At 53.1% G+C, this 57,671-nt stretch carries 41 protein-coding genes, 5 tRNA genes and 1 pseudogene (1 of these 47 running past the window's edge); 17 read left to right on the top strand and 30 right to left on the bottom strand.

The annotated features are described in order from the left end of the window. The 7 genes from CFELI_RS00235 to bioB form a co-directional block, all read right to left on the bottom strand. On the bottom strand, positions 1–909 hold the 5' portion of the coding sequence (locus tag CFELI_RS00235; RefSeq protein WP_290259054.1) for a transposase. The gene continues 201 nt to the left of window position 1, outside the view; the window shows 909 of its 1,110 coding nt (coding positions 1–909); its start codon is at positions 907–909; its stop codon lies beyond the left edge, outside the window. Between the two features lie 84 nt (positions 910–993). Beyond that, a complete protein-coding gene (locus CFELI_RS00230; protein WP_277103230.1) occupies positions 994–1,695 on the bottom strand; it encodes a Sir2 family NAD-dependent protein deacetylase in 702 nt (233 codons plus the stop codon). A gap of 14 nt (positions 1,696–1,709) precedes the next feature. Next, the gene (locus tag CFELI_RS00225; protein ID WP_277103231.1) at positions 1,710–2,399 is read right to left on the bottom strand and encodes a VIT1/CCC1 transporter family protein; all 690 of its coding nucleotides are present in this window, start codon (positions 2,397–2,399) and stop codon (positions 1,710–1,712) included. Positions 2,400–2,845: 446 nt separating this feature from the next. After that, positions 2,846–4,222, bottom strand: a complete 1,377-nt coding sequence (locus CFELI_RS00220) for an Ig domain-containing protein (RefSeq protein WP_277103232.1) — start codon at positions 4,220–4,222, stop codon at positions 2,846–2,848. Beyond that, positions 4,110–11,750: a Rib/alpha-like domain-containing protein gene (locus CFELI_RS00215; protein ID WP_277103233.1), complete on the bottom strand. Its 7,641-nt coding sequence runs from the start codon at positions 11,748–11,750 to the stop codon at positions 4,110–4,112. Before CFELI_RS00215 ends, CFELI_RS00220 begins: the two co-directional genes overlap by 113 nt. A gap of 559 nt (positions 11,751–12,309) precedes the next feature. Further along, positions 12,310–12,555, bottom strand: a complete 246-nt coding sequence (bsaP, locus tag CFELI_RS00210) for a biotin synthase auxiliary protein BsaP (RefSeq protein ID WP_277103234.1) — start codon at positions 12,553–12,555, stop codon at positions 12,310–12,312. Continuing rightward, on the bottom strand, positions 12,555–13,550 hold the full coding sequence (gene bioB, locus CFELI_RS00205; RefSeq protein ID WP_277103235.1) for a biotin synthase BioB: 996 nt from the start codon (positions 13,548–13,550) through the stop codon (positions 12,555–12,557). Before bioB ends, bsaP begins: the two co-directional genes overlap by 1 nt. A gap of 136 nt (positions 13,551–13,686) precedes the next feature. Between bioB and CFELI_RS00200 the strand changes: the two genes are divergently transcribed. Together CFELI_RS00200 and CFELI_RS00195 are read left to right on the top strand one after the other, a co-directional pair. After that, on the top strand, positions 13,687–15,009 hold the full coding sequence (locus tag CFELI_RS00200; RefSeq protein ID WP_277103236.1) for a M20/M25/M40 family metallo-hydrolase: 1,323 nt from the start codon (positions 13,687–13,689) through the stop codon (positions 15,007–15,009). Beyond that, on the top strand, positions 14,997–15,428 hold the full coding sequence (locus tag CFELI_RS00195; RefSeq protein ID WP_277103237.1) for a hypothetical protein: 432 nt from the start codon (positions 14,997–14,999) through the stop codon (positions 15,426–15,428). Before CFELI_RS00200 ends, CFELI_RS00195 begins: the two co-directional genes overlap by 13 nt. A gap of 1,234 nt (positions 15,429–16,662) precedes the next feature. Here the strand turns inward: CFELI_RS00195 and CFELI_RS00190 are convergent. The 3 genes from CFELI_RS00190 to CFELI_RS00180 form a co-directional block, all read right to left on the bottom strand. Then, positions 16,663–18,048: an MFS transporter gene (locus CFELI_RS00190; protein ID WP_277103238.1), complete on the bottom strand. Its 1,386-nt coding sequence runs from the start codon at positions 18,046–18,048 to the stop codon at positions 16,663–16,665. Between the two features lie 198 nt (positions 18,049–18,246). Next, complete coding sequence (locus tag CFELI_RS00185; protein ID WP_277103239.1) at positions 18,247–18,495, bottom strand: helix-hairpin-helix domain-containing protein; 249 nt, start codon at positions 18,493–18,495, stop codon at positions 18,247–18,249. Between the two features lie 470 nt (positions 18,496–18,965). Continuing rightward, positions 18,966–19,049 (bottom strand) — tRNA-Leu (locus CFELI_RS00180). A 179-nt stretch (positions 19,050–19,228) separates the two neighbouring features. Here CFELI_RS00180 and CFELI_RS00175 point away from each other — a divergent pair. The 8 genes from CFELI_RS00175 to crgA are packed head-to-tail and all read left to right on the top strand — an operon-like array spanning position 19,229 to position 28,244. After that, positions 19,229–20,017: an FHA domain-containing protein gene (locus CFELI_RS00175; RefSeq protein ID WP_277103240.1), complete on the top strand. Its 789-nt coding sequence runs from the start codon at positions 19,229–19,231 to the stop codon at positions 20,015–20,017. A 20-nt stretch (positions 20,018–20,037) separates the two neighbouring features. Continuing rightward, positions 20,038–20,472, top strand: coding sequence for an FHA domain-containing protein FhaB/FipA (locus CFELI_RS00170; RefSeq protein WP_277103241.1), 435 nt, complete (start codon positions 20,038–20,040; stop codon positions 20,470–20,472). Further along, positions 20,472–21,851, top strand: a complete 1,380-nt coding sequence (locus CFELI_RS00165; protein WP_277103242.1) for a PP2C family protein-serine/threonine phosphatase — start codon at positions 20,472–20,474, stop codon at positions 21,849–21,851. The genes CFELI_RS00170 and CFELI_RS00165 overlap by 1 nt, the downstream gene beginning before the upstream one ends. Before the next feature lie 4 nt (positions 21,852–21,855). Next, a complete protein-coding gene (locus CFELI_RS00160; protein ID WP_277103243.1) occupies positions 21,856–23,163 on the top strand; it encodes an FtsW/RodA/SpoVE family cell cycle protein in 1,308 nt (435 codons plus the stop codon). Then, the gene (locus tag CFELI_RS00155; RefSeq protein WP_277103244.1) at positions 23,160–24,599 is read left to right on the top strand and encodes a penicillin-binding transpeptidase domain-containing protein; all 1,440 of its coding nucleotides are present in this window, start codon (positions 23,160–23,162) and stop codon (positions 24,597–24,599) included. Before CFELI_RS00160 ends, CFELI_RS00155 begins: the two co-directional genes overlap by 4 nt. Further along, complete coding sequence (locus tag CFELI_RS00150; RefSeq protein ID WP_277103245.1) at positions 24,600–25,979, top strand: serine/threonine-protein kinase; 1,380 nt, start codon at positions 24,600–24,602, stop codon at positions 25,977–25,979. A gap of 53 nt (positions 25,980–26,032) precedes the next feature. Further along, a complete protein-coding gene (pknB, locus tag CFELI_RS00145; protein WP_435383800.1) occupies positions 26,033–27,937 on the top strand; it encodes a Stk1 family PASTA domain-containing Ser/Thr kinase in 1,905 nt (634 codons plus the stop codon). A gap of 46 nt (positions 27,938–27,983) precedes the next feature. Next, the gene (gene crgA, locus CFELI_RS00140; RefSeq protein WP_277103247.1) at positions 27,984–28,244 is read left to right on the top strand and encodes a cell division protein CrgA; all 261 of its coding nucleotides are present in this window, start codon (positions 27,984–27,986) and stop codon (positions 28,242–28,244) included. Between the two features lie 78 nt (positions 28,245–28,322). Here the strand turns inward: crgA and CFELI_RS00135 are convergent, their stop codons facing one another. From CFELI_RS00135 to CFELI_RS00125, 3 genes are all read right to left on the bottom strand, one after another. Beyond that, a complete protein-coding gene (locus CFELI_RS00135) occupies positions 28,323–28,868 on the bottom strand; it encodes a hypothetical protein (protein ID WP_277103248.1) in 546 nt (181 codons plus the stop codon). 801 nt (positions 28,869–29,669) lie between these two features. Then, positions 29,670–30,257, bottom strand: a complete 588-nt coding sequence (locus CFELI_RS00130; protein WP_290259070.1) for a rhomboid family intramembrane serine protease — start codon at positions 30,255–30,257, stop codon at positions 29,670–29,672. 62 nt (positions 30,258–30,319) lie between these two features. Further along, entirely contained in the window at positions 30,320–30,844 is a 525-nt protein-coding gene (locus CFELI_RS00125; protein ID WP_277103250.1) for a peptidylprolyl isomerase, read from the bottom strand. A gap of 80 nt (positions 30,845–30,924) precedes the next feature. Here CFELI_RS00125 and CFELI_RS00120 point away from each other — a divergent pair, with 80 nt between their 5' ends. Further along, positions 30,925–31,590, top strand: coding sequence for a hypothetical protein (locus tag CFELI_RS00120; protein WP_277103251.1), 666 nt, complete (start codon positions 30,925–30,927; stop codon positions 31,588–31,590). A gap of 44 nt (positions 31,591–31,634) precedes the next feature. Here CFELI_RS00120 and CFELI_RS00115 read toward each other — a convergent pair whose 3' ends face one another. The 3 genes from CFELI_RS00115 to CFELI_RS00105 are packed head-to-tail and all read right to left on the bottom strand — an operon-like array spanning position 31,635 to position 34,405. Beyond that, complete coding sequence (locus CFELI_RS00115; RefSeq protein ID WP_277103252.1) at positions 31,635–32,393, bottom strand: ATP-binding cassette domain-containing protein; 759 nt, start codon at positions 32,391–32,393, stop codon at positions 31,635–31,637. 15 nt (positions 32,394–32,408) lie between these two features. Continuing rightward, entirely contained in the window at positions 32,409–33,425 is a 1,017-nt protein-coding gene (locus CFELI_RS00110; RefSeq protein WP_277103253.1) for an ABC transporter permease, read from the bottom strand. Beyond that, complete coding sequence (locus CFELI_RS00105; RefSeq protein ID WP_277103254.1) at positions 33,422–34,405, bottom strand: substrate-binding domain-containing protein; 984 nt, start codon at positions 34,403–34,405, stop codon at positions 33,422–33,424. The genes CFELI_RS00110 and CFELI_RS00105 overlap by 4 nt, the downstream gene beginning before the upstream one ends. Before the next feature lie 458 nt (positions 34,406–34,863). On the opposite strand from CFELI_RS00105, the gene CFELI_RS00100 reads away from it, so the two are divergent. Beyond that, positions 34,864–35,964: a hypothetical protein gene (locus tag CFELI_RS00100; protein WP_277103255.1), complete on the top strand. Its 1,101-nt coding sequence runs from the start codon at positions 34,864–34,866 to the stop codon at positions 35,962–35,964. Between the two features lie 834 nt (positions 35,965–36,798). Beyond that, positions 36,799–36,957: pseudogene (locus tag CFELI_RS00095) on the top strand (IS256-like element ISCau1 family transposase); the annotation flags it as partial. 139 nt (positions 36,958–37,096) lie between these two features. Here CFELI_RS00095 and CFELI_RS00090 read toward each other — a convergent pair. The 4 genes from CFELI_RS00090 to CFELI_RS00075 all read right to left on the bottom strand — a co-directional run bounded on the left by CFELI_RS00090 (position 37,097) and on the right by CFELI_RS00075 (position 40,774). Further along, positions 37,097–37,169 (bottom strand) — tRNA-Ala (locus CFELI_RS00090). A 7-nt stretch (positions 37,170–37,176) separates the two neighbouring features. Then, positions 37,177–37,253 (bottom strand) — tRNA-Ile (locus CFELI_RS00085). Positions 37,254–37,352: 99 nt separating this feature from the next. Continuing rightward, positions 37,353–39,074, bottom strand: coding sequence for an amino acid ABC transporter ATP-binding/permease protein (locus tag CFELI_RS00080; RefSeq protein WP_277103256.1), 1,722 nt, complete (start codon positions 39,072–39,074; stop codon positions 37,353–37,355). Continuing rightward, complete coding sequence (locus tag CFELI_RS00075) at positions 39,071–40,774, bottom strand: ABC transporter ATP-binding protein/permease (RefSeq protein WP_277103257.1); 1,704 nt, start codon at positions 40,772–40,774, stop codon at positions 39,071–39,073. The genes CFELI_RS00080 and CFELI_RS00075 overlap by 4 nt, the downstream gene beginning before the upstream one ends. Positions 40,775–41,040: 266 nt before the next feature. On the opposite strand from CFELI_RS00075, the gene CFELI_RS00070 reads away from it, so the two are divergent. After that, positions 41,041–41,694 carry a hypothetical protein gene (locus CFELI_RS00070; RefSeq protein WP_277103258.1) on the top strand — a complete coding sequence of 218 codons (654 nt, stop codon included), beginning with the start codon at positions 41,041–41,043 and terminating at the stop codon, positions 41,692–41,694. 27 nt (positions 41,695–41,721) lie between these two features. Here the strand turns inward: CFELI_RS00070 and CFELI_RS00065 are convergent, their stop codons facing one another. The 5 genes from CFELI_RS00065 to gyrA form a co-directional block, all read right to left on the bottom strand. Then, complete coding sequence (locus CFELI_RS00065; RefSeq protein WP_277103259.1) at positions 41,722–43,437, bottom strand: ATP-binding protein; 1,716 nt, start codon at positions 43,435–43,437, stop codon at positions 41,722–41,724. Positions 43,438–43,877: 440 nt separating this feature from the next. Then, a tRNA-Ala gene (locus tag CFELI_RS00060) sits at positions 43,878–43,950 on the bottom strand. A 7-nt stretch (positions 43,951–43,957) separates the two neighbouring features. Then, positions 43,958–44,034: transfer RNA gene (locus CFELI_RS00055), tRNA-Ile, on the bottom strand. Positions 44,035–44,242: 208 nt separating this feature from the next. Then, positions 44,243–44,584 (bottom strand): DUF3566 domain-containing protein, encoded by a 342-nt coding sequence (locus CFELI_RS00050; protein WP_277103260.1) that lies wholly within the window; start codon positions 44,582–44,584, stop codon positions 44,243–44,245. Then, entirely contained in the window at positions 44,584–47,157 is a 2,574-nt protein-coding gene (gene gyrA / locus CFELI_RS00045) for a DNA gyrase subunit A (protein WP_277103261.1), read from the bottom strand. The genes CFELI_RS00050 and gyrA overlap by 1 nt, the downstream gene beginning before the upstream one ends. A gap of 179 nt (positions 47,158–47,336) precedes the next feature. On the opposite strand from gyrA, the gene CFELI_RS00040 reads away from it, so the two are divergent. From CFELI_RS00040 to CFELI_RS00030, 3 genes are all read left to right on the top strand, one after another. Then, entirely contained in the window at positions 47,337–47,555 is a 219-nt protein-coding gene (locus CFELI_RS00040) for a CopG family transcriptional regulator (protein ID WP_277103262.1), read from the top strand. Positions 47,556–47,562: 7 nt separating this feature from the next. Further along, positions 47,563–47,844: a hypothetical protein gene (locus tag CFELI_RS00035; protein ID WP_277103263.1), complete on the top strand. Its 282-nt coding sequence runs from the start codon at positions 47,563–47,565 to the stop codon at positions 47,842–47,844. 940 nt (positions 47,845–48,784) lie between these two features. Then, the gene (locus CFELI_RS00030) at positions 48,785–49,228 is read left to right on the top strand and encodes a DUF6918 family protein (protein ID WP_277103264.1); all 444 of its coding nucleotides are present in this window, start codon (positions 48,785–48,787) and stop codon (positions 49,226–49,228) included. Positions 49,229–49,404: 176 nt separating this feature from the next. Here CFELI_RS00030 and gyrB read toward each other — a convergent pair whose 3' ends face one another. From gyrB to dnaA, 5 genes are all read right to left on the bottom strand, one after another. Then, a complete protein-coding gene (gene gyrB, locus CFELI_RS00025; RefSeq protein WP_277103265.1) occupies positions 49,405–51,450 on the bottom strand; it encodes a DNA topoisomerase (ATP-hydrolyzing) subunit B in 2,046 nt (681 codons plus the stop codon). 293 nt (positions 51,451–51,743) lie between these two features. Beyond that, entirely contained in the window at positions 51,744–52,247 is a 504-nt protein-coding gene (locus tag CFELI_RS00020) for a DciA family protein (RefSeq protein WP_277103314.1), read from the bottom strand. 136 nt (positions 52,248–52,383) lie between these two features. Continuing rightward, a complete protein-coding gene (gene recF / locus CFELI_RS00015; protein ID WP_277103266.1) occupies positions 52,384–53,553 on the bottom strand; it encodes a DNA replication/repair protein RecF in 1,170 nt (389 codons plus the stop codon). A 33-nt stretch (positions 53,554–53,586) separates the two neighbouring features. Then, positions 53,587–54,774 carry a DNA polymerase III subunit beta gene (gene dnaN / locus CFELI_RS00010; protein ID WP_277103267.1) on the bottom strand — a complete coding sequence of 396 codons (1,188 nt, stop codon included), beginning with the start codon at positions 54,772–54,774 and terminating at the stop codon, positions 53,587–53,589. 1,109 nt (positions 54,775–55,883) lie between these two features. Further along, the gene (dnaA, locus tag CFELI_RS00005) at positions 55,884–57,671 is read right to left on the bottom strand and encodes a chromosomal replication initiator protein DnaA (RefSeq protein ID WP_277103268.1); all 1,788 of its coding nucleotides are present in this window, start codon (positions 57,669–57,671) and stop codon (positions 55,884–55,886) included.

The raw sequence follows: 57,671 nt of genomic DNA, 5'->3' as shown, positions 1-57,671 counted from the left end.
GTCTTCAAGGAAGTGTTGGTCATCAAAGCTGATATCCCCATTGCCACGCACAATTGGCACACGGGTGTTACGTAATGATCGATAATCTGTGTGACTAGTTGCTTCGTTACCGGATCTGATGTGCTCATTGAGGAGGATACTTGCTGTAGGTGAGGGTGAAAAGCCAACAACATAACCGAGGTCATGGTCGTCTAAGGAGCTAAGGAATTGTTTTGTCCCACCAGCACTGTCAGCACGGATAACAAGTCGTTTGCCCCAAGGTTTGCCATCGCTGTGATCGGGGAGAGCGGTCAGGATTTCTTTGACAAGCTGGCAATGATCATTAGCGGTGTTTGCTCCCGCGTTACCTGGGCGAAGCAGACAGGTTAAAAATTCCCCACCAGTTAACCCTACGCTGGTGTAGTCGATAAAAGCACATAATGGGTGGAAACCAAACCCCTTCTTATAGGTAGGTGCGGCTTTTTCCTTGCCAGAATGCGCACAGATCAGTGTCGCATCAATATCTACTATCAGGGGTTTGTCTACTGTAGCGAGCTTATGTGGGGCTTGATCGCCCAGCAGGTTCCATAGTGTGCTACGGGCGTATTTGATCGCGTGAAGGAATTCTTCACGTATTTTATCGCTGGTGTCTTTATGCTCTGTCAGTCGCCGCCACAGGGTTGATACCGACGGCAATGGCTGAGACGATAATGCTGTCGAAACAGAATCTAACAAGTTGATGTCTTTAACATCGTCACCACCAGCAATTAACGATAACGCTAACCCAGTACACGCATCACCAAAAGTATGTGTTAACCGTTGCCGTGAGAAAACACGATCAAGGCTGGCACCAATCCCGACTAATTGAGCTACATGAGCAAAGGGTAACACCCCCGCGCGGGAAACAAGACGGGTGCAGCTGGCCATCATAGGGGTGTATGTAGTAGTCTTCACCATGAAAGTGCTCCTTTTCTGCTTGGAATAAAGGCTTAACAACATCTCTATTCTAGCAGGTCAAGAAGCACTTTCTTTACTTTTTACACACCTTTTAAGCCCCACCCCATGAAAAATCCGGGCAAGATGAAAATCATCCACCCACTGCTCTTCTAATTCCACGTCACCATCAGGATTAACCTCAGCAGGATCAATCAGGTGCGTGATTCGGAAAAACGGGTTAATTTTCTCCATGCGCATATCGAACTCGAAACGCGCCTCGGTGCGCCCACAATCCAGACACACCACGGTGGCGAAATCCCCATGCAGGTTAAGTACATTGGTGGTACCAGCACGTTGGTGCAGGCCATCAACATTTTGAGTAATCACGCCACTGAGAAAGCCCCGCTGTTGCCAACAGGTAATGGTGCTATGGATGGTGTTCGGGCGGGCTTGCTCAATATAGCGCCACCCCAGAAACGAGCGGGCCCAGTAGCGTCGTAAAGCATGAGCATCGTGCATGAACTCCTGATAGGTCATGGGGCGATGCCTCATCAGACTGCCGTTGGGGCCGCGATAATCCGGAATGCCGGAACCGGTCGACACCCCAGCACCCGTAACAACCAGCACTTTCCCGGCGTCGAGTTGGCTGCGGATACGCACGCACGCCACATCGGCGGGAGTTGGGGTCGTCGTTTCTTCCAGCACGCGGCTAAGGCTGCGCAACGCTGATTGATGAGCAAAATTAACCGCCGCGGGGGCGCCAGGGATGTTCGAATGCACAACCGTTGATCGTATTAGGCTTCGATGCCGAAGAAAAAGCCGAGACTAAAAGTAATAGCCAAGCCCAGCGCACCGCCGATCACAAGTCGAGCAACAGGGCGTAACGGTGTGGTGTCGGAAAGCTTGGCTGAAATAACACCAGTAATAGCAAGGGCAACAAGGGTGATAACAGTCACCACACCAGGGCCGAAGCGCACCGCCGCCAGCAACGGAAGACTTGCCCCAGCAATAAAAGCGAGCGCAGAAGAAAACGCCGCTACCCACGGATTAGTCAGATCCTGCGGGTCGATGCCAAGCTCAAGACGCACGTGCGCGTGCAAAGGATTAGCATTGTGCATTTGTTGCGTTGCTTGAGCAGCAGTGTGTTCATCAATGCCGTAGCTGGTGAGAATGCCAACCATTTCCGCGAATTCTTCGTGAGGAAGTTCGGCGAGTTCTTTTTCCTCCAATGCAATCAGGCGGCGTTCGGTGTCGCGCTGCGCGGAAACAGACACATACTCCCCCAGTGCCATACTCACTGCACCGGCAAGAGTTGCGGCCATACCGATGAGGAAAATAGTGCTGCCAGAACTTGCGCCCGCTGCCACAACCCCAAGGAGCATGCAGGAAATACTCACGATGCCATCATTAGCGCCAAGCACCCCGGCGCGCAGCCAGTTGAGTCGGCTGGCTGTGTCGGTGTGGTATTCCTTAACATGGGTCATGGTGCCCACTCTAGGTGGGCTTTTGTGGGTTTTCTAGGATTGTTAGCCTTAGCAAATCGGTATGTGGTTATGCTGTGCTTTATTCCCCATTGCTGTCTACAGCTGCGCTGAGGAAGGGGGTCGTTTCACTGTGATCTGTGGGGTGAATGTCCTTAAGAATCACATACCTATTAATGTGCGCTGATTGATTCAGATTTAATAGTTAGAGTTTCAGCGCCGACACCCAAAATTGACCTGCGGTTTTATTGGTAGCACTTGCTCTATCTCTAACTGATATTTCCTTAAGTATGAATTTTTCCCGCCTTGCAAAAATTCTGTGCACCGCCACCACAAGAAGACACTGTTCCCAGTGGGTATCCACACGAAAAGCACACCCGCTCAACACCAAAGCTTCCTCACAGCGAAGAGGAAGCTTTGGTGTTGGGGCGGTGTGGCACAGTGTGTTTTTAACGTTGCTGCCAGAGGAATTTCCACACCACAGTAAATGCACCGGCAACCACGCCGATAAGACCGATGATCAGCTGCGGGAGGCTGACTTCACCAGGAGCTGCATAAAGCAGTGGCGATTGTGCGCCAAGCCCATGGATAAATCCAGTGATGGCGGGGTTGGGGATCAGTAGGAGGAATCCCAGTGGGAGTGCATAAAACCCTGGGGTTTTGAGCACGTTGACAACGGTTGTTCCTACTGGTGGTTTCTTTTCCCCGACGCGGGTGACCGTCAGCGTGAAGGTGGCGGTATCAACCCGTTGCGCACTGTCGGTGAGAGTGACGGTGACGGTGAAGTGTCGGATGGTTTCACGCCCTTCCCACGCCACCTGTGGGGTTCCGCTAATCACACCACCGGTGGCGCTGAGCCCCTCAGGAAGCCCAGTGACCGCAATTTCTGCTGGTAGTGCGCTTGTTGCGGGGATGGTGAGTGGTTGGATGGGCTGATTGTTCGACACAGTCAGTGGTGTGAGCGAGCCGAGTCGTGGGGTGGCGGGCACGCTGCGTGGGTCTTTCGGGTTGCTTCCGGCACGGATTTCTTCCTCGTCGCTGAAGTTGTCGTTGTCGTCGTCACTATCGAGGATATCGGGGGCGCTATCGGAGTCAGTGTCCCTGAGAATGCGCAGTGTGGTTTGCGTTTCGGCGGTGTCCTTGCTGCTGTGGGTGGCTGTAATGGGGATGGTGATCTCAGTGGTTTCAACACCATCGAGCCAGCCAAAATCGGGGGTGCCCTGCAACTGGTTGCCGTCGAGGCTAAAGCCTGTGGGCAGCTCGGCGTGATAGCTGAGGTTTAGTTCAGCGCTGTTGCTTAGGGTGATTGGGTTAATGGCTTGGCCTTCGATGATTTCTTGGTGGGCAGGAGTTGCTGTGATCGTCCAGGTGGGGGCGCTGCTGTGCAGGCGGGGGTTGCTGCCAGCTCGTTCTTCTTCGGCGTTGGTGTAGCCGTCGCCGTCGATATCCTCATCGAGGATGTCTGGGATGCCATCTTTGTCAAGATCACGCAGCACCTTAATGCGTACTTCTTGCTGGTTTGTCTGCCCGCTACCTGCGTGTTCTGCGTGGAATGTGGAGATAAGTTCGCGGCTGGTTTCCGCTTCGGCCCAGTCGGTGATTTCTGGGGTTCCGTGCAGTTGTGCGGTTTCGGGGTTAAAGTGCAGTCCGCGCACTGGTGGGTTGCTTAAGCGGTAGTTGAGGGCAAGTTCCTGTGCTCCTTCGATGGTGAGGTTAATCGGGTCGAGTGGCTGGTATTCCACTACGTCTTGGTTGCTGAGTGCAGCGATGGCCCAGGTGGGGGTGCTGCTGTGCAGGCGGGGGTTGCTGCGAATGATCTTTCGCATGGTCTCCCGTCGCACGGGTGCTGCTGTGCAGGCGGGGGTTGCTGCCTGCTCGTTCTTCTTCGGCGTTGGTGTAGCCGTCGCCGTCGATATCCTCATCGAGGATGTCTGGGGTGCCATCTTTGTCAAGATCGCGCAGCACGGTGACGGTGAAGGTGAGCATGGTGCTGCGTCCTGGCACATTATCGATGCCGTCGCGTTCGGCTTTGAGGCGGAATTCGATGCTGCGGCTGGTTTCTTCCTCGGCCCAGTCGGTGATTTCTGGGGTGCCGCTGATACGGCTGGTGTCGGGGTTGAAGGTGGTGCCAGGCGCGAGTTTTTCGGCCATGAACCGCCCCGATACTGGGTGAATGAGGGCGATCAGCACGTCGTTGATGGCTTGTGCCTCGATGATGCGCTGGTCTTCGACTTGTTTGAAAGCAAAGTCTGGTGTGCTTTCGCTGTCTTGATAGTCGGTTCCGACGGCGTGTTCTTCATCGTTGCTAAAGCCGTCGTTGTCCGCGTCGATGTCGGTGAGATCCGGCGTGGTGTCTTTGTCGGTGTCACGCGTGACGACGACCGCAAGCTGCTGACTAGCCCTCTCACCGCTGGCGGGGTGTACTGCTTCGAAGACAACGATGAGTGTGCGGCTGTTTTCACCACGCGCCCAGTCGGTGATTTCTGGGCTGCCGGTTAGCTGCCCATTATCAAACAGAAGCCCTGCGGGAAGATTGTCAACCCCAATGGTGGCGCGCAGCTCAGGCTGCACAGAAGGGGTGATTGCTTCGATGGGTTGGTGTTCGACCACAGTGATTGGCTTCAGTGGGGCAAACTGCAGTACGGGCTTCTGGGCAGCATCCTTGGGGTTGGTGCCTGCGTGGGTTTCTTCCGCATCGGTGTACTGATCCCCATCGTCATCCCCATCGCGCAGATCAGAGATACCGTCCTGATCGGTATCGCGTTCCACGGTGATAGTGAGGGTTATTGGTGCAGAATCCCCAGTAGGGTGCTTAGCTATGAAAGTCACCTGCAGGTCACGGGACTCTTCCATACCCCACTCACTTATCGTTGGGGTGCCTGTGAGTTGCCCATCAACAAAGCGCACACCTAAAGGCAGCTCGCCAACCACCTCAATGGTGGCAGCAACTGGCTGGACAAGTGTCGGTGTGATTGGTGGCATCGGCTGATGCTGCGTGATAGTCACTGCACCGATTTCGGCCAGTGCTACCCTCGGCGCATCATCCTTATCTTTGGGATCAGTGCCCGCTTCGCGCTCTTCAGCATCACTAAAGCCATCGTTGTCATCGTCCGCATCACGCATATCTGGGGTGCGATCATGATCGTGATCCCGCTGCACGGTAATGCTGAGAGTCACTGGCTCAGAATCCCCAGCGGGATGCTGCGCAACAAAGCTGATGGTCACTGTGCGGGTATCATCATCACCCCAATCAGTGATCACAGGGCTGCCCAACAACCGCCCGTTGTCAAACTTGAGACCAGCAGGCAGCTTTCCGTGCACCACAATCCGGGCATCTACTGGGTGCAGCAATGTTGGGCTTTGTTCCTCAATGGCGTGGTGCTCGACCACCGTAAGAGGTGCCAGCGCACGCAACGCAACCGTCGGGGTGTTGGCCGGGTCCTTCGGATCAGTCAAGGCTGCCTGTTCCTGCGCGTCGCTAAACAAATCATTATCATCATCGTGATCGTCATAATCAGGCAGATCATCCGAATCCGAATTGCGCGCAACCGTAATCGCACACTCTAACTCCGCACGATCCCCACTGCCTTGGTGCACAGCCACAAACCGAGCCCGAAGCACCCGAGACTCCTCCTGCTTATCCCACTGGGAAATCACGGGAGTACCGTGAAGCACACCGTGCTCAAAGCGCAGACCATCGGGAAGCTCAACCGCCTCAATAAGAGCATCAACCACGCCAGCGAGACGAATCTCCCGCTCAATCCTGCCGGTCTTTTCTACCACCTCAATCGGATCCACCTGCACAAAAGCAAGGGTGGGTTTGAGATTCTTATTCTTCGTATCCGAACCAAAAGCACGTTCTTCTTGATCACTATAACCATCATGATCATCATCCTCATCGCGCAGATCAGGAATGCCATCCCCATCAGTATCGCGCACAACCGTGATCTCCACAGTCATCCACACAGCATCATCATGCCCACGATGGGTCGCACGGAAAGAAGCAGTCAGCTGTTTATGCTCCTCCTCGCCTTCCCACTCAACTGCGGGAATACCCACGATGGCGCCGTCGACAAAGCTTAAACCTTCAGGCAGGTGATCCGCAACAATATCTGCGTGCAGCAACGGCGTCGACAAGCGCACAGGTATATCAAGCGCCACGCCCTCCCGGACTTCACTGACTGGCACCTTAGCAAAAGCCACAACAGGTTTATCCTGCGCATCCTTCGGATCATGGAAGGCAGCGCGCTCCTCAACATCAACGAAGCGGTCATTATCATCATCCTCATCCTCAATATCAGGAATCTGATCGCGGTCAGTATCCCGCAACACCGTCATACTCAACTCCGCAACCGCAGAACGACCCGCCGGGTGAACAGCCACAAACTGCACCTTCAGCTCCTGCGACTCCCGCTCACCCCAAGGCTCAAGAGAAGGGATGCCGCTGAGAACATCGCCAGCAAACTCCAACCCATCGGGCAGATCACCCTGAACCTCAATCAGCGCATGAATCGGCTTCGTCAACGCCACAGCCTGGCTGATACGCTCACCTTCCCTGACCCGCAGCGGTGCTAAGGGCACAATCGCAATGTCCGGCTTATCCTGAGCATCCTTCGGATCAGTCTGGGATTGCTGCTCCTCGACGTCGGTAAACAAATCCTTATCATCATCACTGTCAACAGTGTCAGGCTCGCCATCAGCATCCACATCACGCAGCACCCGCAACGTCACACGACGCTGCGCCTGATCCCCCGACAACTCGTGGCGGGCTACAACCGTGATCGCAAACACCTGGCTTTCCGCCTCACGTGACCATTCCAGACGCGGCGTGCCCAGAAAAACACCGTTCTCAAAACGAATACCCGCAGGCAACTGCGCCGGATCAACACTTACACTCACCTCAAGCGGCGCAGTGAGAGCAAGCGGAGAACCGCTGTGATAATCCTGCCCATCAATCGCCACAGGCAACGTCACAGGCTCAAGCCCCCACTCAGGCTTGTCGGTTGCGTCCTTCGTACTCGTGCCAGCCGCCTGCTCCTCAATATCGCTGTAGGCATCGTTATCATCATCGATGTCATGCGCATCAACCTCACCATCCTGGTCCGTATCCAAATGCGCACGCAGCTGAGTATGCAGCACCTGCTCCCGATCAGCATCGACCACGGTGGTCTGCACGGGAATCTCCAGCACATCTGCAATCCCTCGCGGGAGCGGATTATCCACAGTAATACTCAGCTCACCTGACTGCGGATCGATGCGTACATCCCAGCCCACATGAGCATCCATAGGCCCTAGAGCAAAGCGAAGTTCAGGTACAAAAGGAACAGAATATTCCGGACGCACTGTCACTTCGCCTTGCCCAGGCACAATCGCAGGAATAGTCCACCGCGGTTCAAACACAGCGCTATCGCTTAACACAAACTCAGCATCCACCAAGGTTTCGGTTCCGTCCTGGTAGATCACCTTCACAATGAACTCCGGGGCGGCATTGCGCCCTGGGAAATCCCTCACGGTAATAACACCGGTGTGCTGATCAATGCTGGCCGAAGTCACAGGCCCCACATAATTTTTGTAACCCACAAGTTCAAAGCGGGTATTCTGCGGAATTTCTCCAGCTTCTTTATCTGGGGTGCCCGAAATATCAAAGGTGGGGCGGAAACTGTGCACAGTTTTTCCACGCACGAAAGCAGCAGGCTGATAGGAAGGGATGAATACGTGATTAAGGCGGAAAGAATTCGGGTCTTTCGGATCCGTAGCACCACTGTGCTCGTGGTAGTCATCAACGCCATCATTATCATCATCGTGATCGTGATAGTCGCTGATACCGTCACCGTCAGTGTCGATCTCCACCTGGATCATCGTGCTCACAAGACGCCGACCATCATGCGCATTCACGCCCTGAATTTCCACCACAAAGGACTCTAACCACTGCGCACCAGGAACAAAGGCTGGTGCCGAAACCTGCACCTGTGCGGTGTCGGGATCCACCTCCACAATCCAACCGTGAGGAATCTGGGTGGTCGGTGCCAGCTGGTAACGCACCCTTGGTGTAGCCATACTGCCTCGGGGATGGGCAACAACGGTTTCTCCCCCTGCCGGAACCACGAGTTCATGCCGCTCGTAGTCTAAGCGCATGCTGATGCGATCCACTGTCACCTCAGCAAAGGTGGGTAAAACACTACCATCGGAAAATTGCACGAAAATCGGCAACTGGTGGAAGGAAGGCTCCAGCAAAACTACCTGTATCTCACCTGTGTGCGGATCAACATGGTAGCCACGGTTCGGGTTGGGATCTTCACCCTGGCGTGGATCATGGGCATAAAAAACCGTGGCGGGTGGAAGGGAATGATCACCACCGTTAATCTTGATAATTTCTGGCCTTAATGCCGGAGTATCCTCGCCATCGAGATGCTGATGCCGATAGTAAATCCGGTACTGTTTCGCCATCTCAGGGGTGTTATACACCTTCGGCTGTTGGTCTTGTTCATCAAGGAGGGTGTCGTTATCATCATCCTCATCCCAAAAATCTGGGCGACCGTCACCATCAGTATCGAGGCTAAATTCCACAGGAAGGGGAACAACAACTGCCCCGAAACGCTCAGGATAGCTCAGAAAAACAGTTCCTTCTACCTGCTCAGTGGCGGTGGTGGGATCATCGACACGAGCTGTAATCGCACCGGTGTGGGGGTTGAAATCAAAAGACCATCCGTGCGCATCGTCTGGCGCTTTCCACGTCATGCGCATATCAGATTCCAGCGCATTCCGGCTCTCAGGAACAACTGTGTACTCCTGCCTTGGCACAACCACGCTGGAATCGTAGGAAAGATACCGGGGCAGACCAATGCCGGTGAAATAAATGTTCCTGCGCGAACGGCTACCATCCTCGTAGGTTACTTCCACGGTGAGTAGTCCGTTTCTTTCACCAACGAAGGGGTGCGCTTGTACGGTGACCACACCGCTGTGTTCATCAATGCTGGCAGAAAACGCCTCTGTGAATGCCTGCCGCTCGTTGGGCACGAGACTAAAGCGTGCCGACGAAGAAAAATCACCAGACACAAATCCCGCAGGCCCATGCTGATTCTGCTTGCCCAATCGGGGTGTAAATGTGGTGGTGGCACCAGCGCGAACAAAATTCAGATGCGTTGGATAGCTGAAAGAATAGATGGCTGCGTGTAGGTGATTGTCATCAACGAAGGGGTCGCGCCCGCTCAACTGCTCAGTATCATTATCGACACCATCACCGTCGAGATCGCCATCGCGTTGGTCGTCTACACCATCGCCATCCGTATCCACGACGGCGTAGAAATCGATCGGCTCAGCCTGCCCACCAGGAATAGATGCTGTAAGAGTGATCGTGCAGCTGCCAAAAGTGCGCAAGTCGTGCATGGTGAAATCTTGCGGGTAGCCCCGGTGAAGAACCTCAAGGTACCCCTCATCGTTGATGGTGACCGACCACAGATCCTTGTATCGTTCTAAGCAGCCACTACGTACCTGATAGGTCACTTCATCTGGTACTGAACCTTCGTAGAAGATAGGTACCCGCTGTGGTTGGTTGGGTCGTAGAAGGATCTGGCGGTTTCGAAGCGAAAGCTTATACAGCGCCGTTTCTTCTGCATGTACAACAATGTTGACAATGCCAACGCTGCCGTCGCTAAAAGTTACCTCCACGGGGTATTCGCTACGCTCAGTGGCTGTTAACGGCAGCGTGGCACTAATAGCACCAGTAGATTGCTCCACTTCATAATCACCGGTGGCTGAGGCAGGCTTGGCAAAACTACGCACCTGTGGCTGATCCTGATCCCAGGTGTAGAACACCGGATCTTCTCCTAGGGCTGGGGTGGGAGTGTAATCGGGATCGTGGCGGAACCGAATCGGTGCGGTGTGGAACTTTGTGCCTGGGCGCACAAAAAAATGGTGGTTTTCAGGCTGGAGTACTGCCGAAAGCGCTTTGCCGTGTTGAGTCTTCGGGTCGGTGCCTTGGCTTAATTCGATATCGTCGTGAATACCGTCGTTATCATCATCGTGATCATCGATATCGGGCTGAGTATCCCCATCGGTATCCACATGCACGCGCAGCGTGAATTGATGTTCTTCATACTGATTTCCCACAGAATAGCCCACAATAATGGGCTGTTCAAATACTTCTGGTGGCCTCGTGCTTAACCGCAGCAAGAAGCGGGAATTTTCGGCAGTGACCTGCTGATGTTTTCCGCTTTCTGCTTCCTGCTCAATGGACACGTAAGAACGCTGAACGCGGCTATCTGTATACACTCGGAGATCGCGCAGACGCGATAAGTCCACACCTTCTGGCCATTCAATGTCTAGGTACGCGTTTTTCCCTGGACTTAAAACGAAATCGCTGCGCTTGAGCTGTGGCTTAAAATCGACGGCTTCGGTGACAGTAACCGAAACGAAGCTTTCGATCATGCGATTGCCCGCCTTGACTGTGACCGGGATGCTGAGCTCTTGGCCCACCGCGGCATCATCGGGGATGCGCACCGATAGGTCCGACTCGTAGCCTTCGCGCATCTGCCCTAATAGATACGTACCCACGTAATTGCGCCGTGAATTACCGACGATTCCTTCCACGAATGTACGATCTTTGAACCATTGCGACAGGGCGCGCCCTTGGGCATCCGTAAAGCCTTGGAGCACCAGTGGGACTAAAGAGCCAGCTGCGCCGCGTCGGGGCGCAAAATGTACATTCAGTTCCCCGAAATCGTGAATACCAACAGGGATCGTGGCTGTTTCTTGAGAACCATCACCATAGCTAACCAAAAGTTCCACATCGAACCGTGCCGGTAAGTCGAGGGTGATTGACTGTTCGTTCAGGAACAGCATCCACCGCTCGTTGTGCCAGCGGAGGTGAAAAATATCGGCGTGTTTCTTCAGTTGCACTCTCGGGCGGGCACGCTGGATTAATTCTGGGTCTTCGTGGTGCGTGTGCTGGTTAAGAAAACGAATGTCGCCGACGCCTTCAGGGTGAAAATCATAAACAAACCCTTCAATGGGTGCGGTGTCGAGTTCTACGTGCTCAGCAAAGGGGCCGAACTGAGGTTCCAGGTCTGTTTCTGCTGTGGGTTCGCCGTTGTGCCCATGATCGGGTTCAGCCGGCAGGTGGGAATGCGTTTGTGTCGCAGGCACAGTGTGCGGGGTGGGTAATTCCGCAGGTGGGATTTCAAGGGTCGTTGGTGCGGCAGGCTGGTTGGTTTCATTGCTGAGTTCTTCGGTGTATTCCTGCTCCTGAGCTTTGACCGTCACGGGGTTAAGGGTTTGAGGAACGATGCCTAGAGTTGCGGTTAAAGAAACCATTGCGGCAATCGAAATGCCCCGTCGTGTGCGTGCTGCGCTCATCTACGTTCATCCTCAAAAACTGGCGTTGAATTCCGGTGTCTTCATTCCCTGATAATGAAAGTGATTCAAGGAAACCTATAGGAAGTATCCCAAACGTGGAGCCTGTCCCAACTTAAGTTTCGCCCAACTACCCCCATAAAATTTTCTTAGCTGCACAAATGATTGCGTGGGGTTATCTAACGGGGGTGAAGAAATTAACGCGCAGGTCATAGTGCTTTATCTTGGGTCAACCTATGAGATAAGGGGACCCTTTTAAATTTGAGAAAATATTAGCTTTTCTTCCCGCCCTCCTGCCCCTTCCTCACTTTTCCCTCAGCCACCCACAGACATCCTTATTAAAAATCAACGTCATATTTGAGCCAGTGTCCGCACTTTCAACGCCTCAAAGGCGGAGGCGGATTCTCGTGGTTGCGAAAGCCCCCTCCTTGAGCAATGCTTCGGTTAGGCACCGAGGCAGTTGTTCGAGAAGGGGGCAGAAGGTATGTACGACACGAAGCGCTACGCGACAGTGAGCCTCTTTTCTCGTTGCCGCAGTCTTCGCTGCACAGTTTTCAACTCTTTAGCGTCGCCCGAGGTAGACGGAGTCGACGTCGCCGTGGCGGGAACACGTGGCGTCCCACCCGTCGGGGCGCACCTGCACCACCATGCGACGCCCGCACAGCTGACAGAAGCGGGGTGCTTCTAATCCGGCGCGTGCAGAAGGCGAGAGTTTGATTTCTTCACCTTTGGCGATCTCTTGGCCGGTATTGGGGTGGTAGATGGGTGCGTCCCCGGCGAGTAAGGCTGAAAGTAGTTCGTTGCTCATTAGCAGCTCGCGTTCAGCGCCTTAATGGGCAGGCGCAGTTTGCCCAGCATGTCGAGGTCTTGCTCCATGGGGCGACCGAGGGTGGTGAGGTAGTTGCCCACGATCACAGCGTTGATGCCGCCAAGGAGGCCTTGTTCGGTGCCGAGGTCACCAAGGGTGAGTTCGCGTCCACCAGCAAAACGCAGCATGGTCTTCGGCAGGGCGAGACGGAACGCGCCGACGGCGCGGAGCGCATCAGGGGTGGACATGACTTCCTTGTCGGCAAAAGGAGTGCCGGGACGTGGGTCGAGGAAGTTCATGGGAACCTCGGTGGGGTCGAGTTCGGCGAGATCACAGGCGAATTCGGCGCGTTGTTCGAGGGTTTCGCCCATGCCGAGGATGCCGCCGGAGCAGACTTCCATGCCGGATTCAGCGACCATGCGCAGGGTTTCGCGGCGGGATTCCCAGCTGTGGGTGGTGACCACATTAGGGAAGAAGGAGCGCGCGGTTTCCAAGTTGTGGTTATAGCGGTGCACACCGGCAGCGCGCAGCCTATCGACCTGCTCTTGGGTGAGAATACCGATCGAGGCGGCGACTTCGATATCAACCTCAGCCTTGATGGCGGCTACTGCTTGCTCAAGCTGGGTCATCAAGCGCTCGTCGGGGCCTTTGACGGCGGCGACGATGCAGAATTCAGTAGCGCCGGACTTTTGGGTCTGCTTCGCTGCCTCAACAAGTCCTGCGATGTCGAGCCATGCGGAGCGCACAGGGGATTCAAACAGGCCGGACTGGGAACAGAAGTGGCAGTCTTCGGGGCAGCCACCGGTTTTCAGCGACACAATGCCTTCGACTTCAACTTCTTCGCCGCACCATTTCAGGCGTACTTGGTGTGCGAGGTCGAGCAGTTCGGGGATGCGGTCTTCGTCGAGAAGGAGTACCTGGAGCACTTCTTCTTTGTTTAGGCCGATGCCTTGGTCGAGGACTTTGGTGCGGGCGAGTTCGAGGATGTCAGTCATGGCGGTCTTTAGCTTTCTCCTTGTGTGTGCACTTTTGCTGCATGCGATGGCGTTGGGTAGCGTTGGGAAATTGGCCATCGTTCAAAAATTGTATCTGAACATTGTTTAACTTGGGGAATGTTTTACAGTTGAATCCATGTACCCCGACACCCTTGCCCTGCTTAAGCAGCTAGTTCAGAATGCGTGCGTCAACGATTTCACCCCTGGTTCCGGCCAGGAAGTACGCAATGCTGACACAATCGAGGAGTTTTTTGCCGACGTCGACACGCATGTCGACATCCGCCGTTTTGAGCCCGAACCTGGCCGGGTCAGCCTCGTTGTCACCGTTGCCGGCACCGATGAAGCGCCACCGCTGACCTTTTTAGGGCATACCGACGTAGTCCCCGTTGATGTGGCACAGTGGACAACCCCGCCTTTCGACGCCGTGGTTGACGACGGCAAAATTTTTGGGCGCGGCACCGTGGACATGCTGTTCCTGACCGCCACAATGGCGGCAGTCACGCGCGAGGTTGCCCGGCGCAAAGCCCGCGGGGACAAGCCGAAAGGGACGCTACAGTTTGTTGCTCTCGCCGATGAGGAAGCCCGCGGCGGACTTGGCGCGAAATGGATTGCCCACAATCATCCTTCAGCGGTGAACTGGGAAAACTGTCTGTCCGAAACAGGTGGTTCTCACATCATCGGCACAGGCGGCGAAGATTCTGTCATTGTTTATGTCGGCGAAAAGGGTGCGGCACAGCGTCGACTGCACGTCACCGGCGATCCCGGCCACGGCAGCGCACCCTACGCCAAAGATCACGCCGTGGTGAAAATCGCTGAGGTTGCCCGACGCATCGCACACGCGCAACCTACAATCACTGATTCAGAAATATGGCGCGGATTCGTGCACGCCTTCCGCTTCGACCCCGCCACCGAACAGCAAGTACTTAGTGGCACAAACTATGCTGCGCTGGGCACACTCGCCGCCTACGGGGATGCGGTGAGCAAACTCACCATCTCCCCCACTGTGCTTCGCGCCGGCCAAGCAATCAACGTGTTGCCCTCGCACGCCTGGCTGGAACTGGATATCCGCACCCTACCTGGCCAAACCCAAGACGATGTTGATGCTGTGCTTATCGACGCCCTCGGCGAGCTCGCTGAACACGTCACCATTGAGCGTCTCATCTGTGAAGATGCCACCATCTCCCCCACCGATTCATTTTTATATCGCGCAATCGAAAACACACTGCACGGACTTTTCCCCGACGCAACAGTTCTCCCCATGATCGCCGCCGGTGGTTCCGATCTGCGCTTCGCCCGCGCACAAGGCGGCACCGGCTACGGTTTTGCCGCCCACGCGAAGGAAAGAACACTAGGCGAAATGCACGCCCAACTGCATTCCCACGACGAATACCTCCACCTAGAAGATCTCGACCTCACCATAACCGCCTACTGGGAACTAACACGCGCATGGATGTACTAGCACCCCGCTTTCACAGTGCCCGCGCCCTTATGTGGGCACTCGCCACCGTTCTTATTTTAGGTGTGCCCACCGACATCATTCCCAACCCCATTTTTGGGCGCGACGTGCCCGTACGCGCATGGGAACTACCCGTTCTGCTCGCAACAGCACTGCTGACAGCCATTTGGGCGGGACTTCCGAAACGAAGTATCAGCAAGCAACACACACCCATGGCACTGGGAGTAACCGGCGCGTTATTTGCGATCGCCTGCCCTGTCTGCAACAAGATTGTGCTGCTCATTCTGGGCACCTCCGGGGCACTTGGTGTGTGGCAACCCATCCAGCCTTATCTCGCCGCCATCTCACTTGCAGCACTCACCATCACCGTGATCTGGGCGTGGAAAACAAGGCCGTGCGCGGGCAAGACATGTGATTATTAGTATATGAAAAACAGTACACGTGAAACCATTATCAAAGCCTTGGGCGAACCACGAATGGAACCGTATATCCAGGCGAGTAATAACCACCGGAAAAACGCCATTGCCCGCTATGAGTGGAATATTGAAATGTCCGCTTCGATTCAACAAACCTTAGGCTATCTACAATAAGAGGCCACTATAACGAAGAGGCCTACAGACGCAAAATGTTCTGTAGACCTCGTTCACCGCAATGGCAAGGGACCTTGTCCTTACCTTCTCTGAAAACAAGCATATACACGTTCAGCGAAAAACACATGTTTGTTGTCACTAGTTCACAACCATGTTCTGAATTTTTCCTCGTGAGCCGAGAAACAGACACTAAATTCTGGGAGTTTAAAGATCTGTTACTACGTGGAGGATTCTCGCAAACTTGGTAGAAACGCACGTCAGCCCCTCAATTCTGGGAAGAACCTTGGGGCTGCGGCTGGGTTGGTTTACACCGTAAAGGCGTAAGCGCCTACCCACAGCATAAAGTCATCAATCCCACCCATGCAAGGGTGCTTTCACCCTCGTGTCCACTATAGAAATTACAGGTAACGCCAACTCAACGCCTCGCAAGCGGATAAGACTGACACAAATCGACTAGGAGGTGGAGTGGGCGGGGTTGCTCAGCCTCCCTCTCACACCACCGTACGTGCGGTTCATCGCATACGGCGGTTCCTCATACATGTTGATAAAAATAACTGTGTTTCCTGCGGAAGGTTTCCCATCGTTGGATAAAGGATTTCACACCTTGGTCTTCCCAATACTGGTTAGTCAAAGAACATGTCAGAATCCACGAGCCAGCAAGATGCCAGTAACCTCCTACAACCGCCGTATTGACACCCCAACACATGCATAGGTGGAACGGCCTTGAACATCTTGCGCTGTCTAACCCACCTTGAAACGCCTCATACGATTCGTGTACCACAGCGGCAAAATCTCGCTTGAAGCTTGCTCCCCCACAACACCTCACAGCGTTGCCGTTGGCATCAGAAACACACGTTAAACCACCTTCATTTCCAGGGACTTATACCCATAAGAACAAGCCCATGCTGGGCGAACATGACAACAGCCCTAAGATTTTGGAGAAAATCTTAGGGCTGTCCTAGGTTGGTTTACGCCGTAAAGGTATAAGCGCTTGCCTAGGGCATGCAGTTACCACCTCAGCACTTCACTGCACACACCTAGATGAGGCTAAGAAAACGTGGTTTCTTTACTGAACCTTCGCTGCAACCACTTCAGGTTTATTATCCAATGAAGCTACAGGAGTAGAGGAAAAACGTAGCGGGCTTTGACGCTGCTGCGCCTCATGGTCTGGGCCAAGCGGAATGTTGTCGCGACTGTTAAAGCACAGTACCGCGATCAAACCCAGCACTGCCATGCCGGTCAGGTAGTAGGTCACGGCGTCGGTGGAGCCGGTCTGCTTAATCAGGTACGCAGCAATCATTGGGGAGAATGCGCCACCCAGAATCGCACCGAGCGCATAGGTAACCGACACACCAGAGAAGCGCACGGAGGCGGGGAATAGTTCGGTGTAGAAAGCAGACTGCTGGCCATAAGTAAAGCCAAGGCCGATGGTCAAAATCGCCAATGCGCTAAACAGCATGCCCACGCTACCGGCGCTGACCATGGGGAACAGCAACCAAATGCCGATGATCTGCGCAATGTAGCCCACAATGTAGGTGTTGCGGCGCCCAATGTAGTCAGACACAATGCCGGCAAGCAGGGTAAACAGTAGCCAGGTGGCGGCGGAACCGGTCACTGCCAGAAGCACGGGGCCGCGTTCAAGGCCGATGGGGCCGTCGGGGTTGGTGGCGTAGTTTTGGATGAAACCGCCGGTGGTCATGTAGCCGGAAGCGCCGTTGCCGGCGAAAACCAGTGCAGCGAGGAAGACTACTACGAAGTTGTAGCGCAGCATCTTGCCCAGCGGGTTTTTGGTTACTTCTTTGCGTTGTGCGATTTCGGCAAACACGGGGGATTCAGCCACACCGTGGCGGATGTAGTGGCCGACGAAAATCAGGATGAAGCTGAGCAAGAATGGTACGCGCCAACCCCACTCCAAGAAGGCGTCGCCTGGGGCGATTTTGGTCATGATCGCCATCATTCCTGACGACATCAGCAGGCCGATAGGCACACCGATTTGTGGGAATGCGCCGAAAAGGCCGCGGCGTTTGTCGGGGGCGTGCTCCACTGCCATGAGCACGGCACCGCCCCATTCGCCGCCAGCGGAAATGCCTTGGATTACGCGTAGTGCGATCAGCAATAATGGTGCGGCCACGCCGATGGTGGCGTAGGTGGGCAGCAAGCCAATCAAGGTGGTGGCAATGCCCATGCCGACGAGGGTGATCATCAAAACTTTTCTTCGCCCAATCCTGTCGCCGAAATGTCCGGCAAGAAACGCCCCCAGGGGCCTAAAGAGGAAGGACAAGCCGACGGTCAGGAAGGACAAGATGGTGGCTACTGCAGCATCGTCGGTATTAAAGAAGGTTTTGTTAAAGACCAAACCTGCCGCTGCCGCGTACAGGAAGAAGTCGTACCATTCGATGGCTGTGCCGATAATGGTTGCCGCCGCAACCCGTGTGTCCTCGCGTTTTGTCATAAAAGTGTGGTCTTTCCTTGTTGAAAATTACTACTCGTGTTGGTCAAGCCCACTCGTAAGTCGTGTCTGAAGGTTAAAACGTAACACCTTGGTGGTTTATTTTGCATTTTTGCCAGCATAACCACGCCAAAACAGCACAGTGTCTCAGCTCACAGCAAGCGATCACCACGTCGACCACACCTGCTTATCGACGCCCAATCACCGCCCACCATGATTGCGTGCGCACTCCACGACAGCGGTGATCGCACGGCGTGCCTGGGGGCTGTTTTTCCAACAGGATGATCCTGTCGCAGCAGCACCTGCCTGAAGAATTTGCTCGACATCGGCAGTAGCCAGATCGACAAGGGAACTAAAGCCCATCTGCTCAAGGCGCGTGATTACCGTTGGCCCCACCCCTGTGAGTGCCACTAGTATTTCGCGTTCCTGTTCTGAAAACTTCGCTGCCATTGGGCTCTCACTTTCGTTGTTCTAGAACCCCCACGATACCGACTTAAGGGACATTTCGTGTGGATACATCAGGCCATTTATCGACTCCTACCTGCCTAAAATACGCATGGCACCTATTTTTAGCCTTCAGGCGGTGGTGTGATAGACGGGAGAAATATTGATTCGACATAGAGCGACTGCTACTTGTGAAACCGCAGGTCAATTTTTCGCATGTTCACTGAAAGTCGAATCAGTTTTATTCAATCAATCTTCACATATTGATAGACATCTCCAAAGAGCGCGGGCCTATCACATGCGTAGGGGTTGATCCGCAAAATAAGAGTTAGAGTTTCAGCGCGGCGGGCAAAAATTGACCTGCGGTTTTGCAGGTAGCACTCGCTCTATCTCTAACTGATAGTAGCTTAAGAGGCTTAAGAGGCATCGTGAAACCAAATAAAGCCACCTACATAATGTAGGTGGCTTTTATTCTGTGCCCAGGGGGGGACTTGAACCCCCACGTCCTTGCGAACACTGGCACCTGAAGCCAGCGCGTCTGCCAATTCCGCCACCTGGGCAGGTAGCGTGCACCTTCACGGTGCGACTTGATAAAGATAACACAAGAATCACAAAAACCGTCAAATCGGCAGCTCATGTGCATATTTTTAAGTTGCCGTATAGGCGTAAGCGCCCAAAGTCCTTATACTGGGAACATCACTAACCATTACCCCCTAGTTCAAATAAGGAGGCGAAGCGAATGTCCTTCATGGGAAAAATCGCGAAGCTCGACAGCGCAATGCAGCGTGGACTCGACAACAGCTTCGCCTTTGTCTTCGGCGGGCGCGTCGTACCCGCCGAAATTGAAGAGCTGCTCAAACAAGAAGCGGAAGACAATGCCGTGCACACCTACGAAGGCACCATTGAAATCCCCAACCACTTCGAAGTCAAAGTCAGCACCAAAGACTACGCCAACCTCCAAGAAGAACACCCAGGGTTGACGGAAGACTTCGAAGACCAGCTCACACGCTACTTCAGAAACCAAGGATGGGTATGCCCCGGCGCGGTCGTCGTCGACATTGTCGAAGACCCCTCCGTACGCACTGGGCAGCTCTACGCATCATCAACAATTAAGACCGAAAGCGAGCCAGACGTGCGCGACCTGATCGTGAATCCCCCCACTCATGCAGGCTTCAGTGTCGCCGAAGACGAGGTCGACCCGCCCACTGAATACTTTACCGAGGAGGTTGACGCAGCACCCGCAGCAGTTAGCCTGCTGCTGCAAGACGGGTCGTCGCGCACCTACTACGTGCATGAAGGTTCAAATATTATCGGCCGTGGAAACGATGTTGATTTCCGGCTTCCTGACACAGGTGTCTCCCGCAAGCACGCCGAAATTGTGTGGAATGGCAGTGATGCCATCCTCGTGGATCTGCAATCGACCAACGGCACCACCGTCAACGACACCCCCATCGACAACTGGTTGCTTGCCGACGGTGACGTGATTACCGTCGGGCACTCCCACATCGAAGTACGCATCATCAACTAGCAAGGAGACTTACATCCCCCATGGAAAACGCGTTACTTCTTGGACTGCGCATCGGGCTTCTTGTCCTGTTGTGGTTGTTCATCTTCTTCTGCCTCAACGTGCTGCGACGCAACGTTAACGGTGTCGTGAAGCAAACAACGGCGTCGACAAGCATCGGCGGTGTCCCACACCAGTTAGCAGTCATCGACGGACCGCTGACCGGCACCCGCATGGATCTTGCCGGACTTTCAGAAGTCACCCTCGGCCGCGCCCCTGACTGCACCTTTGTCGTCAGCGACGACTTCGCATCATCCAGGCATGCGCGGCTGTTTAGACGCGGCAACGAATGGTTCGTCGAAGACCTCGACTCCCGCAACGGCACCTACGTCCAAGACCTACGCATCGACTCCCCCGAGCGCGTCCTCGCCGGAAATGACATCAAAGTAGGACGCACAACAGTCAGGCTGGTGGGCTAATGAAATTAAACTACGCCATAGGATCCGATCGTGGCCTGGTACGCGGAAACAACGAAGACTCCGCCTACGCAGGCCCCCACCTGCTTGCGCTCGCTGACGGAATGGGCGGACATGCGGCAGGCGAAGTCGCCTCCCAACTCATGATCAACCACCTGCTTGAAATCGACGCCGACCCGGGTGACAACGACATGCTCGCTATCCTCGGGTCCGTTGCCGACGACGCCAATCATGCGATTGCACGCGGGGTGAAAGAAGTCCCCGAAACCAACGGCATGGGCACCACCCTGACCTCTTTGATGTTCAACGGCAAAGAATTTGGGCTGTGTCACGTCGGCGACTCCCGCGGCTACCGGCTACGCAACGGCACCCTTGAACAGCTCACCGTCGACGACACCTACGTGCAATCCCTCATCGACCGGGGCGAGCTCGACCCCGAAGACGTGTCCACGCACCCGCAGCGCTCCATGATCCTCAAGGCGTACACTGGGCGCCCCGTCGAACCCACATTAAAGCTTCTCGACGCCCAAATCGGCGACCGTATCCTACTGTGCTCCGACGGGCTTTCTGACCCCGTCACCGCCTCCACCATCGAAAACGAACTCGGTCGCGGCACCCCAGCAGAAGCAGTCACCAGGCTTATCGAACTCGCGCTACGCTCCGGCGGACCAGACAACGTCACTGTGGTTGTTGCCGACGTCGTCAAAGCAGACAGCCAACAGGCACACACGCTCACACCAGTGACCGCAGGGGCACTCAACGCGGGACAGCCCGAAGACCCCCGACCTGACACGGCTGCCGGTCGCGCCGCCATTGCGCTGGCACAACCCGCACCCACTACCACCATCACCCACCCGGCGACCTCCGAAACCATTGAGCCTGTACTCGGCGACGCCGACGTGCTCCCAGATTTCACCACCATTAAAAAACGCCGCCGGTTCCTCCCGCTGATCCTGCTCATCTGCCTCTGCATCATCGGCGCAGGGATCTTTGTCGGCTACAACACCCTCAAAGATCGCTACTACGTGCATGTTAATGACGAGCAACAAATCGTCATCAACCAAGGATTCGAAGGGGTCTGGTCCAAGCCTTACCAAGCCTCCTGCCTGAACGCGGAAGGCAATCTCACGCTCATCGATATCGACTCGACAGACAAATGTCACCGCTTCAAAGTCACCGATCTCAAAGGCTCCGCCCGCAACTCCGTTGAAGCACTCAGCGGCGGAAGCTACGACAACGTGCTGCAACAAATGCAGCGGCTAAGCCAAGAAATCCTGCCGGTATGCGTCACTCGCGAAAGCAACTCCAGCTCAAACACGCACACCAAAAAAGAAGCAGGAAACCTCAACACACCTGGCGTTAATTGCCGGGAGGTGAAATAACACCGTGAACTTTTTCACCCAACTTACCTCCCGAAAAACAGAGTTCGGCCTGTTGTTGGCAGCAACCGTCATCATCGCAGTCACCCTGTTTAACCTCAATCTCGCCCTCGATATCGCCTCCAACACCGAAGTGTTCTGGGTGATCGGTGGTTTCATTGGGGTGTTCACCCTAGCCCACCTTGCTTTGTGCTTCTTTGCGCCCCACGCCGACCAAGTCATGCTGCCAGTTGCAGCACTACTCAACGGCCTCGGTCTTGCCATGGTGTACCGCCTCGACATCGCCAAAGAAACACAAATGGCTTCGCGCCAAGTGATGTGGACGCTTGTAGGCATCGTCTTGATGATCCTCGTGCTCGCCTTTTTGCGCGATCACCGAAGCCTCACCCGCTATTCCTACGTGCTCGGACTGCTAGGTCTAATCTTGCTGGCCCTACCACTGGTGTGGCCAACCAATCCCGACATCGTTGCCGATGCTCGGATCTGGATTTCCATCGGGCCGTTCTCCGTCCAGCCAGGCGAATTCTCCAAAATCTTCCTGCTGCTGTTCTTCGCCCAACTGCTCGTCACTAAACGAGCGCTGTTTAACGTGGCCGGTTACCGCATCCTAGGCCTAGAATTTCCCCGACTGCGCGACCTCGGCCCCATCCTGGGTGTATGGGGTATCGCTATTGTCATCATGGCTGGCGAAAACGACTTCGGCCCCGCACTGTTGCTCTTTAGCACCGTGCTTGGCATGCTCTACCTCGCAACTGGGCGTGTCTCCTGGTTGATCATCGGTACCATCCTGGTCGCCCTTGGTGGCACCGCAATCTACCAAATCTCCACCAAAATCCAAACCCGTTTCTCCAACTTCCTCGACCCACTCGCCAACCCCGACTCCACGGGCTTCCAGCTGTCCCAAGCACTGTTTGGAATGTCCACCGGCGGCATTGTTGGCTCCGGACTTGGCCAAGGACACCCCTACATTGTGCCCGTGGCGTGGAGCGACTTCATTCTGTCCTCCATCGGTGAAGAACTCGGACTCATTGGACTGGCAGCAGTTCTCCTTCTTTTTGCCATTTTTGTCTCCCGCGGCATGTATACAGCAATGTCGGCGCGAGACTCTTTCGGCAAACTCGTAGCCTCCGGCCTGTCACTAACCATTGCTATTCAAATCTTCGTCGTCACCGCAGGCATCTCCGCACTGATGCCCATGACCGGCCTGACCACACCATTTATGTCGCAAGGTGGATCTTCCCTCATGGCGAACTACATTCTGTTGGGCATAATTTTGCGTATTTCTGACTCCACACGGAAGGCGGCGATTGCATGAACCGCTCAATCCGCAACGCCTTCAACTTCAGCCTCGTACTCATGATCATTCTGCTGATCAACTTAAGCTACATTCACGTATTCAAAGACGAAGAATACGCACACAACCCCAACAACCGGCGCGGTCTGATCGAACTGAAATCCCAACCCCGTGGCCAAATCTCCGCAGGTGGGATCGTGCTCGCTGAATCTCACGCCGACGAAAACGGCTTCTACCACCGCAGCTACCCCTACAACCCAGAAATCTACGGCTCGGTCGAAGGCTACCTCTCCGACATTTACGGGGTCAGTGGCATCGAATCAAGCCACAACGACACCCTCAACGGCACCGCGAATTCCGCCAAACTGTGGTGGAAGAGCCTCGTCTCCAAGAACAAAGTAGTGGGCAATGTGGAACTCACCCTCGATCCAACCACCCAAGAAGTGGCCTACAACCAGCTTGCAAACGCTGGCTTCGAAGGTGCCGCAGTAGCAATCCGCCCCTCCACCGGTGAAATCCTTGCCATGGCCTCAACCCCCTCCTTCAACCCTTCCGTGCTTGCCAATAACAACACAGCACAACAAGCCTGGGGTGAACTCAATGCCGCAGAAGGCAAACCACTGCTGAACAAAGCAACCCAAGAAATCCTGCCGCCAGGATCCACCTTTAAAGTGGTCACCACCGCTGCAGCACTGAGCAAGGGTTATACCCCCGATTCCCCACTAACCGGCGAATCACAGATCACCCTGCCAGGAACCACCACCACCTTGGAAAACTACGGCGGACAAACCTGTGCAGGTTCCCCACAAGTCAATCTGCTCACCGCCTTCCAGTTCTCCTGCAACACCGCTTTTGTGCAAATGTCTGTTGATGCCGGGGCCGACGCTCTGCGCGATGCCGCCGAAGGCTTCGGTGTTGACGAAACCTACAACCTCGGCATCCCCATGGCCAAGGGCACCATTGGTGATATTCCCGACGATGCGGCCTTAGGCCAATCCTCCATCGGCCAGCGCGACGTCGCCATGACCGTCCTCAACAATGCGGTCGTAGCAGCCACCGTAGCTAACGGTGGTGTGCGCATGGAACCACATGTAGTCTCCCGCATCGTCGCCAGCGACCTCAGCGTGATCAGCGAAACCAAACCCAAAGAACTCTCCCATTCCATTAGCCCCGAAACCGCCCAGACTCTCACCGAGCTCATGCAAGCATCGGAGCGTCACACCGCAGGGTTTAACGGCCACAACATTGCCTCGAAAACTGGCACTGCCGAACACGGCGTTGACTCCCGCAACTCCAACCCCCACGCGTGGTACATCGCCTTCGCCCCCGGCGAAGACGTGGCTGTAGCAGTGGTTGTGAAAAACGGCGGCGACCGTGGCCAAGCAGCCACCGGTGGTTCCGTGGCAGCCCCTATTGGTCGCGCTATTTTGGCCACCGCCCCGAGGGGAGAAAACTAAATGGAGCATATCCAATCACTCATCGGTCCGGATTACCAACTCCAATGGGTAGTCGGCACTGGTGGCATGTCAACGGTGTACCTTGCCGATGATGTGCGAAACCAGCGCGAAGTCGCAGTCAAGGTTCTACGCCCAGAATTTAGCGACAACGTCGAATTCCTCTCGCGTTTCCGCAACGAGGCACTCGCCAGCGAAGATATCATCTCCCGCAACGTGGTACGCACCTACGACTACCGTGAACTAGTCGACCCCGCCTCCGGACGAAACTTGTGCTTCATCGTGATGGAATTCGTTCGGGGCGAATCCTTAGCCGACCTCATTGCACGGCGCGGGATGATCCCCGAAGAAGAAGCTCTCGACATTCTTGAGCAGGCCGCCCACGGTTTGCGGCGCATCCACGAACTGGGTTTGGTGCACCGAGACATTAAGCCGGGCAATATTTTGATTACCCAAAACGGGACAGTGAAAATCACCGATTTTGGTATTGCCAAGGCGGCATCATCGGTTCCTTTGACCCGCACGGGCATGGTGGTGGGCACCGCGCAATACGTCTCCCCGGAGCAAGCCCAAGGGCTTGATGTCACCTTTGCTACCGACGTGTATTCCTTGGGTGTGGTCGGCTACGAATTGCTCACAGGAAAACGCCCCTTTAGTGGTGATTCTTCCGTGTCCGTGGCGATCGCCCACATCAATAACGCACCACCTGCGCTTCCGACGTCGATAAGCGCACCCACGCGCGAGCTGATCGGGATTGCGCTGCGCAAAGACCCCACCCACCGCTATGGTGATGGCGCTGAGCTGGAGAAAGCAATTTCGGCTGCACGGTTGGGCAAGCGCCCGCCGCAGCCTTCCGGTGCAGCGCGTGTGGTGCCCGCAGAGGCCAGCCCCACAGCGGTGACGGCAGTAGCATCGGCGGTGACGGGAACATCCTCGGCATCAGCCCCCGCTGTGCACCCTAGAACCCCGAATCGTCCGATTCCGCAGTCGCAGATTGTGGAGCCAAAACGCTCGTCATCGGGCTTTTTGGTGGGCTTTTTAATCGCAGTTGTTGTTGCTTTTGCGTTAGCGGCGGGTACGGTGTTGTATCTGAATAGTCAGTCGTTCCAGCCGGAGCCCAGTGTGCCTCCCGCGCCGGAAACCGTTACTATTACGCCGGAGACTACACCAGAACCGATACCGACGATTACGATGACTGTCGAGCCAACAACCTCAGCACCGCCAGTGATCACAACATCGGAGGCTGAACCAACGCTGCCCCCGATTTCATCGGTGATAGTGGAACCCTCGGAGGTGATCGTGCCCACGAGTGAGCCGGAGCCTGTCCCAACTGTAACCCTTGAACCTACTGATCCCACAACGAACCCAGGAGCAAGCCAGTGAGTGATATCATCGCCAATCGCTACGAGCTCGGTCCCGTCGTCGGCACCGGGGGCATGTCTGAGGTGTATCAAGCAACCGATACGCTGTTGGGGCGTGAAGTTGCGATCAAGGTTCTGCGCCAAGATTTGGCGCGGGATGTGAATTTCCGCGAGCGTTTCCGCAAGGAAGCCCACAATGCGGGCCGGTTGAATCACCCCGCGATCGTTGCGGTCTATGACACCGGCGAGACGGAGCGGGACGGGATTTCTACTCCATATATTGTGATGGAGCTGGTCAACGGCCGAAACCTGCGCGATATTGTGCGCGAGGGCGGCCCGCTTTCCCCCGAGGAAGCGGCAACAACGCTGATTCCAGTGTGCGAGGCGCTGCAGGCAAGCCACGACGCGGGCATTGTGCACCGCGATATCAAGCCGGCGAATGTGATGATCACCAACACTGGCGTGGTCAAGATCATGGACTTCGGTATTGCGCGTGCGCTTGACGACGCCACCTCGGCGATGACCCAAACATCTGCGGTGATCGGTACTGCGCAGTACCTATCCCCAGAGCAGGCTCGCGGTAAAGCGGTGGATGGTCGTTCGGATATTTACGCGCTCGGCTGCGTGATGTACGACATTATTACAGGCCGTCCGCCCTTTGAGGGGGAAACACCGTTCGCGGTGGCCTACCAGCATGTGCAGGAAGACCCCACCCCGCCGTCTGATTTCATTCCTGATTTAAGCCCGACTGCCGCGTTGAATGTGAATGCTGTGGTGCTCACCGCTATGGCTAAGCACCCTGGGGATCGCTATCAGACTGCCACGGATATGGCGGAGGATCTCAAGCGCCTTGAGCGAAACGCTGTCACGATGGCGGCTCGGCATTATATTGAGCCCTCAGATTATGAGGATGAGGTTGAAGAGCATGCTGTTGAGGCTGCTCCTACCACGCAAATGTTTAGCCCTGCTACTGTGGCTGCCCCAGCCCAGGAGGAAGTGTATGAGCCGGAGCCTCCGCGTCGTCTTGGTTTGAAGATTCTGGTCGGCACCCTCGCGTTAGCATCCTTAGGTATTGTTGGCGCGTTTACTTACGAGTATTTCACTGGGGGTCAAAACAGTGGCTTCGGTCTGAATAAGCAACTGATCGAATTGCCCGATTATGCTGGCTACACCCGTGAAGCCGCTGCTAGTGATCTAGCGGCAAAGGGTTTGCAGGTACAGATCAGTGAGGAGGCGAACCCTACTGTTGAGCGCGGGGATGTGATTAGGACAAATCCTGCGGCTGGTTCCTCAATCCAGTCGGGCACGACGGTGACTTTGTTTGTATCGTCTGGCAAGGAAGTCACTGAGGTTCCAGATTTGACGGGCAAGAGCACTGCCGAGGCGAATAATATTTTGAATGCTGCCGGCCTTGAGCTGGATTCCGTTGTGCGCGAAGATTCTTCCGACAAGGTGGAAGAAGGCAAGATCATGGAACAAACCCCTTCAGCTGGCTCCCAAGTGTCAAAGGGCTCGAAGGTGACCATTACGGTATCCATGGGTGTGGCTAAGGAACGGGTTCCCGTGGTCACGGGCATGTTGTGGTCGCAGGCTGAGGGTAATTTGACTTCCCTTGGTTTTGAACCGGTTGTTGAGGTGATTGATCACACCGCCCCTGAGGGTACGGTGGTTGAGGTCGCGGGTGAAGGCACCCAAGTGGATGCGCGTTCCCGCATTACTGTGCGCATTTCTAACGGTCAGATGATTACAATGCCGGATTTGGTGGGGTTGAATATGACCGCGGCTGTCAAGGCGTTGCATGATGCTGGTTGGAAGGGTCAGGCTAACCAGATCGCGCTCGGTGATCCGTTGAAGACGAGTTCGCTTGTCGACGGCGGTCGTGTGGCAGTGCAGGTTCAGCCTGCTGGCTCCCACATTAGGAAGGATTCAGCGATCGCAGTTTCGCTATGGGAGTTCGACATAGCATCGCTTGCCCCCTAACATTGATAATAATTTTAGTTTCGCTCGCTCGTGAAGGTTTTAGATCATGCCAAAGTCAAAGATTTCGACTAGTTCTCTCCCGGTTTCTTCCGGTAACCGTACGCCGGTGAAGATTAATTCTTCCGGTACCCCCCTGTGGTACAAGATAATTATGTTCGGCCTCATGCTGGTCGGCCTCGGATGGTTGATTGTGAACTATCTCGCCGGCCCCCAGATCCAGTTCATGAATGAGTTAGGCCCGTGGAACTACGCCATTGGGTTTACCTCCTTCCTCGTGGGCTTGCTGATGTCCATGGGTTGGCGCTAAAAGCACCACAAAGTGCTGGCATTCCGTCTTTTCACGGAATGCCAGCTTTTTGCTACCCCCTTATGTTTGCGCCCTCCCTTATGCCATTGAGTGATCGCTATGGGTGTTGTAGGCGTAAGTGATTGCCAGCTTGAGGCTGCGAAAGTGCGTGATTGGTTGTGTGGACTGCTCGATGATCTCGTGGAGAGTCCATAGCTCTTCTACTGTGGAATAGTGGCAATCGGTCACGTACCCTGTCTCATAATTCGATTTGAGTTCCACGACAAGATTCTTGAATTGCTCAAGCTTATCGAGTGCCTGAGTTGGATCCTGCGTTATATTTTGCGCCAAAGGTTCATCGAGGCTTTCTGGCCATGTTCCTTCCCACACGGTCGCAGCAAAATCGTGAAAATGAGGAAATGGGTCGAATGAGCATAGTTGCTTTACCTCTTCTGTAAAACGCTGTATCTCATCTGTAAGTGGCTGCAGAAAACGTGCGAGTTCTTCCTTAATCAGCGTTGTGTAAGTCTCCTTGCTTGGATTTTTGGAAAGCTCCCGTAATACAACTGGGTTCGTAAAAATTCGTGCATTTAATGCGCCTTGAATTGCAGAACCAAAGCGGGTAATTACTTGTGGATATTCCATGTAGGTATTGAGGTTTTCCCATCAGGAAATCGCATTGTGAAAAGAAGGCTCGGGCGACGACGGTGCCCTGAGACATGATCGAAGTGACGAGACAGGAAAAACATTACACACCACTGCCGAAAACCATACCTATGAATACGTGGGGATTGATTCAAAAATGCTGATTCGACTTTCAGCAAACAAATGAAAAATTGACCTGCAGTTTTACAGGTAGCACTTGCTCTATGTCGAATCAATATTTTTTTCTTATATATCCAAAGCCCTCTACCGCTACTAAGAACAGCGCTCCCGATACACACACGATCATAAAGTAGATGCGGTCACTCAGTTTATTGACTTCCGCACCCTGGTGCTCTCGTGAATAGATCCTGGTCGAAAATTAAAGGGGTACCCAATGTGGCAGAACATACACACACGCACGTGTTGAAGATCAGCGTGATTTCCATGATCCCAAACCACTCTGAATGAATCCTCTCATCCTTGCTACTTGCCCCAATCTGGCTTGAAAAATAGCAAAGATGCAGTATTTTTGAACACCATCCCGCTTGTACACACCCCCTCCAACAAAGTTATCCACAGGCTGTGAGTAAAGCTGTGAAAAGAAGTTTACACACAGCCTGTGGAATTCTCTGTCCACTTTTTCACATCTGTACAGGTGTGCGAAAATTCCACAATTTCACAGGGTTGTGCAGTAATTTTCGACTGAGTGTTAGTACACAAGGAAGTAAAGAACATTCTTGTAATTTTCCACAATGTGGATAACTCTTGTGGATAACTTTTGCTGTGGATGAACAGTGGAATCTAAAGTGCCACAAGCACATACGTTGCACTAACAGCACACACAATGATGGGCCAAACCCAGCCGCGTAGCACAGTTGGTAACATCACCACTCCGGCAATCAGACCCCCGAGGTGTCCAGCAATGCTGACACCTGGAGTGATGAAGCTGAATGCCACGTTGATCACAACGAGCACTATCGGTCCACGAAGGTCTGTCTTTCGCGCGATATTCATGCCGATGAGCAACACCATGAGTGCGTAGAGCACACCTGATGCACCAACTGTGGCTGAGTTCGGGTCAAGGTAAGTGATGCAGGCGGCGGCGCCAAGTGCGGCGGTGCCAAAGATAGCTGTGTAGCGTACGGCCCCGACGTAGCGTTCAACCTCCCCACCGAGGAGGACAAGGAGGAAGACGTTCATGGCGAGGTGTGAGGCACCCGAGTGGACGAAGGCCGAGCTGAGCGCAGTGTGGATGCTGGGGTTGGGTGCGTAGAAGAGGAGGGTTGCAAAGATGTCAGGTTGTGTGGCTGTGATTGGCCACAGTACGAGCATGACTGCGCAAAGGGCGGTGGTAACGGGGGCTGTGCGAATGATGTTCATGGTGGGCATGCGAAAAGGAGGGAACCAAGTATGTTGGTCCCCTCCTTGATGTACCTTTCGTGTGAAGGTTTTTAGTTCTTGATCTCGACGGATTCGATCACGACTGGCTCGACTGGGCGGTCAGTGCGGTCGGTGCCGACGGTAGAGATGTCAAGCACAACCTGCTGGGATGCCTGGTCGGTGACCTCACCGAAGATGGTGTAGCCGTTGTTGAGGTATGGGTGTGCGTCAACGGTGATGAAGAACTGGCAGCCGTTGGTGTTAGGGCCGGCGTTTGCCATTGCCACCAAGAATGGGCGGTCGAAGCGCAGTTCAGGGTGGATTTCGTTGTCGAAGATGTAGCCTGGGCCGCCGCGGCCGGTTCCGGTTGGGTCGCCGCCTTGGATCATGAAGCCTGCGATGACACGGTGGAAGGTGGAGCCGTCGTAGAAGGGACCTTCGTCGGTGCCGGATGCGTTCTTGGTGGTGTAGTCGGCGGTGCCGTCGGCGAGGGTGACGAAGTTTTCCACGGTTTTTGGTGCGTGGTTTCCGTACAGTTCGATTTCGATGTCACCCTTGTTGGTGTGCAGGATTGCAGTTGCAGTCTTAAAACTCATGTCTGCCATCTTAAGCACGTTGAAGCTTTTATGGCTAGGCTGGGAGTGCAAATAGCACTACCTATTCTCTAGGAGCGAACATGAATCTCACCGCGCTAACTACTGCTACGCGCATGGCTAAGAAGGCTTACGGTTCCTACGCAGATTACCGCGACCGTAAGGCGAACGAGGCATACGAGGCGCTTATCGACGCCGCCAACAGCTATAACGTGAAGGGCTTCATCGATGATTCGACGCAGCGTTTTTCGACGTTGTCGGAAAAAGCGTTGAAGCGTATTGATGATTTGAAGGATGATCTTCACGTTGGTGAGCTGGAGAAAGTAGCCTCTGAGAAGGTGGCTCATTTGTCTGGTGTGGTTGAGAAGAAGGCTAAGGCTTCCAAGCGTGTGTTGCGTAAGAAGGCGAAGGAAGCTGAAAAGGCAGCGAAGAAGGCTGCGCGGAAGGACGCAAAGCGTAGTAAGTGGGCTACGTTCTCGTTGGCAGCTGTGATTATGGCTGTTATTGGTGGTGCGGTGTATTTCTTGTTCGGTTTGGGCCAGTCCCGTAAGCCGGTTCGTACTGCACCTCCGAAGGTTGAGGACTACGAGACTCCTGATACTGTTGAATCTTTGGAATCTGTGTTGGTCTATTCCACCGAGACGCCGACTGAAGGCAATGAGGCTGCTGCCGCGCAGGACTTGGAGGATGATCTTTTCGAGGCTTTGGAGAGAGATTTCGCTGAGGACGAGAAGAAGGCCGATAAGTAGTTAGGCTGAAAGTATAATGCCCCTTGACGGGGCATTTTTTATGTTTAGCCGCGAAGCTCGTGGCTTAACGCCTCTAGTTCGCTACCGCCGGCCATGTGTTGCGTGAGCTGCTCTAGAGTGACTTGATCACGAGGAACATTCACTATCTGGCGGCCGAGTTTAAGAATCGTGAAATGATCCCCCACCAAATAGGCATGATGTGGATTATGGGTAATCAACACAACCCCAATGCCGCGGTCGCGTGCAGCAGCCACAAATCGCAACACCATACCGGACTGTTTTACACCCAATGCCGCGGTGGGCTCATCCAAAACAAGGACACGAGCACCGAAATAAATGGCGCGAGCAATGGCCACGACCTGGCGTTGACCACCAGACAAAGAGTTGACATCAACATTCACATCAGGCAAATCAATACCCATTGCACTGAGTTGATCCTGCGTAATGTGCTTCATTTCATCAGTCTTCAACCGACCAAAAGCGCCGGTGAGTTCTTGTCCTAAGAAGAAATTACGCCACACGCTCATCTGACCGACGACCGCCAAATCCTGATACACGGTTGCGATCCCATGGTTTAAGGCATCACGAGGCCCAGACAAAACGGTAGGGACGCCATCGATCAATACTTCCCCAGAACTTGCAGGGTGCAGCCCTGACAGCACCTTAATCAGCGTCGACTTTCCTGCACCATTATCACCTAAAATGCACGTCACCGACCCAGCATGCACCTGAAGATTAATATCGCGCAACGCAGCGAAAGAGCCGTAGGATTTAGAAACATCTTTCAGTTCAACAACACTCAACGAACAACCTCCTCACTAACGTTTCGACGTGAAATTAGCAAAAGACGAATTCGTCAATACTGCAAACAACAGCATCGCGCCCAAGAAAAACTTAAACCAGTCAGGATTCCAACCGGCATACACAATTCCCTGATTCGTCATACCAAAAATAAGAGCACCAATCGCTGTCCCCACAGCAGTGCCCCGACCACCGGTCAAAGCACAACCACCAATCACTGCAGCAATAATGTACAAAAACTCATTGCCAATGCCTTGACCAGCTTGAATGGAGTCAAAGGCAAACAGGGTATGCATGCCAACAAACCAAGCAGCGAAACCGACAAACATAAACAAAATGATTTTCACACGGCGAACAGGGACTCCAACCGCGCGTGCTGCCGCCTGATCCCCACCAACAGCAAAAATCCAGTTGCCGAAACGCGTTTTAAACAGCATGTAGCTGGCAAGTGCAACAAAGAAAATCCACCAAAAAACAGTCACGCGCACAGAAATGCCACCAATTGAAACAGACCCAGCAAACACTTTACGTGCCGATTCAAATCCTTCCATATCAGCAATTGAAGGCGTGGCTACCTGACCGGTCACCAACTTTGTAATTGCCAAATTCAATCCCTGAAGCATTAAAAACGCGGCGAGTGTAATTAAGAAACTAGCAATGCCAGTACGTGTCACTAAATAGCCATTTAAAGCACCAATAGCGAGCGATATAATAAGAGCCATAAATGCCCCAACCCACGAATTTAAACCGAGGTTATAATTTAGCATTGTTGCCCCGAGAGCCGCGGTCGTCACCGCCACACCCGAAGACAAATCAAATTCATCACCAATCATGAGCAAGCCGACCGCTACCGCCACAATTCCCAAAGTGGAACTGGCGTACAAAACTGTGGCAAATGCGTCAAGGGTACGAAATGGTGGTGCCACCACCATGAATAATGTGAAAATAACCAGTGCCCCAACGACACTGGTCAGCTCCGGGCGGCGAATGAAAGACTGCCAGGCACTACGAGAGCGTAGCCGGTCATCGCTCATCGCAAGCCAGCTTTCGCAGCTTCAGCGATCAGTTCAACATTGCTGGAGTCGACAAAGCTTGGGCCAGTATAGACAGGGCGTCCACCACCAACAGTGGCACCGTTGCGCTTCGCTAACCACAGGCTGTCAATGGCCATATATCCCTGAAGATAGGGCTGCTGATCAATTGCCCACGCGATCTTATTCGCTGCGATGGCGTCGACAAGCTCAGCATTCGTATCAAACGTAGCGACCTTAGCCGCAGCGCCAGCTTCATCCACAGCATCAACAGCACGCATAGCTACCGACGCCTGCAAGCTCATAATCCAGTCAATGTTCTTCTCTTGCGCCAGCTTTGCCTTCAACGTCGACTGCACGCTAGTGAGGTCTTGACCATTGACATATAAGATTTCTACCTTGCCATTGCCATCGAGCCCCTCAGCAACACCTGCGCAACGCGACTCCTGGGAGGAATTGCCCTGCTCATGAATGACACACAACACATGCTTTGCACCATCTTCAGCTAAACGAACGCCGCCTTGGGTTCCAGCAACCTTTTCTTCCTGCCCGAAGAACCCAGAAATGTTGTAGTTCTTGTATTCCTCCATACCTGCATTAAGGGCAACGGTGGGGATCTTTGCGTCCACGGCCTTCTTGGCTGCAGGGCCAATCGCATCAGCATTGGGCAAGGTCACCACAATACCGTCGACCTTTGCGTCAATGGCAGCCTGGACAAGGTTGGCTTGGTTAGGCGCTTGGGGGTCTGAGGAATAGCGCAATTCCATGTTGTTTTTCTTCGCTGCGTCTTCGGCGCCTTTGCGCACGAGATCCCAGAAGGTATCACCGGGTGCACCGTGGGTGACCATGGCAACAACCATTTTCGGGGTATCGACGCCGCCTGAGGCTACGTTTGCAGCAGAACTTTCAGTTTTTGCTGCTCCGCCCGTTGAGGAGCAGGCACTTAACAGCGCGACTGATCCGATAATCGCGCCCAGCTTCATAAGGATGGATCTGTTTGATAAGGATTTCACTCACGCCATCGTGCCCGATAAATTAAGGGGCGTCAAACATTCTGACCTGCGACTTTAACGATTAAGTACTGTTAAGCTGGCGTGGGTGTGGCGGAAAAATTTTTTAGTGAGATAACAATCACAGAAGTTTTGACACTGTTCGTTGTCGAAAAATATCCCCCCGTAACACCGACACATGAGAACCAGCTGCCCTGTGCCCACACCCGCACCGTTGAGGACAAGGCATTTTTTATTTATTACAAAAATTCCACTTTTATTCCCACCATACGCATAAATTTCATCAGTTTTTTCCCAATACCCTCAATAGCAAATGAGAAGCAATGCGTAGGCAGATCTTTCTATCTAATAAGTGCTACTATCTGCTTCAATCACGAGATCATATGTGATTAAATCACAGTTTTGAACATCGAAGAAAGAGGACATTCTGCATGCGAATTCAAGAATCATCTACCTCAGGTCGGCGTTTGGCCACTGTCGCTTTAACCCTCGTGGGTCTGAGCGCAACATTGGTAGCACCAGCATCTTTAGCAGCGCAAACATACCCCATTTGGGTTGGGAAAATTCAAGTCACCGATGAGAATAAGAATGACGTCAAGGGCGATGGAACGGTAAGTTTCAATGCGGAAACCTCCACATTAACGCTCAAAAAAGCAACGTTGAATGAAGCACGTGAAGTAAAATCCGATTTCCGAGACGCATCGGCGATCTACTCGAATCTCGAAAAACTTACACTCGACATTCATCAATCTAATTCCATTGATCTACCTCGATTTAACGGAAATACCATTGCAATTATGCACACAGGATCTGGCCCCTTGACAGTGACTGGCCAAGGAAAGCTGAATGTCACAACCGCTGAAGCAACCAGCACAAATAGTGGTCTGCATTCCCACGGCCCCATTGTTTTCGACGGCCCTGAGCTTACTTTAAAGCCAGGTGAAGCGAATAGTCTTGTTGCTTCGGGCATCTTTAGTACCAAAGATATTTCCATCAATTCAGGATCCCTCACAGTAACAGCAAACCGCGCTGAACAGACTAGTTATGGCATTTATGCTTCAGGTGCTGTTCATCTTCGCGGTGGTTCGGTTTCTGCTCAAGGATTTGTTGGGAATGCAGCCGATACTTTGCAAAGCTTTGGTATCCGTGCCGATAACCTCGTCACAATTGATGATGCCTCGGTGACTGCTCGTGGTACTACCAGAGCTTTCCACGATGCTGTTACCCTTAGCAAGGACGTGCCCGTACGCGTGAATGCACGCACAACTGCTCAAGGTGCGCAAGTCTGGAATATGACCGACCCCTTGGGTGGAGCAAATTCTCCATACTTGTTTGTACAGGTCAATTCTCACAATGCACTTGTGCCCCCTTCCTCTTCTGAGAATAGTTCGTGGTTAACTCCGTTATTGGCGGTCATCGGCGCCATTGGCGGACTGGCAACACTCATCGGGGCTATTGCTGGGATTTTTAAAGCTGGGCTCATTCCAGCACAGATCCTTCCACAGCAGGTACGTATGGCACTCGGAATCTAAACAGCGTCTGTTTCACTGTCGATTAGTGCTTCCTTCATGGCAACCGCAGCTTGTTGCCATGAAGGATTTTTTCATAGCATTAAGCCTCCGCGTGGCAGTGTGCACACTGGCTTTGTGGTTGACGGTGTACAACAAACAAGGAGGTTCACAGGTCACAGACGTCGGCAGTCCTACTCTGAGCCTTCAAGTGGCAGGTTTAATATATAAGCAAAATAGTGATTCGACATAGAGTAACTGCTACCTACGAAACTAGAGGTCGAAATTTCATTACTGTGCTGAAAGTCGAATCAGTTTTACTCAATCAATCTTCAGAGATTAATAGCCACCCCAAAGACCCACGGCCCCTCAAAGCCTCCGAATCTGTCAGCGCACAGACTTCCCCAAAAATAAGAGTTAGAGTTTCAGCACACCAACCAAAAAATGACCTGCGGTTTTACAAGTAGCACCCGCTCTAACTCTAACTAATAACAAACTAAGAACCCACACACCACGGCTTAAGGGACAAAAAGTGTGGATAAATTACTTCGTTTAGTGGTCTCTAGCTGCGGAAAGTACGTGGTTTCGTTTTTTCATCAGTTCCAAACCTAGTTTCATCGGAATGTACATACTTCTCACCATGAGTGTGGTAATAGGATCTGCTTGCTGGTGGTGCTAAGCCAGCGGCATGACTTCGAAGAATCGAACTTCATGTTCATTATCTGGACGCAGGCTTGTGAAAATGGAAAGCGACTACGGCAGGTGCTCAACGTTGGATCTGCCTATCGTGCAAAGCATCAAGTGTTAACACCTGTCTGCACACCACACAAGCGCGACACTTCATGATCTTCATTGGTCGGGAAAGTAGGTGAAGCCACTGCCGGTAACGCGTGGACAAAAGAACCACATGAACGCCAAGGCCACCCTAGCGGTCGACCCGCAACATACGACAATGGAATCGATACAGAATGGAACCCCAGCTTAGGGATAAGAAAAGGCTGGGACGGAAGACACTAAATCCACACAAAATGTCCCTTAACGCGACACGCCGCAAATCCACACTTTTTGTCCCTTAAGCCCACACCACCCCACAACCACCCCAAACACAAAAAAAGAAGACCACACAGCTTTCACCGTGCAGCCTTCCTTCTAGCTGTGGAGCATAGGAGAATCGAACTCCTGACCTTCTGCTTGCAAAGCAGATGCTCTACCAATTGAGCTAATGCCCCATATTCCTGGTGGGCCTAGCAAGAATCGAACTTGCGACCTCATCGTTATCAGCGATGCGCTCTAACCGACTGAGCTATAGGCCCTTAAGGAACGAAAAGAAACTATACCGCACGTCTTAAACTTTTAACAAAACGGCTGGTAGATCCCCTTTTCCTTCCTTGTTTTTCGCGGTGCTTATTCGCTTATTGTTCACCTACTTTTCCATCACGGTGAAGTAGGTGGCTGAGTGCGCCGGATTGGGCTCGGAGTTGATCAGGGGTTCCTTGCTCAACAATTTCACCGCGGTCCATCACGGCAACCCAGTCGGCGGCGTCGATATGCTCAAGCACATGCGAAATTTCAATGACTGTCACGTCGGGGTGATGGTGAGAAAGTCGTTCGCGCACCTGTTTCACAAGGGTGGGGTTTAAGTGGGCGGTGAATTCATCGAGCACGAGTACGCGGCCGCCGCGCAGGAGGGCTTGGGCGAGGGCGAGTCGTTGGCGTTGCCCACCGGAGAGCGCGTGGCCGGCTTCGCCCACGTTGTCGTTGAGGGAGATTTCCCCATCGAGGCAGGCGAGGTAGAGGGCGTGTGTGAGTTCTTCTTCGCTGGCTGTGGGCTTGGCGAGGCGAAGGTTGGCGGCGACGGTGTCGTGGATGGCGCGAATATCTTGGGTGACAATAGCGATCGCGGCGCGCAGGGAGTCGAGGGTGTAGTCGCGAATATCTTTGCCGTCGAGCAGGATCTGCCCTTCAGTGACATCCCAGTAGCGGAGAAGTAGTTTGGCGATGGTGGATTTACCTGAACCGGTGGTCCCCACAATATTTACCCATGCGCCTGCGGGTACGTCGAGGTTGATGGTGCGCACGATGGGTTCGGTGGCACCTTCGTAGCTGTAGCTAACGTTGTTCCAGCACACGCGCACACCGGGGCCATGCGGGGTGAGTGTGTGGGCGCCGTCGTCAAGCTGAAGCCCAGCGTTGGATAGTGCCCAGACGCGGCGGGCGGCGGCGAGTGATTGGGAAAGATGGTTGCCTAGGTCGCTGACTTCGTTGATCATGTCCCAGCAGCGCCATACTGCGAATGTGAGAGCGACGCTGAGTGCAAGGTTGTCGGTGGCAGGGATGAGCATGAACACGACCGACATGCGGGCACAAGCAACTAGCCCGGCGCGGGTGCCGACGATTCCGCTGCGGCGGATAATGGCGCGTGTCAAGGTTGTTTCGTGTGCGGCAAGTTCGGCGTGGCGACGCTCATGCGCGCCGTATCCGGTGACTTCCCTGACTCCGCCGACGGAATCGGTGACATGTTGTGCCATCCTGCCCCGTATTCCGGTCACCCCGACGGCGTAGCGGTAGGCGCTGGTATCGATCGTGATGATGATCACGAGTAGGAAGATCCCGGCGGCGATGAGGCCTTGAATGGGTGAAAGGATAAGCGTTGTGATCAGCACTGCGGTGGGGACGATGAGTGCGGAAATTACTGGTGCGGTGGTGTGGGCAAAAAATACTTCGATGTGTCCTATGTCGCGGGTCAGTCGGGTGAGCATGTCGCCGCGCCCGACCGCATCGTGGCCGGTTCGGCTGACGATGGCTGGCGCTTGGGGGTAGATGTCGCGGAATACGCGGATGCGGATTAGTTCGAGGGCTTTGAAGGCGACGAGGTGACCGAAGTAGTGCTCTAAGTAGCGCAGGAAGGCTTTGGCGAGCGCTGATGCGATCATGATGAGTATGACCTCGCGCATGCTGAGTGTGCGGGCAATGATCGCGTAGGCGGGTACGACGTAGAGTACGATTCCCAAGATTTGGTTGAGAATGCGGCACAGCGTGGAAAGCCCGAGCGGGCCGAGCACGGGTGCGGTGATTGAGGTCAGCCAGGTGGCGAGCTGATAGATGGTGGGTTCTGCTGTGCGGGTTGTGCTCATCGTTGACGCTCCTTGAGCTTTTTGTCGGATACTTCGATCACGCGGTCCATGTGGGTCAGTGAGCTGGTGCGATGTGTGACCATGATGAGGGTGTAGTCGGTGCCGAGATCGTTGATGGCTGCCAGGATTTCGCGTTCGGAGGCGAGGTCGACGTGCGAGGTGGGTTCGTCGAGCAACACGATGCGTCGCCCGGAGATAATGGCGCGGGCGAGCGAGAGGCGTTGTGCTTGCCCGCCGGAAATGCCGAGTCCTTGTTCCCAGAGTGGGGTGTCAAGGCCGTGGGGCAGGCGCCGGATTTCGTCGGCTACGTGGGCGCGTTCGAGGGCCAACCACATGTCTTTTTCGGTTGCGTTGGGGGCTGCGATGCGCAGGTTGTCGGCAATTGTTCCGCTAAATAGCCAGGTTGTTTGGGCGACGCTTGCCGACGCCGCCCGCAACATCCCTGCTCGTTTGAGGCCCGCAGGTGTTAAGGTTGCAGGGATTGCTGCGTCTGTGAGGTCGCCGACACCGGCCACGGTGATGGTGCCTGTGGTGGGGAAAAGATCACCTTTGAGGAGTGACAGGAGGGTGGATTTTCCTTGGCCGGAGCGTCCGATGATGCCGATGCGTTCGCCTGCGCGGATTGTGAGGTTGGCGCCGTGAAAGAGTTCTTCGTCGTAGCCGAAGTGGAGGTCGCGTATTTCAACTACGGTGTCACTGTGCACAGTCGATGTGGGGGTATTGGGGATGCTGAGTGTAGTTTCAGCGTCGATTCCGCGTGTGCGGAGGAATCCGAAGATTCCGCGTTGCCCACCAAGTCCGCTCATGCCGACGTAGAAGAATGCTCCGACTTGGTCCATGGGTTCGAGAAGAAGCATGCTGAGGCCTAAAAGTGTGATGGCTTGGCCTGGGCTGAGGGTGTTGTTGGAGACCCCATAAAGTCCGAGTCCTGCTGCGGTGGTGACGAGTGCGAGGCTGAAGGCGGAGTCCATGGCGAAGAGGATGAGTTGGTTGCCGCGCAGAAGTTTCATCACGGCTACGCGGTTGCGCTCCCCTGTTTCTTCTAGTGTGCGCGCGACGCGCCCTGCTGCCCCGAGAAGTTGCAGGGTGCTGAGTGATTGTAGGGCATCCATGTAGGCTGCAGCGAGTGCTTTGCGTGCGTCTTGGGATTCGGAGGAGACTGTGGAGACTACTTTCCTAAATCCGATGACGATTGCGGGCACGACGGGGATCATGGCGAGCATAATCAGTGCGATTGTTCCTGAGACTGACCAGGCTACTGCTGCGATAACGAGGAGCGGTGCGCTGAGTGAGGCGATGATTTGGGCGATGAATCCGACGCGCAGCGCCATCATTTTTTCGCTTGATTCCGTGGCTAGTGACACGACTTCGCCGGTGCGGGTGTGGGTGGCGCGTGCAGGTCCGGCGGCGAAGACTGCGTCGATGATGCGGTGGCGGATGTGGTTTTCTTCCGCGATCTGCCCGCGGGCTTGAATCATGCTGCGCGCAATGAGTGTGAGGGCGACAACCACAGGTCCTGCGGTGATGTGGATCCATGCGTGTTGCTTGTCGACGATCATGCCTGCGCCCATGATTGTTGCGCACATCCCCACCACAGAAATCCAGGTGAGAATTACGCTTGCGATGATTGTGCCTCGGGCTTGCCGGCTCAGCCGATATGGCGCCGGTAGCTTCTTAGCTTTGGATTGCCTAACATGCATACTTCTTATGCTAATTGGCGCAGGTGTATCCCCCAATCAGAAGGGGTGAACACCTATCCTTCCGGTTTACTCAATACCCCCACGGTTTCTTTTATGCAATAACGGATTTTTCTTAAGAAAAAACTATATAAAAAGCGTGTTGAAACTATTTTCGGGCAATTAAAATGACATGTATTTTCACTACCCGACGTGTGTCTTGCCAGGCATTCTGCTGTGAATGCCTTCCCCTACTGGTGGTCACCGCACCTTGAGGAGGTATCTTCACCATGAAAAAACACTTATGCGCAGTGTGCTTATGCGCTGTTCTGCTAGTAGGGTGCGCCCTAGCGCCAAGCCCGCAGTCGGAAAATGCCCCAGTACTTACCACCCTCGCATCGCAGGTTCAGCCACCACCTTCTGCCGATTCCACGAAGAGTCGTGCCGCTAGTGATATTGGAATTTTCGGTTTAACTGCGCCTGATGGTGCCATCGAGGTATCGCAAGAGGAAGGGCACGAGTACGATCCGCAGGTGCGTGGAATGATTCCTGATATTGAAAAGTATGATCCGCATTTCTTTCGCTGGATGGGCCAGTACCCGGATATCCCCTATGAACAGCTTCTAGAGATGGTGCGTGCCGAATTGGATGGCAGAAATCAATCCGCTGAAATTTCAGGGATGAAGTTTGCTGAGATCACAAGTATCCAGAATCCTTTTTCTCTGGAATCGCTAGAAGACGGCACTGTTTTTAAAGAGCACCAGTTGTGTTGGGAAGAAAAGATCGACGATCATGCCTACCGCCTGCTCAGCATTTTCGTACGTGAAATGGAATTTCCCGATCGGCGTATTTCTGGGCTGGAATACTATTATCAATCCCCCGCCCACGTGGATTGCAATGTCCAGGCACAGTTGGATTTTTCCCAGATAGCCGGCGGTTTCTAAATTCACGCACGTAAACGCATGTGTTTTTTATTCTGGTGTCGATACAACAGCCCACTGAATGGGTTTTTTCCCTCGACCATACACACTACCGTCAGCTTCTAGCTGGTCGAGTAAATAGCGGACGCGCCTGTGGGTGGCTCCTGTCTTTTCCGCCAGATCTTTCACCGTCAGTGGGGATTGCCCAAGCAAAGTGAGCACCGACGTGCGCAAATCAGTGGTCTCTAAAGTTTCGGTCTGCGAAACAACACCGCTGGTAGACAGCGTGTACTCACCTTTCGAGGTATGTACTAATATCCCCATTGATTCCAGAGTTTCCAGAATGCGGTGTGCCTGATCGCCATCAAGATTGAGCAGTGTTCGCACTCGTGAAATTGTAATTTTTTCCTCGTTCCGGGCGGTAACTAAAATTAATCGCGATTCATGGTCAAGGTCATGCTTATGATAATTATCCTTTAACCAGCGTAGATCAGTTTCGCCGAGAAGGCTTTGTGCAGATATCTTTGCGGTAAAGCTAACTCCGGAATCAAAAAATAGAGGTTCCTGTAGCCCAGCCGATCGCAATGTGTGGCGCACATGTGTGATTCCACTTCCTTCGGCTTCGATTAACCGAGTTCCATCTTTGAATCGATATTTTTCACACAACCGATAGATGGTTTCATTCACAGGCCTTCGGCAGTATTGGTCGCCAAGTTGTTTGACGGTGATTCCACGCAGCCCGCCTGGGCTCGAAATAGTTAGCACGTTGTTATTCAGGCGCACATCAACATATTTTCCAGCTGACAAAGGGCTCACGTCACGGTGAACCAAGGCATTCGCAATAAGCTCACGTACAGCGACTTCGGGAATTGATAGTGTGTCAATAGCATGTCCATCGGCGCGATAGCTGATGAACTGTGGAAGAGTTTCTGCCGCCCAGTTCATCAACCGTGAAAACATGACTGGAACTGGCCCCTCGATGTGTTCGAGATTAAAATTACGCCGATTATTTAAAGAATATCTAATCTGCTGCGCGGCACTAGCGCCCCAGCTGGGTACCCATTGCTGTGGGTATTTACTCATCACATAAGCTCCAGCTACGGTCAGCTTTCCACTTTTCGAAACAACTCCAAGTTTGTGCAGTACATCGTCATCAGTAAGCTCGGATAAAAGTTGGGAACCACTTCGCGCATTTTTCAGGATTACTTCAGTGATATCTGGATCAAGATCATCAAGGGAGGAATCTTCTACAAGAATGCGATCACTTGGCGTACGAATAGCCGCCATTTCAGCATTGAGCTTTTCATGCTCAATCATGCGGACATCAATAGCGGAAAGCTCATAGTCCCCATCAGCCTGCCGTAAATATGCTTTCCCTTTGAACCTACACGGACGTTCATTCAACGGAATCGGGTCAACGGAGCATAACACAACGTTTTTCCCCGATAGTATGACCTCGGAAAAATGCACTGTAACAACAGGATTGAGAAGTTGCTCGTTGCGTGCCTGACTCGCAATTCCCTGGTACATGGCAGCAACATCATCGACACCTGTTGCTATAAAATCTTGCTTTTCATCCAATCCGATAATAATCAAACCGCCATTAGGGGAATTAGCGAACGCACAAAGTGTCTCCCCTACCGAAGGAACCCCACCCTTCCCCTTTTTCACTTCGATTTGACGTTTGTCTCCACCAAATCGACGAAACTCAGTGATGAGATCGTGAAGCTTGTCTGCAGTCCAATTGTGCATCGATGAATTGTTCACAGCAGCATTCCTTTCACTCACTAGTTTTGTTACAACCAATGTGACAAATTTCCTGCTATTTTACACAAAATTACAAGCTATGTGACACTAAGTTACAAAATGTCACACCCAAAGTGACAAATTTCCTGCAGTTTTACAAAAATGTGACACTAAGTTACAAAATGTCACACCCACCAACTCTGTGGAGCACGGCAGTGCTGGCGCGGAAGTTTTTCAGGCGCGCCCCTCAAAGACCCCGAATCTATCAGCGCACAGACTTCCCCAAAAAATAAGAGTTAGAGTTTCAGCACACCAACCAAAAAATGACCTGCGGTTTTACAAGTAGCACTCGCTCTATCTCTAACTAATAACAAACTAAGAACCCACACAGCACCCCACAACCACCCACACACAAAAAAGAAGACCACACAGCTTTCACCGTGCAGCCTTCCTTCTAGCTGTGGAGCATAGGAGAATCGAACTCCTGACCTTCTGCTTGCAAAGCAGATGCTCTACCAATTGAGCTAATGCCCCATATTCCTGGTGGGCCTAGCAAGAATCGAACTTGCGACCTCATCGTTATCAGCGATGCGCTCTAACCGACTGAGCTATAGGCCCTTTCAGGAACAGAATGAAACTCTATCCGAAGAACCAGATATTTGGCAAATTGCCAGCTCTTTCCGGCTATCAGCAACACTGATGTGAACAGTTTAGCAGCACAGTGCACGGTCTTGGCAAATTCATGCACAACGCCCCCTGATCGCACCCACTGTAGGTAGGTGAAATAAGGGGGCGTAGAACTAGGCGTCGACACGCGCAAAAAGTACTAGAACTCCTCGCGCAACGTCACCTTCACCCCACCGAACAAATCAACGCTTGCGTTATACACAACCGCAATAAGCGGGGCCAAGATAGACGCAGCCAAAGTCATCAGCGCGCCCAACAGACTTGCAAGCGACAACACAAGGCCAAACGTGATGGTCTGGGAACCGCCCACGCCACCAATCACATCATTCACCTTGTCCCACACGCCAGCAGCATCCATGCCGAAATACAGCAAGGTCACGCACAACACCCAGGCAGCCAGACCCACCAGCGAAAGGGTGAACGCCGTGCGGAAAACAGTCAGCGGCGACACCCGCGTAACCGTATGCACACGCGTAGCCATTAACTCTCCTCACCCTCGTTCAAAATCTCATCGATCGTCTCTTGCTGAGTGTTCACGAGGGCATTCTTTGAAATTTCCTTACCCGTTGCCACAGCTTCAGCTTCTTCCTCGCCTTCGCCCTCAACATTGCGGTCGATAGCCAACAATTCAACGCCATCTTCCAAGTTAACCAAGCGCACACCCATCGTTGCACGAGAACTTGGGCGAATCTGATTCACCTCAGTGCGGATCACACCGCCAGCGGAAGTAATAGCGAAGATCTGATCATCCTCATCCACAGCCAACGCACCAATCAACTTGCCACGCTTCGGGTTGTACTTAAAGGTCACAACACCAACGCCACCACGGCCCTGAGTCGAGTACTCCTCCATAGCCGTGCGCTTGCCGTAACCACCCGAGGTAGCAACCAGCAAGAACTCGCCATCGCGAACCACAGTCATGGCGAGCAGCTGGTCGTCGCCCCTAAAACGCATACCCTTCACGCCAGCAGTGGAACGACCCATTGGGCGTAACTGCTCATCATCGGCGCGGAAGCGAATCGACTGGCCTTCCTCACTGACCAGCAACAGATCATCCTCATTGGAGCACAGTGCGGCACCAATCAGCTTGTCGCCCTCATTCAGGTTGATGGCAATCAAACCACCGGAACGATTCGACTCGTAATCAGACAAACGAGACTTCTTCACGCGGCCCTGAGCGGTCGCCAGAACCAGGTAAGGAGCATCCTCGTAGCTTTGGATCTGAATTACCTGAGCAATACGCTCCTCCGGCTGGAATTCCAGCAGGTTAGCCACATGCTGGCCACGCGCAGTACGCGATGCCTCAGGCAGCTCGTACGCCTTGAGACGGTACACGCGGCCGAAGTTGGTGAAGAACAAAATCCAGTCATGGGTGGAGCAGACGAAGAAGTGACGAACCACATCCTCCTGCTTCAACTCCGCCCCACGAACACCCTTGCCACCACGGCGCTGCGACTTATACGCATCCACCTTGGTGCGCTTGGCATAACCGGTAGAAGTAATGGTGACCACCACGTTTTCACGGGCAATCAAATCTTCTTCGGTCACTTCACCAGTAGCGGCAATAATCTCCGAGCGACGCTCATCGCCGTACTTATCCACGATTTCCTTCAACTCATCGCGAACAATCGAGCGCTGGCGGGAAGGCGAAGCCAAAATATCCTTCAGATCAGCGATCTCAGCCTCAATAGTGGCCAACTCATCAATGATCTTCTGACGCTCCAGAGCAGCCAAGCGGCGCAGCTGCATCGCCAAAATCGCATCAGCCTGAATATCATCAATATCCAGCAACTGAATCAGACCACTACGGGCAATATCGACAGTCTGGGAGCTGCGGATCAAGGCAATAACCTCATCCAGCATGTCCAAAGCTTTGACCAAACCACGCAAAATGTGGGCGCGCTTCTCAGCCTCATCCAAACGGTACTGGGTGCGGCGCACAATCACTTCGATCTGGTGCGCCACATAGTTACGCAACATCTGATCCAAGCGCAGGGTACGAGGCACACCATCAACGATGGAGAGCATATTCGCACCGAAATTAGTTTGCAGCTGGGAATGCTTATACAGGTTATTGAGCACCACACGAGGCACCGCGTCGCGCTTTAAGGTCACAACAATGCGCATACCCACACGATCGGAAGATTCATCCTCAATCTTGGAAATACCCGCCAGCTTGCCGTCGCGCACCTGCTCCGCAATGTTCGAGATCAGATTATCAGGGTTAACTTGGTATGGAAGCTCCGTAATCACAATGGTCTGGCGACTACCCTCTTCCTCAATGGAGGTCACACCACGCATGCGGATAGAACCGCGACCAGTGGTATAAGCATCCTTAATGCCCTGAGTACCCACGATCAAACCAGCAGTGGGGAAATCAGGACCCTTGATAAAGCTCATGCAGGCTTCCAAGGCCGCAGCCTCATCAGCGTCGGGGTTTTCCAGCAACCAGTAGATGGCGTCGGCAAGCTCACGCAGGTTGTGCGGCGGAATGTTCGTCGCCATACCCACAGCAATACCGTTCGAACCGTTCATGAGCAGGTTCGGAACACGCGACGGCAAAATGTCAGGTTCCTGAGTCTTACCATCATAGTTCGGGGAGAAATCAACAGTGTTTTCGCGAATATCGCGCACCATCTCCATCGCCAGCGGGGTAAGACGACACTCGGTGTAACGCATAGCAGCGGGGCCGTCGTTACCGCGGGAACCGAAGTTACCCTGCCCATCCACGAGCGGGTAACGCATATTCCAGTCCTGGGCCAGACGCACCAGGGTGTCATAAATTGCGGAGTCGCCGTGCGGGTGGAACTGACCCATGGTGTCGGACACGGGGCGGGCGGACTTCACATAACCACGGTCGGGGCGGTAGCCGGAATCGTACATCGCGTACAAAATGCGGCGGTGCACCGGCTTCAAACCGTCGCGGACCTCGGGCAATGCGCGGCCGACGATGACCGACATGGCGTAGTCGATGTAGGAAGACTGCATCTCCTCGTTCAAGTCGATCGGGTGTACACGATCGTATGAATCTCCGGAGAAGAGATCGTCGCTCATAGATGGGCGCCTTTCTTACAGCAAAATAGAATGAACTTTTCCCATTCTACTGTCTCATGCACCGTTTTTTGGCTTTCTGTGGAGCACACAACACTCAAAACGGTATCATTGTGATACCACTTCAGTGGACATGGCGGGCATGCAGCAACCCCGTCCCCCGCCGGCGAAAGGACAAACACATGGCAATGACCCTGCGACTCAGCCCCGACCACGACCGCGCGCTCACCCTCCTTGCCCACGCACAAGGCATCAGCAAACACGAAGCTGCACTTCGCGCCATCCTCGCGGCTGCCACACGCACGCTTGACGACGCCCACATCCACGCCCTCGCCACCGAACTACTCCCTGGACACAAGGCTTTAGAAGACCGCATTCGCCGCGCCACCCCCACGCACTAAAACAAACATGTCACTTCCCCACTTCAGCCCCCACCAACTCCTCCACATCGCCGATGTTTTTTGCGCCGATTATCACGTCGATGTCATCGACTACGCTGCGCTCTGCGCCTGCGCCGCAGTCACATCCGCCAGCATTGCTGGAGTGCGCGTGCATAAAACAAGCCACGCTGCAGAAGAAAGCCTGAAGAAAAGCATTATGAAGCTCCAGCCCCTTTCGGGAAAAAATGACAGCTTCGCCCAATTCGCCGCTAGTGTCTACCGAACCTTCGGCGAGTACCGACACCAGTAATTTCCCAGCTCACATATTGAGTTTTTCTCATCAGAAGAATGCAGTGTGAAAAGAAAGTTCAAAGTTATCGCGCGGGAGCGGACAGGATACCGAAGCAGGATCGAAGTGATGTGTCAGGAAGAACATTGCACACCACTGCCGAAAAGCATACCTATGAATACGTGGGGATTGATTCAAAAATACTGATTCGACTTTCAGCACACCAGTGAAAAATTGACCTGCGGTTTTACAGGTAGCACTTGCTCTATGTCGAATCAATATTTCTCTTATATATCCAAAGCCCCACGACCCTACTAAGAACAGTGCTACCGATACACACATAATCACAAAGTAGATGCGGTAAATGCCACGCTCGTGAGTGACGATCCGACTTCCGTGTCCTAGTGATCTTTGTAAGTAGCTCGCGGTCGAAACTTAAGCGATGCCCAACACTCAAGCACGCGCATGTTTAGGATCAGCGTGTTTTTCATGATCACAACCACTACAGACCTCTGAACACTTGGTGTCGCCGTTCCGCCCATCAATCCCAAAAACCACAGGTCAGCGTTTCATATGCACCTTCCCAGTGAGAAAACCTCAATAAAGTAGCAGCATGACTGCCACCTTTATTTCTTATGTAGTTGAACGTGTGCCTACTTTTCCGCCGCGAAGTCTTGCGCTAGTTACACACCACCATGTAACATTTGTGACTGTTGTGATTGCAGTTATTTAAAGTGATTAATGGGGCACTTTTCCTCGCACTTTGAGGCATACTGCGGCGGAAGAATTACAACATACAGCGATCGTTATCGTTGACAGCGTAAGAGAATCCTGTGAGTCTGTGCGATGTCATACATGACGATCGCTTTTCCATATACAGTAAAGTGAAATCGTTTTCTACGAATTTCTTCAGCCTCGGCTGAAATCCCCTTTTCCGCATTTCCTAGGAGGATGCCACCTTATGTCCGATCTTTCTATCCTGCTCGGTGACAAACGCGAAGCTCTCGCTCACGAGTTGGCAGGGCTTGCAGAAAACGCCGTTGAATCCAGCTCCGGAATCTCCGGAATGGCAGTCAAAGGCTTGCTCGCCGCAGCAAAGAAAGTCAACTCCGATATCGTCTCCAAGGCAGCCAACCGTCTACTGCCAGAAATCCTGGAAACTCTCCAACCACGCTGGTCTGAATACAACGCACAGGGAACCGGTGATTTCGGCACCTTCCTCAACGCAAACTCCGACGCCGTCGTGGATGACATCTTGGAAGTTTTGGACCGCAACGCCCAAAAAGTCGACTTCCCAGCAGTCCAAAAGGGATACAACTCCATTCGTTCCAAGGCTAGTGGTCTCATCAAACCACACCTGCCAATGCTTGGCGATGTGATCGAACGCCACATGAAGGCAGCTTAAACACAGCACATACTGCTTAGACCAGTGCTTTCTTTGAAAGAAAGCACTGGTCTTTTTTGGATTAGAACATGAACACACTCACCCCGCGCGGTACATGCGTTCGCTTGCACAAGGAACACAAAATGCACCTTATGCCTGAGCTTTTGATCCAGACATAAGGTGCATCACTGCATTTTTTACACGTCGAGGAAACGAACATCCTTCGCGTTGCGCGTAATAAAGGAACGACGAGCAGCCACATCATCACCCATCAAAATGGAGAACAATTCATCGGCACGCTGAGCATCCTCAATATCCACACGACGCAAAATACGCACCGACGGATCCAAGGTGGTTTCCCACAGCTCAGACGCATTCATCTCGCCCAGACCCTTGTAGCGCTGAATGCCATCATCCTTGTTGATCTTACGACCAGCAGCCAAGCCCTCGGCTAACTGCTCATCACGCTCAGCATCCGAATACGCGAAGCCAGGCTCACCCTTACCCCACTTCAACTTGTACAAAGGAGGCTGAGCCAAATACACATGGCCCTGGGCAATCAACTCAGGCATGAAACGGAACAGCAAGGTCAACAGCAGCGTTGCAATGTGCTGGCCGTCGACGTCGGCGTCAGCCATCAACACAACCTTGTGATAGCGCAACTTCGAAATATCGAACTCATCGTGAATACCGGTACCCAAAGCGGTAATAATCGCCTGGACCTCAGTATTCTTCAGCACCTTATCCAAACGAGCCTTCTCAACGTTCAGGATCTTACCGCGCAGCGGCAAAATAGCCTGATACATCGAATCACGGCCCGCCTTCGCGGAACCACCTGCGGAGTCACCCTCCACCACGTACAGTTCCGACTTCGACGGATCCTTCGAACGGCAATCAGCCAACTTACCCGGCAGACCCCCCAGATCAGTCGCAGACTTACGACGCACCATTTCGCGAGCTTTACGCGCAGCCATACGCGCATGAGCAGAAGACACTGCCTTATTGACGATGACCTTCGCCTCAGCAGGATTCGCATCCAGCCAATCCGACACATGCTCGTACACAGCCTTCTGCACGAAGGAACGAACCTCAGAATTACCCAGCTTCGTCTTCGTCTGACCCTCAAATTGAGGATCACCCACACGCACAGAAATAACAGCAGCAAGACCCTCACGGCAGTCATCACCAGTGAGGTTTGATTCCTTTTCCTTCAGAAGCTTGTGCTCACGGGCATACTTATTCATCAACGACGTCAGCGCCGCACGGAAACCTTCCTCATGCGTGCCACCCTCAATGGTGTTAATGGTGTTTGCAAACGTATGCACCGACTGGGAATACCCAGAGTTCCACTGCATAGCGATCTCCACCTCGTGGTCATCGCCCTTAGCATCGAAGCCAACAATGGAAGGGTGAATAGCGGTCTTGGACTTGTTCAGATGAGAAACGTAATCCTCAAGGCCATTCGGGTAGAAGAAAGTCTTCTTCTTTTCCTTCTTCTTGCCCTTCGTTGCCGCCTCCGCAGACTGCGTATCAACAGTGTCGTCGATATCGTCCAAGGACACACCTTCAGCGTCCTGCGACTCCGCCAACGCCTCCAGCTCAATCTCTTCGTCACTCGCGCGCTTATCGGTCAGGGTAATGGTCAAACCCTTATTCAAAAACGCCATTTCCTGCAAGCGACGCGCAATCGTGTCGAAGCTAAAAGTGGTGGTTTCAAAAATCTCAGCATCAGGCCAGAAACGAATGGTAGTACCGGTACCCCGAGCGCCACCACCCTCAACCAAAGGTTCTGGGACAGCACTGTTGAAATTCTGATACCAGTGCTTACCGTCGCGCTTAATGTCAGCCTCAACACGGGTCGACAGAGCATTCACAACGGAAATACCCACACCATGCAGACCACCGGAAACTGCATAAGAATCCGAGTCGAACTTGCCACCAGCATGCAGCTGGGTCATAACCACCTGCACCGTTGGTGCACCAGATGGGTGCATCTCGACGGGGATGCCGCGGCCATTATCGATCACCTCAATGCCGCCGTCGGCAAGAATAGTGACCTCGACCTTATCTGCATAGCCGGCCATTGCTTCGTCAACAGAGTTGTCGACGACTTCCCACACCAGGTGGTGCAGACCACGCTCGTTGGTAGAGCCGATGTACATACCTGGGCGCTTGCGCACTGCCTCGAGACCCTCGAGGATCGTAATCGATGAGGCGCCGTATTCGTGTTCAGCGGTTGCCACGTGAACTAGCACTCCTTTAAAAATTTTAGAGTTAGACTGTTTCATTCTACACTGCCTACTCCCCTACGTGGTAGCACCGAGCGCGCGCCTAAGGCGCAAATAGGGCCGAAATCATTAATTTAGTCTTTCCGATCACCTCAACAAGCCCCCTGCAACACCCAGATTTTTCTTAAGAATGCGCTTTTTTAGCGTCTCGACGCCCCCACCTACTTCCCCCTACCCAGCACCGTGACGACGCGAGGAAGGCTCAGTACAAACAGCCAACCCCACACAGAAAAAATTTAAGAAAATTTTTATCCATAAGTATCCCGGGGGCCACGGCCTTTGACATGCAAAGGACCATGCCGCCAGCTTGGAGTGTGCGGACCAAAAATCTTTAGTTCAGTAACCACATCCGGGCCGACTTGTTGCGCAATTGCTTGCAAGATCTGACGCTGCATCATACGTAAATTTGTTGCCCATGCAGTGGAATCACAAGAAATAAACAGTGATGTTTCCTTCAACATCTCCACCTTGGTATGCGCAGCAACGTGATCACCAACCAGCTCATCCCAATTCGCCTGAACCCAACCCCCAGCAAGGTTGTGATTCCACCCCCTCTGCTTAATCTCTTTACGCAAAAGCTGCCCAAAACCCTCCAGGCTGTACTGGCCATAAGGGATGTAGCGCCCATCTTTACCCGTAGGTTTACCCGGCAACCGAGGAGTGTTGCTTTTCTTCCTACGCTGAGGCGTAGAGGTACGCTCCCGATTTAAATCTGGAGCCTGACCAGTACGCTTTGCTGCTTCTTGGCGCATACGGGCGAAAGCAGCCTGAACAGAGTCCACATCTGGTGCAGAATCCTTCGAGGAATCAGAACGGGGCGAATCCGGGTTCACAGGCTCTCCTTCCAACCAGGAAAAATAACAGATTGCACGTACATGCTACGAAAAACTACGAAGCAAAAACAGACACGCGGCCTTCGGGGGTTTCTTGAACATCAACAGTAAAACGATGAGTCACTGACGCAGCCAAATTCTCCGGCAAATCGCCATCCACAGCAGCCGTAATCAACACCTGCTCAACATTTTCAGTCATCGCAACAAGACGTTCCCGCCTACGCTGATCCAATTCCGAAAACACATCATCAAGAATCAACACCGGATCAGTGCCATCTATCCGCAACAACTCAAACTCAGCAAAACGCAAGGACAACACCATCGACCATGTTTCGCCATGACTAGCAAAGCCTTTCGTCAACGTCGATCCCAACATGACATCAAGATCATCACGATGAGGACCAACCAAAGACATACCCCGATCAATCTCTTTCGAGCGCATATACCCTAGCTGAGCAAGCATGCTTGCCTCTAGAACTTCCACCTCTGCTGTCGGATCTTCCGCACAACAAGGAACAGTGGAACGATATTTTATAGATGCCGGCCGCGATTCCGGAGCGATCGTGTGATACGCCTTTTTCAACACTGGCTCCAACTCCGCTAAAACCTTCAACCTGGCATGAATTAATTCAGCACCTAACTGAGCCAGTTGGCAATCCCACACATCGAGGGTTGCTAACGCACCATCATCAGCACCATACCCCCGTTTAAGCCTCTGACCAGCACTTTTGAGCAAGGAGCTGCGTTGGCGCAAAACCTTGTCATAATCAGCTTTAACACCCGAAAGACGAGGCTTACGGGTACACACAATGGTGTCGATATAACGACGACGCTCTGCAGGCTCCCCCCGAATCAAACTCAAGTCTTCAGGACAAAACAGCACCGTACGCACTACACCCATAAGCTCCCGCGGGGACGCCAATTTCGTGCGATTAATCTGTGCTTTATTCGCCGAATGCGGATTAATCAGCAGATGAGCTGTCAGCTCCCGTCCTTCATTGACAACGGTCGCAGAAATCCTTGCGTTACTTTGACCTTGACGCACCAAAGGAGCGTCATGGGCGACTCTATGTGAACTCAAATGTGCCACATACCCAATGGCTTCAACGATGTTTGTTTTACCAAAGCCATTCCGGCCAACAAACAGCGTTATCCCAGGCTGGAGTGCAATTTCGCACTCCGGCCACGAGCGGTAATCCCGCAATGAAAGCTCACGAATGTACACGGCGAAAACCGATCAACCCAAGAAAAAGTCGGCTTAGCCTGGCAGGCGAACAGGCATGAGCAAATAAGTGAACTCAGTCTCTGGAGTAGGGAACATACCCTCCTCATTTGCCTCTGGGAAAACTTCAGGTTCCGGAATCAAAATAGCAGGTCGGGACGGCTCAGTGAAGCCGAAAACAACCCGATCAGTACGAATCACATTCAAACCATCACGCAAATAACCAGGGTTGAACGCAATCAACAGCTCTTCATCAGACGAATACGCACAGGGAACAGCCTCTTCAGCATGTCCAGCATCCGAACCACCAGCGGACAAAATAACCTGGCCCTTAGAAAACTGCATACGGATCTGAGCATTGCGATCAGCAACCAAAGACACACGCTTAATGGCATTTTGCAGCTCAGAAATCTCAATACTTGCCATCGACTTATGCACCTTCGGCAGCAACGGAGCCACATTAGGGAAGTCTGCATCCAACATGCGAGTAGTGGTCTGGCGATCATCAATGTGAATACCAAACAGGCCTTCAGCACCAATGTTTTCACCAGTACCAACAGCAATCTCAACCGGTTCAGAAGAATTTGCGTCCAAGGTACGGGCGTTTTCTACCAAGTTTTTGGCAGGAATCAGCAGCTTCGCTTCGGCGTCGGCAAGCGCAGGAACCCACTGCAGGGTGCGCAAAGCCAAACGGAAACGGTCAGTCGCAGTCAACGTAATGTTCTCGCCACTGATTTCCATGTGAATACCCGTAAGCATGGGCAAGGTATCGTCGCGACCCGCCGCAGCAGCAACCTGAGTGACAGCATCAATGAACAAACGGGGATTAATCGCACCAGTAACCGCAGGCAGAGTCGGCAAAGTTGGGTAATCATCCAAAGGGATGCTCGGCAGCTCGAAACGGGAAGAACCACATTCCAGCTGAACAGTGGAGCCTTCCACGAAAACCTTGACAGGCTTCGATGGCAACGTTGCTGTAATTTCAGCGATCAGCTTACCTGCTACCGCAATGCGACCTGGTTGCGTTACCTCGGCAGGAATCCGAACTTTCGTCGATACCTCGTAATCGAAACCAGCAAACTCTAAACCTTCATCATCTGCGGTAATGAGCATCGCGCGAAGAACTGGCTGGGTGGGTTTTGCTGGCAGGTTTCGTGCAACCCATGACACAGCGCTCGCCAAGTCATCTTTTGCTACTTGGAATGCCACAGCGTTGACGTCCATGTGCTTCTTCGCTCCCTTTGAAACTACAAAATTGTACAATGCGCACCCTTAAACCGCAGTTCAACGGCCCTTTCACGGGTGCAAGAAAAATGGTTCTTTGAAAAACCAAGCCAGAAACCCCTGTCTCACAACAACCATAAAAACCTCGAAGTTGATGTCTGAACCTCGATGGTTTTCACAATCTTGTGAGCAAAGTGGCTACAGGCAGGCTCACAAATGCACAACAACAAACCTACCTGCAAAGCACGGTGGGCAAAACTCCAACGGCAAAAATTTTTCTTTCCCTCCGAGCTCTTTCGAGCCGGTCGGAGAAAAGTTTTCCCCAACCCTTCTTTCTTATAGAAGATTTTAGTAATTACATTGGTAACAACAGTAGGTGCTGTGCAAACTGTGGAAATGGGGTCTTTTGCGCTGCTAGTCCGTGAAATCGCAAGTGTGCGTATCCCTGTGCTTTGCCTGTGGATAACTTTGAAATTTTGTGGATAACTTTTGGAGTTCCGAGTTATCCACATTTGTTCCAAAACCATCCACCGGTATTCCACAAGTTTTTAGCAGTTGTCCACAGCCCCCGTATCTTGGGCTTTTACCCCAAAGAGCGTGACGGAGATCACTAAATTACAAGAGTGGAATTACAAAGCTGTGAATAACTTTGTGGACATTGTGGAAATCGATGGAATAATCGCAGGTCAGAGTGCATGTGAGTTATCCACAGATTTTAAAACTGCAGGTCAAGTGCCTGTGGAATTCTTTTCATTTTTCTCCACAAACCACCCCCGCCTGACTTTCGGACATCACTACTTTGTTCTCCATTCCCTTCATCCCTACTCCCCTCCCATCCATTCTGATCCCCTTTTGCTCTTTTCTTCGCACTGATTGCCTTGAGCCTTCGTCGCATCCTGTTCATCGGTGAAGTTTTCTTCGGTTACACACGCGATGCTCCGGATGAACCCATGGTGGACGTGAATGAACAAAGCCTTGGTCGTGACTGGCTGGAATTCGGTGCACATACTCGTGTCGATGAAAAAGCTTTTTCAGCGTATTTGTGCATGAAAAACTCCCGTTGTCGCAGCGAGAAGCTGCACCAACGGGAGTGGGAAAAAATTTATTTTTTAATTGCGCCCATAATTTTTAATCATGGTGGTGAGCTTTTGGATCTCATCATAAGTAACTCGCTTTTCGGTAATTTCCTTCCGGATTTTACGCTCTGCATACATCACAGTGGTGTGATCCTTGCCACCAAAATATTCGCCAATTTTCGGCAGCGAAAGCTCAGTGAGCTCACGGCACAAATACATAGCAAGCTGGCGAGCATGCGCAATCGGACGTGACTTCGTTGTAGAAATCAGCTGTTCAACACTAATATTGAAGAACTCTGCAGTCACCGCTTGGATGGTTGGCGCAGTAATCTCAACACTTTGTTGATCGGGCGCAATATCACGCAAAGCCTCTTCAGCCGTTGCAAGATCAATGGGTTTATGATTCAGCGAAGCGAAAGCGGAAACACGAATAAATGCGCCTTCCAATTCACGGATTGAAGAATTGAATTGGGAAGCAATGAGCTCCAAAACATCACGAGAAACCACAATATTATCGGCCTGAGACTTCTTGGAAAGAATCGCAATACGGGTTTCCAGATCAGGGGGATAAATATCGGCAATCAAACCTGCTTGGAATCGGGTGCGCAAGCGATTTTCCAACGTAGTCAACTGGTTTGGCGGACGATCTGAACTGAGAACCACCTGCTTACCGTTTTGCTGCAAAGCATTAAACGTGTGGAAGAACTCTTCCTGGGTGCCTTCTTTACCCTGCAGGAACTGAATATCATCAACCATCAAAATATCGAGGTTCCGGTACCGGCGTTTGAAGGATTCCTGCCTATCGTCACGCACCGAGTTGATGTAGTCATTGGTGAATTCTTCAGACGAGACATACTTGATACGCAAACTTGGATGCAACTGCTGTGCGTAGTTGCCAATCGCATGCATCAAGTGAGTCTTGCCCAAACCAGAATCACCCCACACAAACAGTGGGTTATAGGCCCGTGCAGGTTTCTCAGCAACCGCAATAGCGGCCGAGGCTGGAAGTTTATTGGAATCTGACACCACATAAGTATCAAAGGTGTAGCGCTTATTCAGGCTGGTTTCACGGTTCGGATTATGCGCAGGAACCTCACGCGCACGTAACGCTGGGGACTGCTCCTTTGGAGTTACCACAGCAGGTGGGTGCTGATCCGCATGTGAGGTTTCCCAACCCGTGGGCTCTACACGAGGAGTAGTAAATGCAGGGCTTTGCGCAAGATGATGCAAGCTCGCAGCGGTTTCAGGAGGGGTTGGAGTATTTTGTTGCGCAGCAAAACCAGGGTGTGACGAAGCTGCAGGTTGCGGCTGATATTCAGCAGTGTGCTGGTGGGTAAAATATTCTGATGCCGAAGCCGGTGCCGGTGTTGCCGGTACCGGTTCCAAGACAGTTTGGACAGGTTCTGGTGCCGGAATGACTGGTTTAACAGGAGGCGACGGTTCCGATACGTGTTCTGTAACCCTGGCAACAGGCACAGGCTGCTGAGCAGGAGGGGCTGGTTGTTCAGCAGGCTGTAAAGAACCTTCCGGATCAACAGTGACAGCTAAAGAAAAAGCCCTCCCCATCCGCGCACCCAGCGCCTGGCAAATAGCGGTAGAGAGTTCGCTTTCAATGAAATCTTTCGCGCGCTGATGCGGTACAGCAAGCACAGCAACGCCCTCAACCAATGCGATTGGTCGCACAACCTTGAGATACGCGCGTTGCTGCGATGTGAAAGGGGGTGCGCCGTTGTGAGATTCCGCGCGGATTTGCGAAATCTCATCGACGACAGCACTCCATGTACCCACGAGCGATGTGTGAGTGGAGTTTGAAGCAGCCAC

This window comes from Corynebacterium felinum, from assembly GCF_030408755.1.
GTDB lineage: Bacteria > Actinomycetota > Actinomycetes > Mycobacteriales > Mycobacteriaceae > Corynebacterium > Corynebacterium felinum.
Note: the sequence above shows the minus strand (reverse complement) of the source record. Positions and strands in the feature narration are given on the sequence as shown.

What these genes read in the sequence shown, in the direction of transcription:
- CFELI_RS00225 (WP_277103231.1), bottom strand. Translation starts at nt 2,399, where the DNA reads ATGACCCATGTTAAGGAATACCACACCGACACAGCCAGCCGACTCAAC.
- CFELI_RS00220 (WP_277103232.1), bottom strand. Translation starts at nt 4,222, where the DNA reads ATGCGAAAGATCATTCGCAGCAACCCCCGCCTGCACAGCAGCACCCCC.
- CFELI_RS00215 (WP_277103233.1), bottom strand. Translation starts at nt 11,750, where the DNA reads ATGAGCGCAGCACGCACACGACGGGGCATTTCGATTGCCGCAATGGTT.
- bsaP (WP_277103234.1), bottom strand. Translation starts at nt 12,555, where the DNA reads ATGAGCAACGAACTACTTTCAGCCTTACTCGCCGGGGACGCACCCATC.
- bioB (WP_277103235.1), bottom strand. Translation starts at nt 13,550, where the DNA reads ATGACTGACATCCTCGAACTCGCCCGCACCAAAGTCCTCGACCAAGGC.
- CFELI_RS00200 (WP_277103236.1), top strand. Translation starts at nt 13,687, where the DNA reads ATGTACCCCGACACCCTTGCCCTGCTTAAGCAGCTAGTTCAGAATGCG.
- CFELI_RS00195 (WP_277103237.1), top strand. Translation starts at nt 14,997, where the DNA reads ATGGATGTACTAGCACCCCGCTTTCACAGTGCCCGCGCCCTTATGTGG.
- CFELI_RS00190 (WP_277103238.1), bottom strand. Translation starts at nt 18,048, where the DNA reads ATGACAAAACGCGAGGACACACGGGTTGCGGCGGCAACCATTATCGGC.
- CFELI_RS00185 (WP_277103239.1), bottom strand. Translation starts at nt 18,495, where the DNA reads ATGGCAGCGAAGTTTTCAGAACAGGAACGCGAAATACTAGTGGCACTC.
- CFELI_RS00175 (WP_277103240.1), top strand. Translation starts at nt 19,229, where the DNA reads ATGTCCTTCATGGGAAAAATCGCGAAGCTCGACAGCGCAATGCAGCGT.
- CFELI_RS00170 (WP_277103241.1), top strand. Translation starts at nt 20,038, where the DNA reads ATGGAAAACGCGTTACTTCTTGGACTGCGCATCGGGCTTCTTGTCCTG.
- CFELI_RS00165 (WP_277103242.1), top strand. Translation starts at nt 20,472, where the DNA reads ATGAAATTAAACTACGCCATAGGATCCGATCGTGGCCTGGTACGCGGA.
- CFELI_RS00155 (WP_277103244.1), top strand. Translation starts at nt 23,160, where the DNA reads ATGAACCGCTCAATCCGCAACGCCTTCAACTTCAGCCTCGTACTCATG.
- CFELI_RS00150 (WP_277103245.1), top strand. Translation starts at nt 24,600, where the DNA reads ATGGAGCATATCCAATCACTCATCGGTCCGGATTACCAACTCCAATGG.
- pknB (WP_435383800.1), top strand. Translation starts at nt 26,033, where the DNA reads ATGTCTGAGGTGTATCAAGCAACCGATACGCTGTTGGGGCGTGAAGTT.
- crgA (WP_277103247.1), top strand. Translation starts at nt 27,984, where the DNA reads ATGCCAAAGTCAAAGATTTCGACTAGTTCTCTCCCGGTTTCTTCCGGT.
- CFELI_RS00135 (WP_277103248.1), bottom strand. Translation starts at nt 28,868, where the DNA reads ATGGAATATCCACAAGTAATTACCCGCTTTGGTTCTGCAATTCAAGGC.
- CFELI_RS00130 (WP_290259070.1), bottom strand. Translation starts at nt 30,257, where the DNA reads ATGCCCACCATGAACATCATTCGCACAGCCCCCGTTACCACCGCCCTT.
- CFELI_RS00125 (WP_277103250.1), bottom strand. Translation starts at nt 30,844, where the DNA reads ATGAGTTTTAAGACTGCAACTGCAATCCTGCACACCAACAAGGGTGAC.
- CFELI_RS00120 (WP_277103251.1), top strand. Translation starts at nt 30,925, where the DNA reads ATGAATCTCACCGCGCTAACTACTGCTACGCGCATGGCTAAGAAGGCT.
- CFELI_RS00110 (WP_277103253.1), bottom strand. Translation starts at nt 33,425, where the DNA reads ATGAGCGATGACCGGCTACGCTCTCGTAGTGCCTGGCAGTCTTTCATT.
- CFELI_RS00105 (WP_277103254.1), bottom strand. Translation starts at nt 34,405, where the DNA reads ATGAAGCTGGGCGCGATTATCGGATCAGTCGCGCTGTTAAGTGCCTGC.
- CFELI_RS00100 (WP_277103255.1), top strand. Translation starts at nt 34,864, where the DNA reads ATGCGAATTCAAGAATCATCTACCTCAGGTCGGCGTTTGGCCACTGTC.
- CFELI_RS00080 (WP_277103256.1), bottom strand. Translation starts at nt 39,074, where the DNA reads ATGAGCACAACCCGCACAGCAGAACCCACCATCTATCAGCTCGCCACC.
- CFELI_RS00075 (WP_277103257.1), bottom strand. Translation starts at nt 40,774, where the DNA reads ATGCATGTTAGGCAATCCAAAGCTAAGAAGCTACCGGCGCCATATCGG.
- CFELI_RS00070 (WP_277103258.1), top strand. Translation starts at nt 41,041, where the DNA reads ATGAAAAAACACTTATGCGCAGTGTGCTTATGCGCTGTTCTGCTAGTA.
- CFELI_RS00050 (WP_277103260.1), bottom strand. Translation starts at nt 44,584, where the DNA reads ATGGCTACGCGTGTGCATACGGTTACGCGGGTGTCGCCGCTGACTGTT.
- gyrA (WP_277103261.1), bottom strand. Translation starts at nt 47,157, where the DNA reads ATGAGCGACGATCTCTTCTCCGGAGATTCATACGATCGTGTACACCCG.
- CFELI_RS00040 (WP_277103262.1), top strand. Translation starts at nt 47,337, where the DNA reads ATGGCAATGACCCTGCGACTCAGCCCCGACCACGACCGCGCGCTCACC.
- CFELI_RS00035 (WP_277103263.1), top strand. Translation starts at nt 47,563, where the DNA reads ATGTCACTTCCCCACTTCAGCCCCCACCAACTCCTCCACATCGCCGAT.
- CFELI_RS00030 (WP_277103264.1), top strand. Translation starts at nt 48,785, where the DNA reads ATGTCCGATCTTTCTATCCTGCTCGGTGACAAACGCGAAGCTCTCGCT.
- CFELI_RS00020 (WP_277103314.1), bottom strand. Translation starts at nt 52,247, where the DNA reads ATGCGCCAAGAAGCAGCAAAGCGTACTGGTCAGGCTCCAGATTTAAAT.
- dnaN (WP_277103267.1), bottom strand. Translation starts at nt 54,774, where the DNA reads ATGGACGTCAACGCTGTGGCATTCCAAGTAGCAAAAGATGACTTGGCG.